Below are 57,241 nucleotides of genomic sequence, written 5' to 3'. Positions count from 1 at the left end.
CGGCGAATTTCTTGTCCTGCGGGTCATCGCCGATCGAGGCGAACTGGAAGATGCGGTTGCCGGCACCGAGCGTGGTCGGCCCCCTGATGACCACGTGGGGGCCGATCACCGAACCGGCGCCGATGCGCACCCGCGGGCCGATGACGCTGTAGGGACCGACGCTGACGTCATGCGCCAGCTCGGCTGCGGGGTCGATGATTGCGGTCTCGTGGATCATGTCCTGGTCTTCTTCCGGCCTGGCTCGCGCACGCTGCCCTCCAGCTGGCGCAGGCGCCGCGCCAGCTGGTCCAGCTGGCCGAAGCGCACGGCATTCTTGCGCCATTGCCGGGCCTCGTCCGCGGGAATGGCGCCGCTGTACAGGCCGGGCCTGCCGATCGAGTTGGTGACCTTGGCGCCGCCGCTGATGACGACGTCGTCGGCGACGACGATGTGCCCGGCGAAGCCGCAATGGCCGCCGATGATGCAGCGTGCACCGATGCGGGTGCTGCCGGAGATGCCGGTCATGGCGGCGATGGCCGTATGGCTGCCGATGCTGACGTTGTGCCCGACCTGGATGTGGTTGTCGAGGCGGACGCCGTCACCGATCGAGGTGTCCTCGATGGCGCCGCGGTCGATGGTGGTGCAGGCGCCGATGCTGACATCGTCGCCGATCACCACGCTGCCCAGCTGCGGCACCCGCGTCCAGGCGCCGCCCGGGCCGCGGGCATTGCCGAAGCCGTCCGAACCGATCACCGCGCCGGGATGGACCAGGCAGCGGCGTCCGATGCGGACCCGCTCGCAGAGCACCACAGCGGCCATGATGCGCGTGTCATCGCCGATGGCACAGCCGGCGCCGATCACGGCGTTGGCGCCGATGACCACCCTGGCGCCGACCACCGCATCCTCGCCGATCACCGCGCCGGCATCGACCTGCGTGCCCGCGCCGAGGCGTGCCGATTCCGCGACGCGGGCACCGGCGGCCACGCCCGGCCGGGGCGGCGGCAGCGGATGCAGGTCCGCGGCCAGCCGCGCGTAGGCGAGATAGGGATTGCTGCTGACGAGGCAGGCCGTGGGACAGGCGGCGGCCGACTCCGCATCGAGCACCACGGCACTGGCGCGGGTGCCGGCGAGTTGCGCGCGATACCGGGGGTTGGCGAGGAAAGCCAGCGCCCCGGGTCCGGCCGCCGCCAGGGTGGCCACGTGGTCCACGGTGACGTCCGGGTCGCCGTGCAGTTCGCAACCATGCCGCACGGCGAGCGCTGCCAGGGTCATGCCCACGTCAGCTCCATCGGTCCCGGTTCCCGCGCAGGCCGCCCCGCGGCCCGCGCTTCAAGGCTTGGCCGGAGCGCCAGGCTTGCCCTTGTAGGACGCCTGCACGCTGCTGAGGATCTGCGCGGTCAGGTCGATGGCCTGGGTCGCATAGATCACGCCGTCGCCGATGACCAGGTCGTAGCCGCGCTGCCTGGCGAACGCCTGCACTTCCTGCAGCAGGTCGCGCTGCAGCTTGCCCAGTTCCTCATTGCGCCGCACGTTGAGGTCTTCCTGGAAGGCGTTGAAGCGCCGGCCGAGTTCGCGCTCGTCGTCGCGGAACTTGCTCTCGGCATTGCGCCGCTCCTCCGCGCCCATCACCGCGCCATCCTTCTGCAGCTTGGCCTGCCGGTCCTTCAGCTCGTTCTGCTTGGCGACCAGATCGCGCTGGCGCGGGGCGAATTCGTCCTCCAGTGCCTTGAGCGTCGCCTGCGCCTGCGGCGATTCCTTGATCAGGCGGGCGAAGTCCACCACGCCGACCTTCAGGGGTGCCGCCGCCTGCGCCGCTGCCAGGCCGGGCGCCAGCATGGCCAGGGCCAGCAGTGCCAGGAACGGGGTTGAGCATCGCTTCATTGGTGCTGATCCTCTTTGACTGTGCGAGTACTAGAATGCGCCGCCGATCGAGAACTGGAACTGTTCGGTATCGTCCCCGTAGGAGAGGGCCGTCGGGTCCTTGGCATTGAGCGGGAAGCCGTAGCTGAAGCGGAACAGGCCCAGCGGTGCCAGCCACTGCGCCGAAATGCCCACCGACTGCTTCAGGTTGCCCAGGTCGAAATTGTAATCGATCGGCACGGTGTTGTTCGGGTATGGCGCGGTGAAGGTCACATTGCCGCTGGAGAACACGTTGCCCACGTCGTAGAACAGGGTCAGGCGCGAGCGGGAACGCCACTTCTCCGGGATCGGCAGGATGATTTCAGTCTGGGCGGCGACCAGCATGTTGCCGCCGTAGGGGTTGCCGAAGCTGTCGCGCGGCCCGAGGTAGTTCTCCCGGTAGCCGCGCACCGTATCCGGGCCGCCCGCGAAGAAGTTCTTGAAGGGAACGATGGCCGTGGTATCGCCGAAGCTGTCGCCGAAGCCGAGGTCGACGTTCACCGCCAGCGTGAAGTACTGGCTCATGGGGAAGTACTGCACGCCATTGTAGTTGAGCGTGTAGTACTCGACGTCGGCTCCCGGCACGGTGGTCGACAGCGTCAGCCGATGGCGTGCCCCGCGATCGGCGAACAGCGCGCGGTTGCGGCTGTCGTAGACCCAGCCCGCGACCAGGTCGAAGGTCATGAAGTTGGTGCCGTAGACCTCGGCGCCGCCACTGACCTTCTCGGCGAAGCTGCTGCCGTTGTTCTGCACCCACTCCTTGGCCTGGGCGCTGCTGTAGGAATCCGCCAGCAGGTTCGACTCCTGCCAGCTGACGCCGAAGATCAGCCGCTGGAACTCGGTGATGGGATAGCCATACTCCACCGACAGCGCCGCCGTCTCGGTGGAGAAATCCGACGCGCCCGAGGTGTACTGGGTGATGTCCCGGTACGAGAGGCTGATGGTCCGGCTCACCTCGTCGATGGTGGTGTACGGGTCGGTGTGCGACAGGCTGTAGATGGTCCGGTACTCGCCCGAGTTGACGTCGGCCGCGACGCGGTTGCCGGTGCCGAAAACGTTGGTGTGCACGAAGCTGCCGTTGAGCATGAAGCCCTGCGAACCGGAATAGCCGATGCCGCCGCCGAACTGGCCGGGCAGGCCCTCCTTGATATTGAAGTCGATGTCCACCAGGTCGGGCGTGCCTGGCACCGGGTTGGTGCTCGATTCCACCTTCTCGATGTACGGCAGGCGCTGCAGGCGCACCTTGGAGCGCTCCAGGCGGCTGTTGGACAGGTAGCCGCTCTCGAACTGCCGCACCTCGCGCCGTAGCACCTCGTCGTTGATGCTGCTGGTGCCGGTGAAATTCACGCGCCGCACATAGACGCGGTTCTTCGGCTCGACGTACAGGGTGATCGATGCCGTCTTGTCCACCTTGTTGAGTTCCGGCACGGGTTCGACGCTGGCGAAGGCGTAGCCCTCCTCGCCGAGGCGCAGGCGGATCAGGTCGGCGCTCTGCGTGATGGTGCGCTGGGAATAGATCTGGCCGGGCTTGACCAGCACGTAGGGATTGAGTTCCTGCTCCTGCAGGATCAGCTCGCCCGCCAGCTTCACGTTGGCAACCTTGTAGCGCTCGCCCTCGGTGAGGTTGACGGTGATGAAGATGTCCTTCTTGTCCGGCGACAGCGCAACCTGGGTGGAGTCGATGCGGAAGTCGGCGAAGCCCTGGTCCATGTAGAAGGAGCGCAGCGTCTCCAGGTCGCCCTGCAGCGACTCCCTCGAGTAACGGTCGTCCTGGCGGATGAACGACAGCCAGTTGGGCATCTTCAGCTGGAACTGCTCGAGGATCTCCTCATCGTCGAAGCTGTGGTTGCCGACGATGTTGATCTGCCGGATCCGCGCACGGTCGCCCTCGACGATCTTGATGGCGATCCTGACCTTGTTGTCCGGCAGGTCCTCGACCTCGGTCGTCACCCGGGCGGCGTACTTGCCCCGGCTGAAGTACTGGTCGGTGAGCGACTGCTCGACCTCGTCGAGCACCGAGCGGTTGAAGATGCGGCCAGCCTTCAGGCCGATCTTCGACAGCGACTCGGTGAGGTCCTCGGTCTTGATGTCCTTGTTGCCGGTGATGCTGAAGCTCTCGATGGAGGGCCGCTCCGCCACGGCGATCACGAGGGTGCCGTTGTCCCAGCGCAGCTCCACGTCCTTGAAGAAGCCGGTGGCGTAGACCGCCCGCAGCGCCTCCTGCATGCGCTGGCGGTCCAGCTTGTCGCCGATATTGACGGGCAGGTAGTTGAACACCGTGCCCTCGGAGATGCGCTGCAGGCCCTCGACGCGGATGTCCTTGACCACCATGTCCGCCGCCGTGGCAGCGAACGACGCGGCAAGCAGCAGGAGGCAGGCAAACCAGCGGCGCACGCGGCCGGGCTGGCGGAGTCCATCGGCAGGCATGGTCACGGAGTCAGCCGAGCAGTCGCGTGATGTCGTTGTAGAAGGCGAAGCTCATCAGCAGCAGCAGCAGGAAGATGCCCAGCTGCTGGCCGATGACCTGCGAACGCTCGGAGAGCGGCGAGCCCTTGGCGAACTCGATCAGCTGGTACGCGATCTGGCCACCGTCCAGCATCGGCACCGGCAACAGGTTGAGGATGCCGAGGCTCAGGCTCACCACAGCCAGGAATCCCAGGAAAGGCGACAGGCCGATGCTGGCGCTGTAGCCGGCGTACTGCGCGATGTTGATCGGCCCGCTGATGTTCTTCACCGAGACATCGCCGGTGACCATGCGCGCGATCATGCGCAGGGTCAGGCTGGACATTTCCCAGGTCCGCGACAGCGCGGCGCCCGCCGCGGCCACCGGACCGTAGCGCTCCACCGAGCGCATGCCGTCATAGAGGCCCGGCGGCAGTTGCGGCGAGGCGCCGATGCGGCCGACCTTGCCGTCCGGCGTGCTCGCCTCCGCCACCTCGAGGCGGATCCCGAGGGTGGCACCGTCGCGGCGCACCTCGGCGAGGATAGTGCTGCCCGGACGCGCGCGCACGTACTCGACCCAGTCGGGCCAGCTGCTGATCGGCTGGCCATCGGCGCTGAGCACGCGGTCGCCGGCGCGCAGGCCGGCGCGCTCGGCGGTGCCGCCCGGCACGGTCTCGCCGATCACCGGCGGCAGCGTCGGTACCCATGCGCTGAAGCCGAGCCCCGGGAACAGCCGCCCCGGTTCGGTCAGCTCTGCGGAACGCCCCGAGGCGTCCAGCGTGACCAGCCGCTCGCCGCCCGATTCCTGGCGCACCCGCAGGCTGATGCGACCGCCATCGAGCAGGCTGTCCAGCATCTCCACCACCGCGCCCTCCCAGGTGGCCGCCGTCTCGCCGCCCACCTGCAGGATCTCGTCGCCTGGCTCCAGGCCCGCTCGCGCGGCGATGGAGCCGGGCGTCACCTCGCCGACCACCGGCCGGACTCCCGGCACGCCGATCATGAACATGGCCCAGTAGGCGACGATGGCGAAGACGAAATTGAGCGCGGGGCCGGCGGCGAGGATGATGATCCGTGAGGCAACGGGCTGGCGATTGAAGGCGCGGTGCTGCTCCGCCAGCGCCACCGGGCAGTCACGCTCGTCGAGCAGCTTGACGTAGCCGCCGAAAGGAATGGCGGACAGGCAGTACTCGGTGCGGTCGGCACCGGCACGCCGCAGCCACACCGGGCGGCCGAAGCCGACGGAAAAGCGCAGCACGCGCACGCCGAGCAGGCGCGCGGCGATGAAGTGGCCGAACTCGTGGACGGCGACCAGGATGCCGATCGCGACCAGGAATGAAACCGCCGATGTGAAAATGCTCATAGGCCTGCCAGCGCACCCGGGTTGCCTGCCGCATGACAGCGCCCCGACCGTGCGCAGGCGCCGGCCGCGGCGGGAGCGGCGCGCCATGATCTCAAGCCCGGCGACCCGGTTGCAACCGGCGGCGCGATCATGCTCCCAGCCAGCCCAGCCAGCCCGCTTCGAGCAGGAACAGCGGTGCCGCCGCCGTCACGCTGTCGATGCGATCGAGGATGCCGCCATGGCCCGGGAACAGGTTGCCGCTGTCCTTCAGGCCGGCATTGCGCTTGAACATGCTGACGGTGAGATCGCCGACGATGGATATGGCGCCGACGCTGAGGCCCAGCGCCGCAGCGGGGCCTGGCGGATGGCCGAGGACGACAGCGCCAGCAACCGCCGCCACGCTGGCGCAGGCGAGCCCGCCGAGCACGCCTTCCCAGGTCTTGCCCGGGCTGACGCGGGGCGCGAGCTTCACCCGGCCCAGGCGCCGGCCGGCGAAGTAGGCGCCGATATCCGCCGCCCAGACGATGGCCAGCACCAGCAGCAGCAGCATCCGGCCGTTGACGGCGGTGTACAGCAACGCCACCAGGCATATCCAGGCCGGAATCAGCACCAGCAGCCCGCAGACGGCGGCCACCGCGGGCCGGATGGACACCGGGAAGCGCAGGATCAGCGCGAAGGCGGCCAGCCACCAGAGCATGGCGCAGGCGGCGATCAGCGTCACCGGCAGCGTCGTGGACATCAGGGCCCGGGTTGCCACCAGCAGCAGCGCCACCAGCGCCACGCCCGCGAGCCGCGGCGCCATCGCGACCAGGCCGAGGAAGCCCGACCACTCCCAGGCCGCGCCCAGCACGAACAGGCCGATCAGTGCCAGCCCGAATGCCTTGGGCAGCAGCAGGAATGCCGGCAACAGCACGGCGAACAGCGCGCCGGCGGTGAGGATGCGTTGCGACAGGGGGTCCAGCGCCATCGTGACTGCAGAGGGAACCGGACGCGACCCGTCGACGGGCCCCGTCAGTCCGCCAGGGCCTCGCGCTGGCCGCCGATCCGGCCGAAGCGGCGCTGCCGCTGCCGGAAGAAGTCCATCGCCTGCGACAGCTCTGCCGGACCGAAGTCGGGCCACAGCAGGTCGGTGAAGTAGATCTCCGTGTAGGCCAGGTCCCAGAGCAGGAAGTTGCTGACGCGCTGCTCGCCGCCGGTGCGGATCAGCAGGTCGGGTGGCGGCAATCCCGCCAGCGACAGGTGGCGGCCCAGCAGCGTCTCGTCGATGTCCTGCGGGTCGAGGTCACCCGAACGCACCTTGGCAGCCACGCGGCGTGCGGCCTGCACGATGTCCCAGCGGCCGCCGTAGGACACGGCGAGCACCAGGGTCATGCGGGAGTTGCCTGCGGTCTTCGCCTCGGCATCGGCGACGCGCTTGCGCAGGATCTCGGGCAACTGTTCGCGGGCGCCGATGAAGCGCAGCTGGAAACCGTTGGCGTGCAGTTCATCGACCTCGCGCTGCAGGACCTCGACAAACAGCCGCATCAGGCTGTTGACCTCTTCCGGCGGCCGCTGCCAGTTCTCGCTGCTGAAGGCGAACAGCGTCAGGACCTCGACGCCCGCTTCCGCACAGGCCCTGGTCACCGCGCGGGCGGCGCGCACCCCGGCGCGATGGCCGGCGTGGCGCGGCTTGCCGTGGGCCGAGGCCCAGCGGCCGTTGCCATCCATGATGAGGGCGACGTGGCGCGGCGGGCCCTGCGGCGGGTCGCCGCCTTGTATTGCCTGGGAACTCATCCGGCTTTATTCAGGACTTGCAGAAATATTCATACCTGCATGATTTCTTTCTGCTTATCCTCTGAAATCTTGTCGATCTGGCCGACGTGGCGGTCGGTGAGTTCCTGGATGGACTGCTGCGCCTTGCGCTCCTCATCCTCGGTGACCTCCCGCTCCTTGAGCAATTCCTTGAGGTCGGCCATGACGTCCCGGCGCACGTTGCGCACGGCCACCCGGGCCTGCTCGGCCTCGCGGCTGATGTGTTTGGCGAGGTCGCGCCGGCGCTCCTCGGTCAGGGCCGGCAAGGGCACGCGGATGACGGTACCTGCCGTCACCGGATTGAGCCCGAGGTCGGCATTCATGATCGCCTTCTCGATGACCTGCACCATCTTCGGCTCCCAGGGCGTGACGCTCAGGGTGCGGGCATCCTCCACCGCGACGTTGGCAGCCTGGTTCAGCGGCACGTGGCTGCCATAGTAGTCGACCTGGATGTGTTCAAGCAGGCTGGTGTGGGCGCGCCCAGTGCGCAGCTTCTTCAGCACCTGGCCAAATGCAGCCACGGCCTTGGCCATGCGCTGCTCGGCGTCTTTCCTGATGTCTGCAATCATCATCGACTCCCTGTGGTCCGCCCCGCGCGGCGCGTCTTCAGTTCTCGCTGACCAGCGTACCCACCGACTCGCCGCAAGCCACGCGCACCAGGGCTCCCGGAACATTGAGGTCGAACACACGGATCGGCAGGTGGTTGTCACGGCACATGACCACCGCCGTGGTGTCCATGACATCGAGCCGGTCGGCCAGCACCTTGTCATAGGACAGTCGCTCGTAGCGTGACGCGCCGCGGTCCTTCATCGGGTCCGCAGTATAGATGCCATCGACCTTGGTGGCCTTGATGAGCACGTCCGCGCCGATCTCGATGGCGCGCAGGGCCGCCGCGGTGTCCGTGGTGAAGAACGGGTTGCCGGTGCCGGCGGCGAGGATCACCACGCGGCCCTTCTCCAGGTGGCGGATGGCCCGCCGGCGGATATAGTCCTCGCAGACCTCGTGGATCTGCAGCGCCGACATCACCCTGGCGTAGGCCCCGGCCCGCTCCAGCGCGTCCTGCAGGGCGAGCGCGTTGATCACCGTGGCCAGCATGCCCATGTGGTCGCCGGTGACTCGATCCATGCCCGCCCGGGCCAGGCCTGCACCGCGGAAGATGTTGCCGCCGCCGATCACCACGCCGAGCTGGATGCCCATGCGGGTGAGCTCGGTGAGCTCCCCGGCGATGCGTGCGAGCATGTGCGGGTCGATGCCATAGTCCTCGTTGCCGAGCAGCGCCTCGCCGCTGAGCTTGAGGAGGATGCGGTCGAACTTCTTCTGCGGTTCGCTCATGTTGCCTGCCGGTGCATGACCCAAAAAGAACCCCGCGCAGGCGGGGTCGTGGATGTTCCGCGATGGCCGTGACGCACGCCCTGCCCCGGCTCCGGCCATGGGGCGGCCGCCACCCGGCTGCACCCTCCGTCAGGCATGGGCTTCGAGCTGCGCGCGCACTTCCTCGGCGAAGTTCGCCGCCTTCTTCTCGATGCCCTCACCCACCTCCAGGCGCACGAAGCGCTTCACCGAAGCCTTGCGGCCCTGGACCAGCTTGCCGACGCTGGTATCGGGATCCTTGACGAAGGGCTGGCCGAGCAGGGTGACCTCGTTGAGGAACTTGCGCAGGCGCCCCTCCACCATCTTGGCGACGATCTCGGGCGGCTTGCCCTCGTTGCCCGCCTGCTCGGTGAGGATGCGCCGCTCGCGCTCCAGCACCTCGGCCGGGACCTCGTCGGGCGACACGCATTGCGGGCGGCTGGCGGCAACATGCATGGCCAGGTCCCGGCGCAGCTCCTCATCGCCGCCCACGACATCCACCAGCACGCCGATGCGCGTGCCGTGCAGGTAGCTGCCCAGCTGTCCGGTGGCGGCCAGGCGCTCGAAGCGCCGCACGGCGATGTTCTCGCCGATCTTGGCCACCAGTTCCTTGCGCAGGTCCTCGAGCGTGCCGCCGGTGGCTCGCGGCAGCTGCATCAGTGCCTCGACATCGGCCGGTGCGCGAGCCAGGGCGAGGGCAGCGGCCTCTCCGGCAAAAGCCAGGAAACTGGCGTCACGCGCCACGAAGTCGGTTTCGCAGTTGACTTCCATGATGACGCCGCCACGCCCATCCGCGGCCTGCGCCAGCTCGATGCGACCTTCGGCGGCGACACGGCTCGCCTTCTTGTCCGCCTTGGCCTGGCCGCGCGTGCGCAGGATCTCCAGGGCCGATTCGATATCGCCCTTGGCCTCAACGAGCGCGCTCTTGCACTCCATCATGCCGGCGCCGGTGCGCTCGCGCAGTTCCTTCACGGTGCTGGCCGCAATGCTCATGCCGATTCTCCAGGCTGTCGTCGGATACCCGCCACTGCTGGCGGCTAGCCGCCTTGACTATTCCTTGTTCTCGTCGCCGGCCGCCGTTGCGGCGTCATCCCCGCCGGCTGCCGCTGCAGCCTTGGTCCGCGGGCGCCGCGCACCCTTGGCCGCTTCCGGCGCCCTGGCGCCGCCGCGCGTCGTCTTGCGGGCCGGCGCGGCGCGGCGGCCGCCGGGCTGCGACCTGGGCTTGCCTTCGGCATCCAGTTCGACGAACTCGTCCTCGCCGGCCGGCAACGCCGGCACGGACACGCGCCCCTCGAGCACCGCGTCGGCCAGGCCGACGGCATAGAGCTCGGCGGCGCGCATGGCGTCGTCATTGCCGGGAATCACGTAATCGACTTCGTCCGGCGAGCAATTGGTATCGACCACGCCCACCACCGGGATGCCGAGGACGCGGGCCTCGTGCACGGCGATGCTTTCGTGGCCGACATCGATGACGAAGATGGCGTCCGGCAGGCTGGCCAGGCTCTTGATGCCGCCGAGGCTGCGCTCCAGCTTGGCCTGCTCGCGCTTCAGCGTCAGCACTTCCTTCTTGGTCAGCCGCTCGATCGAGCCGTCGGCCTGCATCTGCTGCAGCTCCTCCAGGCGCTTGATCGACTGCTTGATGGTCTTGAAGTTGGTGAGCATGCCGCCGAGCCAGCGATGGCTGACGTAGGGCATGCCGCAACGCTCGGCCTGGGCCCTGACCGAATCGCGTGCCGAGCGCTTGGTGCCGACGAAGAGGATCGTGCCGCCATCGGCCGCCAGGTTCCTCGCGAAGGCACAGGCCTTGTGGAACAGCGGGACGGTGTGCTCGAGGTTGATGATGTGGATGTTGTTGCGGGCGCCGAAGATGAAGGGCGCCATCTTGGGGTTCCAGTACCGGGTCTGGTGTCCGAAGTGAACACCGGCCTCCAGCATCTGGCGCATGCTGACTTCTGCCACGTTTGCTCCTTGGTCGGGTTGGGCCTCCATGTGTCCCGTAGCGGCAACCTGCTCATGCTGAGCCAGGCACCCGGCCGTACGTGCCGACACATGTGTGGATTTCGTTGCCTGCAAGGCGCGCGCTTTATACCATAACCGTCATCCAGCAACAACGCGCCGGGTGCTGGTACCCGGTGCCGGCCGCCAGCCGGCGGTCCCAGCGCCGTTGCCACCCGGAGCCGTCCCTGCCATGAAACGCCCAGATCCCGCCAGCCCGCGCCCGGCCGTGGCGCAATCGCTGCCGCCACGCGGCCCAGGACCAGCCTCGATGAGCACAAGCATCAAGACGCCCGGGGAACAGGAACTCATGCGTGTGGCCGGGCGCCTCACCGCAGACGTCCTCGACATGATCGCTCCGCACGTCCAGCCCGGGGTCAGCACCGGGGAGCTCGACCGCATCTGCCACGAGTTCATCGTTGGCGTGCAGCAGGCGATTCCCGCGCCACTGAACTACCGTGGCTTCCCCAGGTCGATCTGCACCTCGGTGAACCACGTCGTGTGCCACGGCATCCCCGGCGACCGGGTGCTGCGCCAGGGCGACATCGTCAACATCGACGTCACGGTCATCAAGGATGGCTACCACGGCGACAGCAGCCGCATGTTCGCGGTGGGCAAGCCGACGGTGCAGGGCGCACGCATCATGCAAGTGGCATTCGATGCCATGTGGGCCGGCATCCGCACGGTACGTGCGGGCGCGCGCCTCGGCGATATCGGCCATGCGGTGCAGACCTGCACCGAATCGCAGGGCTGCTCGGTGGTGCGCGAGTACTGCGGGCACGGCATTGGCCGCGGCTTCCACGAGGACCCGCAGGTGCTGCACTACGGCCGGCCCGGCACGGGCATGGAACTGCGCGAAGGCATGACCTTCACCATCGAGCCCATGGTCAATGCCGGGGAGCGCGGCGTGCGCCTGTTGCCGGACGGCTGGACCGTGGTCACCAGGGACCACTCGCTGTCGGCGCAATGGGAGCACACCGTGCTGGTGACGGCCAACGGCTGCGAGGTACTGACCCTGGGAGCCGCGGACCGTCCATGAGCACACCGGCCCGGGTTGCCAGCGACGCCGGCGCCATTCCGCCACAACTGGCCGCGGCCGCCGAAGCAGGCAGACGCTTTCTCACTGCCGGCGGCAGCGCCCTCGACTGGGCCGGCATCGATGCCGGCCTGGCCGCGGCCAGCGGCACCGTGGCCGGCATCCGCGAAGTCCTGCAGGCGGCCAATGGTGCGCTGATCAACCGCTTCCTGGCCGGAGAGTCGGCCACGCAGCTGGTGGCGGACCAGACGATGGTCGTCGACCGGGTGATCCGCTCCGCCTGGGAACACAGCTGCGGGCCGCAGCTGGCCGACGCGGTGCTGGCGGCGGTCGGCGGCTACGGCCGCGCGGAACTCCACCCCTGCTCCGACGTGGACCTGCTGGTGCTGCTGCCGGATCAGGAGCAACGTGACGTGCGCGAGCCCGTCTCGGCCTTCCTCGCGCTGCTCTGGGACATCGGCCTGCAGGTGGGCCACAGCACGCGCACCGTGGAGCAATGCCGGGACGAGAGCTGCCGCGACCTCACCACCGCCACCACGCTGATGGAGGCGCGCCGCCTGCTGGGCCCGGAGGAACTCTTCCGGCAGATGGAAGCGGCCTGCGCCCCGCCGGCGGTCTGGCCGGCGCGCAGCTTCTTCGAGGCCAAGCTGAAGGAACAGCAGGCCCGCCATGCCCGCTACGACGACACGGCCTACAACCTCGAGCCCAACATCAAGGGCAGCCCCGGGGGACTGCGCGACATCAACATGATCGTCTGGGTCGCGCGCCGCCATTTCAGCACGGGTGACCTCGAGACGCTGGTGTCACACCGGTTCCTGACACCCGGTCAGCTGCGGGTGCTGCGCCAGGGGCGCGACTTCATCTGGCGCGTGCGCTTCGCGCTGCATGCCCTCACCGGCCGCAAGGAGGACCGGCTGCTGTTCGACTTCCAGGCGAGGATCGCGCAGATCTTCGGCTACCAGGACGCGACCTACATGCTCGCGGTGGAACAGCTTATGCAGCGCTACTACCGCACGGTGATGGACCTGAGCCGCCTGAACGAGATGCTGCTGCAGCTCTTCCAGGAAGCCATCCTCATGAACCCGGAGGTGGAGGCCGAGCCGCTCAATGACCGCTTCCAGGTCAAGAACGGCTTCCTGCAGGTGGTGGACGACACGGTCTTCGAGCGCCAGCCTTCGGCGATGATCGAGCTGTTCCTGCTGCTGCAGCAGCAGCCACAGATCAAGGGCGTGAGCGCCACCACGGTCGACCTGCTCCAGCGCAGCCTCTACCTCATTGACGACGAGTTCCGGCAGGACCCGCGCAACCACCGCCTGTTCCTGCAGATCCTGCGCGCACCGGAGGGCGTCACCCACGAGTTGCGGCGCATGAACCTCTACGGTGTCCTTGGCCGCTACATTCCGTCGTTCGGCCGCATCGTCGGCCGCATGCAGTACGACCTGTTCCACGCCTACACCGTGGACGCCCACACGCTGTTCGTGGTGAGCAACCTGCGCCGCTTCGCGCTGGCCCGCTATGACCACGAGTTCCCGCGCTGCTCGGAGATCATGCGCGAGTTGCCGGCACCGGAGATCGCCTACCTGGCCGGGCTCTTCCACGACATCGCCAAGGGCCGCGGCGGCGACCACTCGGTGCTGGGCGCAGTGGATGCCGAGGCGTTCTGCCTGGAGCACGGCATGAGCCGCTACGAGGCGCGGCTGGTGGCCTGGCTGGTCCGCCACCACCTGGCACTGTCGATGACCGCGCAGCGCCGCGACATCACCGACCCTGCGGTGATACGCGAGTTCGCCGCGCTGGTCGGTGACGAGACGCACCTGGACTACCTCTACCTGCTGACCGTGGCGGACGTGCGCGCCACCAATCCCAAGCTGTGGAACTCCTGGAAGGCGCAGCTGTTCGAGGAACTCTATGGCGTCACCAAGCGCGCCCTGCGCCGGGGCCTGGAAACGCCGGTGGACAAGGACGAGCTGCTGGCCGAGCGGCAGGCCGCTGCCCTGCAGTTGCTGGATGCCGCGGGTGCAGGCCGCGAGGTGGCGGCCCAGGTCTGGCCGCAGCTCACCGAGGACTACTTCCTGCGCTGCAGTCCGCAGACCATTGCATGGCACACGCAGCAGCTTGCCGGCCACGATCCCGGGCGCCAGCCCGTGCTGATCGGTGTCCATGGTGCCTCGACCAGCGGCGGCACCGAGATCTTCCTCTACACGCCGCAGGAGCAGCATACCTTCGCCCTGGCCACCGCCGTGCTCGACGAACTCGGGCTCACCATCGCCGACGCGCGCATCATTCCCCTGGACAACGGCAGGAGCATCTCCACCTACGTGGTGCTCGAGCAGACCGGCGAGCGCATTGCCGATACCCGCCGCCACGAGCAGATCAGGCGACACATGGAGCGGGCGCTGGCCCGTGGCGATGGCGAACCGGCCAGGGTGACCCGGCGCGCCCCGCGGCAGGTGCGCATGTTCTCCATTCCCACGCTGGTGAGCTTTGCCACCGACGAGCGCAACAACCGCACGGTGATGGAGCTGATAGCCGGCGACCGTCCCGGCCTGCTCTGCGAGGTCGGCAAGGTGCTGCGCGACCAGCGGGTCGCGGTCCATACCGCGAAGATCGTCACGCTGGGCGAGCGTGCCGAGGACGTCTTCTATGTCACCGACCGCAGCGGGCAGCCGCTGCAGCCGGAATTCTGCGAACAGCTGAAGCATGCACTCACGGCGGCGCTGGACCAGCCCGCCTGAGCAACACGGCGCCCTGGCGCCTCCACGAACCACCGCACGGGAAACCCATGAGCGAGTTGCAAGCCACCATCGAAGCCGCATTCGAACGCCGCCGGGAACTCGATCCCGCGAACCCGGACCCGCGGCTGCGCGCGGCCATCGAGGAAGCCATCGCCATGCTCGATTCCGGCAGCGCCCGGGTCGCCGAGAAGACCAGCTCCGGCTGGATCGTCAACCAGTGGCTGAAGAAGGCGGTGCTGCTCTACTTCGCGGTGTCGCAGAACCGCCGCATGGATGCCGGCTTCACCACGTTCTACGACAAGGTGCCGCTGAAGTTCGCCGGGCGCAGCGAGCAGGAGCTGTCCGCCGGCGGGGTGCGCGTCGCACCACCGGCCGTGGCCCGGCGCGGCGCCTACATCGCCCGCGGCGTGGTGCTGATGCCCTCCTACGTCAACATCGGCGCCTACGTGGACAGCGGCACCATGGTGGACACCTGGGCCACGGTGGGCAGCTGCGCGCAGATCGGCCGCAACGTGCATCTCTCCGGTGGCGTGGGCATCGGTGGCGTGCTCGAACCGCTGCAGGCCAGCCCCACCATCATCGAGGACAATTGCTTCATCGGTGCGCGCTCGGAGATCGTCGAGGGCGTCATCGTCGAGGAAGGCGCGGTGATCTCCATGGGCGTGTACATCGGCGCCAGCACCCGCATCTACGACCGCGAGCGCGACCAGGTGCTCTACGGACGCGTGCCGGCGGGAGCCGTGGTGGTGCCCGGGTCCATGCCCTCCGCGGGCGGTCGCTGCAGCCTGTACTGCGCGGTGATCGTCAAGCGCGTCGACGCGCAGACGCGCGCCAAGGTCGCCATCAACGAACTGCTGCGGGCCGAGTGAGCAGGCCGGCATGAACGGCACGCTGGAATTCACCCGGGAGCTGGTCCGCCGGCCGTCCGTGACGCCGCGCGACGAGGGTTGCCAGGAGCTCATCGCCGCGCGGCTGCTGCAGGCCGGGTTCACGGTCGAGACCCTGCAGTACGGCGAGGTGACCAACCTGTGGGCGCGCCGCGGCAGCAGCGGGCCGCTGCTGTGCTTCGCCGGCCACACCGACGTGGTGCCGCCCGGTGACGCCTCGGCATGGCAAAGCGACCCGTTCACGCCGGAAATCCGCGACGGCTACCTCTACGGCCGTGGCGCCGCCGACATGAAGTCGAGCCTGGCGGCCATGACCGACGCCACCGTCGACTTCGTCGCCGCGCGGCCAGGCCACTGCGGCTCCATCGCTTTCCTCATCACCAGTGACGAGGAAGGCCGGGCGCGCGACGGCACGCTGCGGGTGATGGCAGAGCTCGCCTCGCGCGGCGAGAAGATCGACTGGTGCGTGATCGGCGAGCCCTCCTGCGGCGAGGTGCTCGGCGACACGGTGCGCATCGGCCGGCGTGGCTCGCTGAGCGGCATGCTGACCGTCAACGGCATCGAGGGCCACGTGGCCTACCCGCAACTCGCCCGCAACCCGATCCCGCTGTTCGCCCCGGTCATCACCGAGCTCTATGCCACGCCGCTCGACGACGGCAACGAGTTCTTTCCGCCATCCAGCTTCCAGGTGGTGAAGATCGAGGCCGGCGAAGGCGCCCCCAACGTCATCCCCGGCAAGCTCCATGCGCGCTTCAACTTCCGCTATTCCACGGTCTGGACCTACCAGCGCCTGCAGGCCCACATCGAGGCGCTGCTGCAGCGCCATGGCCTGGACTACGAATTGCGCTGGCACCTGTCGGGCGAGCCGTTCCTCACGCCGATCGGGCCCCTGACCGATTGCATCACGGCGGCGGTGTGCACCGTGACCGGCCTGACGCCCGAGCTCTCCACCGGCGGCGGCACCTCGGATGGCCGGTTCATCGCACCCTACGGCACCCAGGTCGTGGAATTCGGGCCGGTCAATGCCTCGATCCACAAGGTCAACGAGCGCGTCGCGGTCGCCGACATCGACCGCATGAAGGCCGTCTACCGCAACGTCCTCGAACGCCTGCTGCCGGCCGGCTAGGTACTCCTGCGCCGCAGGTTGTTCCACACGCCGAAGGCGCCGAGCAGCACCACCGAGATCAGCACCCAGCCCGGCATGGCGAGGCCGAGCAACCGCCAGTTGACCTCGGCGCACTCCCCCGACCCGGACAGCACCGTCCGCAGCATCTCGGTGAAGGGGAACGATTCGAGCATGTAGTCGAGTCCCGGGCCGCAGGCAGGAACGCGCTCGGGCGGCAGGCTCTGCAGCCAGAGGTGGCGCCCGGCCACGCCGGCGCCACCCGCCGCCGCCAGCAGCAGCAGCAGCGCGTAGGCGCGACGGCCACCCGGACCTGGCCCATGGATCGCGGCAGCCAGGAACACCATGCCGAGGGCGATCACCGCCACCCGCTGGAAGATGCACAGCGGACAGGGCTCGTAGCCCAGCACATGCTCGGAATACAGCGCATAGCCCATGAGGCCCGCGCAGGCCAGCAGGCCGAGGACATTGCCGATTCGCGGGTTGTCGGGCATGCAGTGCTACTCCGTTGTGGCCGGCCGCGATACGGGCGCCTGGCCCAGGTACTCCGGCAGCGCTTCGGCGGCGGCAACGGTACGGCCGGCGGCGAACTCGGCGTCTGCCATGCTCAACAAATCCAGCGCCGACGGCAAGAGGCCGGGACGCAACCCCGAAAGCCGCGCCTGGTGCCGCTGGAGCAGGGCCGGCCAGGCCTGCCAGCCATCACCGAGCCCGGACAGCGCCGTATCGCCGGGAAAAGCGAAGGTCGCCGGATCCACCAGCGCCTCGGCCATCATGGCCTGCGGCGTGGCACCGGCCTCCACGCGGTACAGCGCCGCGTAGGCGCGCCCCATGCGCGCATCGACGCAGATGGCATGGATCCCTGGGCCGGCACCGGCCGCCAGCACCGCCAGGCTCGAGATGCGGCACACCGGAATGGTGCGCGCATAGGCCAGCGCCTGCGCGACCGCAGCAGCCACCCGCACGCCGGTGAAACTGCCCGGGCCACGACCGAAGGCGACATAGTCGAGGTCGGCGAAGCCGGCGCCCAGGCGCTCCAGCAGCTCGCGCGCATGCTCGTACACCGCCGCGGTGGCGGACCGGGCAGGCATGGCCTCGAACTGCTCCACGCGCCCGCCACGGCTTGCGGCCAGACCCATGCGGTCGCTGGAGGCCTCCAGCGCCAGTGCACAGCGGTTGCTCATCAGGCGCCGGCCTCCTGCTGCCGGAGGAAATCACAGGCCTCCGCGGCGCTGCGCACCACGGGCATCGGCGGCAGGCTGTCGCGGAACACGCGCCCGTAGCCGCGCCCGCTGAGGCGCGGGTCGCAGATGACGACGATGCCATAGTCCGTGGTGCCGCGGATCAGGCGGCCGACACCCTGCCGCAGCGCCAGCACGGCCTGCGGCAGCTGGTAATCACGGAAAGGATCGCCGCCGGCACGGCGTACCAGTTCGAGGCGCGCCTGCAGGAACGGATCTCCCGGCGAGGCGAATGGCAGCCGGTCGATGGCCACCACCACCAGGGCCGGGCCGCGGATGTCCACGCCCTCCCAGAAGGTAGCGGTTCCCAGCAGTACCGCGTTGTCCGTGCGGGCGAAGGCTTCGAGCAACCGCGAGCGCGGCGCCGAGCCCTGCACCAGCAGGGCATGTTGCTGCGCCTTCCTGCCGAGCAGCTCCGCCGCGCGCTGCAGCGACCGGCGACTGGTGAACAGCAGGAAGGCCCGGCCCCGGCTGGTTTCGAGGACCGGCTCGATGGCGGCCACGCAGCGCTCGAGGTAATCCGGCGCCTCCGGCGCCGGCAGCCCGGCGGGCAGGTACAAGCGCGCGCAGCGCGCATAGTCGAAGGGACTGTCGATGCGCCGGGTCTCCAGCGGCTCCAGGCCGAGGCGGCCGGCGAAGTGCGAGAAGTCATCGCCCACTGCCAGCGTGGCCGAGGTGAATATCCAGGTGCAGTGCTGGTTGCCGAGCATCTCGCTCATCTGGCGCGACGCATCCAGCGGGGTCAGGTGCACCGCGAATGTCTCGCGTCCGCCCTGCACCCAGCAGAGATCGGCCTGCGCCTGCCAGTCGGCGATGCGGCCCGCGGCCGTGGTGAGCGCCGCGGTGCGTTCGGCGCAGCGACCCAGGCCCGGACCGAGTGCGGCCCGCTCGGCGAGCAGCGAGCCCAGCGGTGCGAGCGCCTCGGCCATCGCCAGCAGCGCGGCGGAGAAAGCCGGCGCCTCGGCCATGGCCAGGGGTTCGCTGCCGGCCGGAGCGGCCGTCTGCGCATCGCGCACCGTGCCGAGCAGGGCATCGAGGCGGCCCCTGAGTTCCCCGTCCAGCGCCGCGGCCTGCTGCGCCTCGGTGGCGGTGTCACGCACCAGGTCCTCCAGCTGCCGGGAACGCAACGTGACGTCGAACCAGGCCTGGGCCGTGTCCGGAAAGCGGTGTGCTTCGTCGACGACCACCACCTCGGCGCCCGGCAACAGCTGGCCGAAGCCGTCCTCCTGCAGGGCCATGTCGGCCAGCAGCAAATGATGATTGACGATGGCGATGTCGGCGGCAGCCGCGCGCTTGCGCACTGCCACCACATGGCAGGCAGCGAATTCCGGGCAGCGGCTGCCGAGGCAGTTGTCGGCGGTGGAGGTCACCTGTGGCCACAGCGGCGAGTCTTCCGCCACGGCCCCGGCTTCGGCAATGTCGCCGGACTGCGTGCGTCCGGCCCATTCGGTGATCCGCCGCAGGTCACGGCGGGCGCCGCTGCCCAGCGTATCGGGAAGGTTCGCGAGGCGTGCCAGCCGGTAACGGCACAGGTAGTTGGCACGGCCCTTGAGCTGGGCCACCACGGCCGGGCGGCCCATCGCCGCGGCGACCACCGGCAGATCGCGGTGATAGAGCTGGTCCTGCAGGGTGCGGGTGCCCGTGGCGATGATCACGCGCTGCCCGGACAGGAGAGCCGGGACCAGATAGGCCAGCGTCTTGCCGGTGCCGGCGCCAGCCTCGATGGCCAGGTGCCGCCGGCCGGCCATGGCATCGCGGACCAGGCGGGCCATCTGCAACTGCTCCGGTCGCGGTGCAAAGCCCGCGAGGGCGCCGCGCAGCGGACTGTCGTCGAGAAAGAAACTGTCGAAGCGGTCCTGCACTGTCGAATTACGTCGCATGCCTGTTGCCTGGCTGCATCCAGGGTCAGGCGCAGCTGCGTGGCTCCCGGGTGTCGGCTGACCCCTTGGTCGCGGTCTGTATAATAGGCAATTTCATGGACCACGCGCCGGCAACAGACCGGATCGCTGGTGGCACGTTCTTTCGAAGGATTCGCGATGACGACAAGCAACCAGGCCCTGCTCGACTGGGTGGCGGAGACGGCCACGCTCACCAAACCGGACCGCATCCACTGGTGCGATGGCAGCGAGGCCGAATACCGCTCGCTGATCGAGTTGATGCTCAAGAGCGGCGACCTGCTTGCCCTGAACGACAAGACCTATCCCGGCTGCTACCTGCACCGCTCCGATCCCAGCGACGTCGCCCGCGTGGAGCACCTTACCTTCGTCTGCACGCCGGAGAAGGACGAGGTCGGGCCCAACAACAACTGGATGGCACCGGCCGAGGCCCACCGCAAGATGGCCAGCCTGTTCGAAGGCTGCATGCGTGGCCGCACGCTGTACGTGATCCCCTACTGCATGGGCCCGATTGACTCGCCCTACGCCCGCTGCGGCGTGGAGATCACCGACAGCCCCTACGTCGTCGCCAACATGAAGCTCATGACGCGCATGGGCAAGCCGGCCCTGCAGCGCATCGAGCGCGAGGGCAAGTTCGTGCGCGGCCTGCACTCCACCGGCGACCTCAATCCCGAGCGCCGGTTCATCATGCATTTCCCGCACGAACTGCTGATCCAGAGCATCGGCTCCGGCTATGGCGGCAATGCCCTGCTCGGCAAGAAGTGCCATGCCCTGCGCATTGCCAGCTGGCAGGCACGCAGCGAGGGCTGGCTGGCCGAGCACATGCTCATCGTCGAGATCGAGAGCCCGCAGGGCGAGCGCCATTACCTGGCCGCCGCGTTCCCCTCGGCCTGCGGCAAGACCAACCTGGCGATGCTGATCCCCTCCGCCTCCCAGGCCGGCTGGAAGGTGCGCACCATCGGCGACGACATCGCCTGGCTGCACCTGGATGCCGAAGGGCGCCTGCGCGCCATCAATCCCGAATCGGGCTACTTCGGCGTCGTGCCCGGCACCAATCCGAAGACGAACCGCAACGCCTTCGAGATGATCACCCACGACACCATCTTCACCAACGTCGCCGTCACCGCCGGCAACGAGCCCTGGTGGGAGGACAAGGACAAGCAGGAGCCGGTCACCGACTGGCGCGGCAACCCCTGGAAGAAGGGCAGCGGCGCCGCCGCCCATCCCAACTCGCGCTTCACGGTGGCCGCACGGCAGAACCCGAGCTATTCGCCGCTGGCCGATGATCCGGCCGGCGTGCCCATCAGCGCCATCATCTTCGGTGGCCGGCGTCGCGAGCTGGCGCCGCTGGTCTACCAGGCCCGCGACTGGCGCCATGGCGTGCTGATCGGCGCTTCGGTGGCCTCCGAGACCACCGCCGCCGCCACCGGCCAGGTGGGCGTGGTGCGCCGCGACCCCATGGCGATGAAGCCCTTCTGCGGCTACAACTTCGCCGACTACTGGGGCCACTGGCTGGGCTTTGCCGGGAAATCGGACCGCCTGCCGAAGATCTTCCACGTCAACTGGTTCCGCCAGGACAGGAACGGCAAGTTCATGTGGCCGGGCTTCGGCGAGAACCTGCGGGTGCTGCGCTGGATCATCGATCGCTGCGAAGGCCGTGCCGGCGCCCGCGAAACGCCCATCGGCTTCCTGCCCCAGCCCGCGGACATCGATCTCGACGGGCTCGACATCGACCGCCAGGTGCTGGAATCGCTGCTGGCCGTGGACACCGCGAGCTGGCGCGAGGAGCTCGACGGCATCGCCGGCTATTTCGCCGAATACGGCAGCCGCATTCCGCCTGCCCTGCTCGAGGAGCATGGCAAGGTACGCAAGCGGCTGGGCTGATCGTGTGGCCGCCGCCCGGACGGGCGGCGGCTATTGCTCGCAGCTGTACTCGATGGCGAGCGGGGTGCCACGCGCCGCCACCCGGCCCATGCCGATGACGCCGCTGCCGGCCAGCTCGGTGGAATCCCGCCGCACGTAGACTTCCTCGCCACCGTCGGGCTGGATGAAGGTGCCGTTGGTGCTCTCGTCCACCAGCACGAAGCGGTTCTTGCGCAGGTCGATGCGCGCGTGCACGCGCGAGATCAGGTTGCCCTTGATCACCACGTCGTTCTCGTCGGCCCTGCCCATGCTGGCCTCGGCCTTGCCGCCCTCGCCCAGCACCAGTTCATGGCCGCGGAAGCGCAGGCGCAGCCGGCCGGCCGGCGCGGGTTCGGGCGCCGTCCACTTGATCGACGGCAGCATGCTGGTGGCTTCCTCGGGCTGCCACACCACCTCGAAGAGCGCCATCTCGCTGGAATAGCCCTTCACCGTGGCAATGTCGATCTGGCGGGCCAGGGCACGCCACTCCCCGGTGAGCTGCTCCACCGTGGTCGCGGTCGTGAGGATCTGCCCGGCCTTCGCCTGGGAGGTCATGCGATTGGCAGTGTGCACGGCCTGGCCGAAGATATCGCGATCCTCGGCCACCACCGGGCCAAAGTGGCAGCCGATGCGGATGGCGACATGGGTGCCGTCGGCAAGACGGGTGCTGCTGGTGATGCGCTTCTGCATCTGGCTGGCGGCGCTCATGGCGTCGTCGGCCGACGGGAAGGTCGCCATGATCTCGTCGCCCATGGTCTTGATGACGGCGCCGCCGAACTGCTCGGTGGCATCGCGCATCACCTTCAGGCACTGCTGCACGGTTTCACGGGCGCGATCGTCGCCCATGGCTTCGTAGAGGTGCGTGCTGCCGACCACGTCGGCGAACAGGATGGCGACTTCCTTGCCCACTCCGTCAGCCACGTCACCCCCGCTACCGGAATATGTAAAAGAGGACCGTCGGCATTATACGACATGGATCCGCGTGGCAAGAGTGCCCGGGTCGCGTCGCCACCCTGTCACCCAGGCTGGTCGGCTACCGCCTATTTTTCCGCCACGACATAGGCGATCCAGCCACCGTCGGCCTCACCTTCCGCCGACGGGGTGAACTCGCCATTGCCGCCACCCTTGCCGTCGTCGCCCTCCCAGTAGACGGTCACGCGCCGGAAACCCGCCTGCAGGAGGATTTCCCGCAGCTCCGGCAGGGTCCACAGCCGCCAGTCATAACTGAACGCCTGGTCCATGCGCGAGCCGTCCGGGAAGCGGAAATGGATGTGGCAGAGCAGGTGGCCGGTGACCGGCTGGTAGCGCGCCTGGTGCCAGACGTAGGTGAAACCCCGGTGCTCGGTGCGCTCGCGCATCTCGCGGCAGGCCTCGTAGCCGCCGAAGGCATCGAGCACGAGGATGCCATCGCGGGTCAGGCCGGCATGGGCATTGCGGAAGTAGCGCAGCAGCTGCTCGCGTTCCTTGAAGACCCAGTAGCTGAAGTTGAGGGCCGCGATCACTTCCACCGGCCGGGTGCGCACCGTGAGCACGTCGGCATTGACCAGGCTGACCCGGCGGCGCGCCGCGGGTGACAGCCGTGACAGGCGCCGCAGCCGCCCCCACTCCAGCACCGCCGGCTCGATGTCCACGCCGATCGCCCGGCGCTGCGGCCCGCGGCGCGCCCATTCGCAGGCAGCGCTGGCTGCGCCCGAGAAATCCTCGCGGAAGCTGCGCGGCAGGCGTCCGCGGGCATCACGAAAAGCCTGCTGCAGGAAGTCCACCTCGGTGCCCGGGTCGTGCACGGCACGCTCATAGAGCTCCATCCGGTCGGCACGCTGTGCCATGGTGGAATGTCGGCGCTTGCCGCCACGTGCCCTGCCGCTGCTCCTGTTCTTCGCCACTCGCGATCCTTTCGGTCAAGGTTGCGTGCCCGCCGCGCCCCGCAAGGGCCCGGCAGCCACGGTTCAGGCGCCGTTTCGGCCGCCGATGGCGGCCAGTGAATCCAGCAGCAGCTGCGGCCGCGCCCCGGGGCGCCCGGCCTGCTCGCACAGGAACCGGCGCCAGCCGCGCGCGCCGGGCTGGCCGTGATAGAGCCCGAGCATGTGCCGCGTCACGTGATGCAGGCGCACGCCGCTGTCGGCCTGGCGCTGCGCATACTCACTCATGCGGCGCACCACATGGCCGCGGTCGAGGGCTGGCCGCTCGTCCGTACCCGCGAGGAATCGCGCCTCCACCGCGGCGAGGAAGCAGGGATCCCCGGCCACCTTGCGGCCGAGCATGACCCCGTCCAGCAGCGCGAGCTCGGCGTCGATGCGCTCGATGCTGTCGATGCCACCGTTGATGATGATGCGCAAGGCGGGGAACTCGCGCTTCAGGCGGTGTACCCGCTCCGGTTGCAGCGGCGGGACCTCGCGGTTCTCCCGCGGCGACAGGCCCTGGAGGATGGCCTTGCGCGCATGCACGATGAACGTGCCGCATCCGGCGCGCGCCACCCGGTCGACGAAGGCGGCGAGAAACTCGTAGCTGTCGTGGTCATCGACGCCAATGCGCGTCTTGACGGTCACCGGCACGGCCACGGCTTCGGCCATGGCGCCGACACAGTGCGCCACCTGCTCCGCCTCGAGCATCAGGCAGGCACCGAAACGCCCATCCCGCACGCGATCGCTGGGACAGCCGACGTTCAGGTTGATCTCGTCGTAGCCCCGGGCCGCGGCGATTCGCGCCGCGGCGGCCAGCTGCAGCGGATCGTGGCCACCGAGCTGCAGCGCCAGCGGGTGCTCGGCCGGATCGAAGCCGAGCAGCCGCTCCCGGTCGCCGTGCAGCACGGCCTGGGCGGTGATCATCTCGGTGTACAGCCGGACATGCGGCGAGATCTGCCGCAGGAAGTAGCGGCAATGGCGGTCGGTGACGTCCATCATGGGCGCCACGGACACCTGCTTGCCTGCAGCCATCGCCATCGGCCTGTTTCCTGTGATGCCAGCAGCCACGATTCGGCGCCGCGGATGGTCGCCCAGCGCCCGGCCGGGGGTCAAGCTGTGAGGCAGGACCGGGCAGGGCCGCCGGCATGCGCCCTATAATCGCCCGCACTTCCACCAGACATCGGCTCCGGGTTCCGCAACCATGCAAGGCAGAGGCATTCTCGTCACCGGCGGCGCGGGGTACATCGGCAGCCACGTGGTCCGCCAGCTCGGCGTCGCCGGCGAGCGCATCGTGGTTCTCGACAACCTGTCCACCGGCTTCCGCTCGGCCGTGACCCATGGCACGCTGGTCGAAGGCGACACCGGCGACAGCGCGCTCGTCGCTCGCCTGCTGCGGGACCACGACGTCGACACGATCATGCACTTCGCCGCGCACACGATCGTGCCGGAATCGGTGAGCGACCCGCTCAAGTACTACGGCAACAACACCTGCTCCAGCCAGCGACTGCTCGACTGCGCCAGCCGGCATGGCGTCGCCCACGTGATCTTCTCCTCGACCGCGGCGGTGTACGGCATCCCGCCGGGCGGCCGCGCCGCCGAGGATGGCCCTACCGCACCCATCAACCCCTACGGCTCCTCGAAGCTGATGACGGAGTGGATGCTGCGCGACCTGTCGCGGGCTTCGGCACTGCGCCACGTCACGCTGCGCTATTTCAACGTCGCCGGAGCCCATCCCGGTGGCGCCATCGGCCAGTCCACCCGCCATGCCACCCTGCTCACCAAGGTGGCCTGCGAGGTGGCCGTGGGCAAGCGGCCGTTCGTCTCGGTCTTCGGCACCGACTACGAGACACCGGATGGCACCGGCGTGCGCGACTACATCCACGTGGAGGACCTGGCCTCCGCGCACATCCGCGCCCTTGATTACCTGCGTGGCGGTGGCGGTTCCACCACCCTCAACTGCGGCTACGGCCACGGCTACAGCGTGCGCGAACTGCTGGCGGCCGTGGAGCGTGCGAGCGGCCAGCGGCTGCCGGTGCGCGAGGGACCGCGCCGGCCAGGCGATCCGCCGGTGCTGGTGGCCGTCGCCGACCGCATCCGCTCGACCCTCGGCTGGCAGCCGGCGCACGATGACATCGACGCCATCGTGCACACCGCTCTCGCCTGGGAGAAGCGCCTGCTGGTGACGCCCGCGACCTAGGCGCCGGCCGCCCCCTCCGGCCGCTCGCCACCGACCTGGATGCCGTACTTCTGCAGCAGGTCGTAGAGTGTCGGCCGGGTGATGCCCAGCAGCCTGGCGGCCTGCGACACATTGGCATCGCACAGCGCCATGGCGCGGCGGATGGCGCGGGTCTCGGCCTCGCGCCGCACCTCGCGCAGGTTCAAGTTCGGCGCGCTGGCATCGATGGCTTCCAGGCCGAGGTCGGCGGCGGTGACCTGCTTGCCCTCGGCCATGATCACCGCACCCTTGATCTTGTTCTCCAGCTCGCGCACGTTGCCCGGCCAGGAATACTTGTCGATGGCGTGCTGCGCATCGGCGCTGAAGCCGCTGATGCGTCGTCCGTGCTGGGCCACGGCCTTCTCCAGCAGGATGCGCGCCAGCACCAGCTTTCCCGCCTCCCGCTCGCGCAGCGGCGGCAGGCGGATGGTGATCTCGCTGATGCGGTAGTAGAGGTCCTGCCGGAAGCGGCTCTCGCGGATGCCGGCGTCGAGGTCCTGGTTGGTGGCGCAGACCACGCGCACGTCGACGGGTATTTCCTCGCGTCCGCCGACCCGCTCCACCACCCGCTCCTGCAGGAAGCGCAGCAGCTTGGCCTGCAGTGACAGCGGCATGTCGCCGATCTCGTCGAGGAACAGGGTGCCACCATCGGCGGTCTCGATCTTTCCCGGCGTCTGCTTGACCGCACCGGTGAAGGCGCCCTTCTCGTAGCCGAACAGCTCGCTCTCCAGCAGCGTCTCGGGGATGGCCGCGCAGTTGATGGCGACGAAGGCCTTGCGGGCCCGCGGGCTCAGGGCATGGACGGCGCGCGCCATCAGCTCCTTGCCGGTGCCGCTTTCCCCCAGCACCAGCGTGGTGGCATTGGTCGGCGCCACCTTTTCGACGATGCGGCAGACCTGCAGCATCTTCTCGCTGCCGGCGACGATGCCATCCAGCGGCGAGGCACCCTGCTGCCGCGCCAGGCGCTGGTTCTCCAGCTCCAGCTCGTGGATCTGGTAGGCGCGATTGACGATCAGCTGCAGGACTTCGGTGTCGACCGGCTTCTGGTAGAAGTCATAGGCGCCGAGGCCGACGGCCTTCACGGCGTTTTGCTGGTCGCCGTGGCCGGTGACGACGATGACCTTGGTGGCCGGTGCCAGGCCGAGGATCTGCTCGAGGGTGGCGAAGCCCTCGGAGACGCCCTCCGCATCCGGTGGCAGGCCGAGGTCCTGCAGCACCACGGCCGGCTCGTGGCGGCGCAGCTGCGCCAGCGCCGACTCGCGATCCTCCGCCACCAGCACCTCGTAGTCCTCGAAGCACCAGCGCAGCTGGCTCTGCAGGCCCCTGTCATCCTCCACCACCAGCAACCGTCGCCGTTGTTCGCTCACCCGACCTCCCTGTTTCTCAGCCCTGGGCCTCGACCGCCTCGGCCAGCGGCAGGCGGATGGTAATACAGGTGCCGCGCCCGGGTTCCGACTCGACGTCGAGCGTGCCGCCGGAATCCACCACCAGGCTGCGGGCCTGGTAGGCGCCGATCCCCATGCCCTTGCTGCCCTTGGTCGAGTCGAAGGGCCTGAACAGGCGCGTGCGGATGAAGTCCGCATCCATGCCGCAGCCGTCGTCACGAATGCTGATGACCGCGTGGCCGCCGGCACGCACCGCCCGCAATTCCACCGTACCCTGCTCGCCCGTGGCCTCCTGCGCGTTGCGGATCAGGTGCGCCGCAACCATGGTGAAGCGGTCCCGGTCGATCTGCGCGTGCAGGCGCTCGTCGGCCTCGAGGATCCGCGGCTCGGGCCCGCGCACGCGACAGCGTTCCACGGCCTCCTGCAGCGCGCTGGCGATGCGCACGCGGCTGCGCCGGCCGCCCGCCTCCCCGCTCTGCAGCTGCTGCAGCAGCTTGCTCATCCGCGCCACGGAGTTGTCGATGGTGGCGATGGCATCCTCGACGAAGGCCGGATTGCCCTTGTGGCGCGCCGCGTTCTTCACCACCAGGGACTGCTGCGCGATCAGGTTCTTCAGGTCGTGCATCAGGAACGCGGTGAGGCGGTTGAAGGCCTCAAACTGCTTGGCCTCGGCCAGCCGCTGGTCGGCTTCGTACTGCGCGAGGTGCGCCGCCACCTGGCGCCCCGAGGTACGCAGCAGGTCGATCTCCTCGAAGGTCAGCCTGAAGGCCGAGCTCGACTGCAGCAGCAGCATGAAGCCGATCAGCTGCTGGTTGCTGATCAGGGGCACGAGCAGCAACGCATCGGGGAACTGCTCGAGCCAGGCGGGGCGCCGCAGGCCGTTGTACATGGCCGGGCTGCGGGCCAGCTCCGCGGTGTCGAGGATCCACTGGCGCTCGTACATGAAGCTGATGGCCGGGTTGTCGGCAGGCACCCGCTCGTTGGACCACATCTTGGTGTTCCAGCCGGCCACGCAGACGTACGACCCGTCCGTCTCGCGCCGCATCCACAGCAACCCGGCCGGACTGCCGACGATCTGCGCCACCGCCTTGATCGACCGCTCGGGAAGCGGCAGCGGCTGGTCCGGCGATGCCAGCGTGTCGATCAGGCGCAGCCACTCCTCGCGGTAGTCATAGCGGAACGGCAGGAAGTGCTTGCTGAGGAACACGCGGGCGCGGGCACTGAGGCTCTGCGAGAACAGCAGCGCCACCACCGGCGATCCGCTCAGGCCGATCAGCAGCAGCCCCAGCGGGTGCGCAGCCGTCGGCTCCAGCGAACGGCTGTAGGGCAGCACGGCGAGGAGGATCGCCAGGACGCCCGCCATGGCCATGAAACGCGGCATGTAGGTGCGCGCCTGCGGCGAGACGAATATCGCCAGCGACCATTGCGGCTGCAGGTATACGGCGCGGGCGAGCAGCACCGCGGTGGCTGCCATCGCCAGCGCGCGTGCCACCTGGATGTCCGACGGCGTGTACGAACCGAGCAGGGCCAGCGTCATGGCCACCACCTGCGCTCCTGCCGCCAGGGCAGCCGCGGCCACCAGCATGCCCAGCGCCGGGCGGCCTTCCACCGGGGCATCGCGGCTGAGCTGCGCCGCCAGTGCCATGCAGACCAGGGCGCCCGTCAGGACGATGCCGCTGAAGACGCCGGAGACCCAGCCCTCGTCAGTCCGTGCGAACCACTGCCAGCAGGCCGCCGCCCCCAGCGCAGCCAGCCCCAGCCAGAGCAGCGCCAGCCCGCGTCGCACCATCTCCGGCATGGAACGCTTGTAAGGCCCGCGAAGCAGGCGATTGAGCAGCAGGTACCAGCTGCCCAAACAGGCCAGCTCGGCGAGGAGCACCACGGGGTCCAGGTGGGAGGCAAACGGCAGGCCCACCCGCTCCGCCAGCAGGCCGCCCCAGGCGGCGCCGGTCGCGGCCACGGCCAGCAGGTGCCAGCGCAGCAACCCGCGTCCGCCCGCCACCAGCACGTAGGCCAGCAGCAGTGCATAGGCAACGGCTGCGGCCCAGTAACTCCAGGACTGGTTCAACACCAGGGACAAGCGCGCTTCCTCGTCCGGTCGGTGCCGGAGATGCACCGGCCCGTGACACGACAACCCGCTGAATCATAAATGAATGCGGGAAGAGCCGTCCAAGACGCGGCTCACGGCGGAGGCGCGTGATGGCGTCCCCACGGGGATTCGAACCCCGGTTACCGCCGTGAAAGGGCGATGTCCTAGGCCTCTAGACGATGGGGACGATGCGCAGGCGGCGGCGGTGGACTGGTGGAGCTAGGCGGGATCGAACCGCCGACCTCTTGCATGCCATGCAAGCGCTCTCCCAGCTGAGCTATAGCCCCACGCGGCAGCGGACTGTACGCAAGCCCCTGAGGCCTGTCAAGAAACCGGCGGTTGCGCCTGCGCGAGCTGCAACGCGTGGCGCAGGCGCCGCAGCACGCGCTCGCGCCCGATCACTTCCAGCGTCACGTCGATGGGTGGCGACACGGTGCCGCCGGTGACCGCCACGCGCAGCGGCTGGCCAACCTTGCCGAAGCCGATGCCTAGCGCCGCGGCAACCGCCTGCAGCACCTCGTGGATGGCCTCGCGCTGCCACCCGGGCAGAGCCTCGAGCCGCTCGAGGACCTGGGCGAGTACCGGCACCGCGGCCGCCTTCAGGTGCTGGCGCGCGGCCTTCGCGTCGATGTCCGCAAAATCGTTGAATACGTAGGCACTCGCCTGGACCATGTCCTCAAGGGTCACCGCCCGCTCGCGATACGCATCCACCACCGCGGCCAGCGGCGGGCCTGCATCGTGCGGCAGGCCGCGCAGCGCCATGAATGCGCCGAGCTCGGCGGCGAGCTGCCCGCGGTCGCGGGCGAGGATGTACTGCTGGTTGAGCCAGGCGAGCTTGTCCGGGTTGAAGCGTGACGCCGCGCTGTTCACGGCGGCGATGTCGAACAGCTCGATCATCTGCTGGCGGCTGAATATCTCCTGGTCGCCATGGGACCAGCCGAGGCGCACCAGGTAGTTCAGCAGCGCATCGGCAAGGTAGCCGCGATCGCGGTACTCGAGGACATTCACCGCGCCATGGCGCTTGGACAGCCGCGCGCCGTCGGCACCGAGGATCATGGGCAGGTGCGCGTAGGCCGGAACGGGCACGCCGAGCGCCTGCTGGATGTGGATGTGCCGTGGCGTGTTGTTCAGATGATCGTCACCGCGGATGACGTGGGTGATCTCCATGTCGGCGTCGTCCACCACCACGCCGAAGTGGAAGGTCGGCACACCGTCGGAACGCATGAGGATGACGTCGTCGAGCTCGGCGTTGTCGAAGCTGACGTCGCCGCGCACCAGGTCGTGCACGGTGACGGTTCCCTCGCGGGGGCTGCGCAGGCGGATCACCGGATCGACGCCGGGCACCGGCGCGCGGCGGTCGCGGCAGCGGCCGTCGTAGCGCGGATTCTCGCCGCGGGCCACCTGCGCGGCACGCATCGCCTCGAGTTCCTCGCGCGAGCAGTAGCAGCGGTAGGCGCTACCGCTTGCCAGCATGCCTGCCGCGACCTCGGCATAGCGCGCAAGGCGCTCGGTCTGGAAGAACGGGCCCTCGTCATGGTCCAGTCCGACCCACGCCATGCCGCTGAGGATGGCCTGGATCGAGGCCTCTGTGGAGCGCTCGCTGTCGGTATCCTCGATGCGCAGCACGAATGCACCGCCGTGATGGCGGGCAAACAGCCACGAGAACAGCGCCGTGCGCACGCCACCAATGTGGAGATAACCGGTCGGGCTGGGAGCAAATCGGGTCTTGACGCGCATGGTTCGGCCGCTGGACGGGACAGGGCCGCGATTCTACTTGGGTCCCCGGCGAAGCGCCCCTGTCGTTGGCAGGCGCGCCCGCGACTTGGCAGACTCAGCGCATGGACAGGAATGGGCCGCAGGCGGCAGGACGCGAGGACTTCGACGGCCTCTTCCCGGCCAGCGTTGCCTGCGCCGGATCGCGGACCCTGGCAGCCGGCGAGTTCCTCTTCCCGGAGGAAGCCGCGGCCGCGGCCGGTTTCGCGCCGGCGCGCCTGGCCGAGTTCCGGCTGGGTCGCGCCTGTGCCCGGCGCGCCCTGCGCAGCCTGGGCCTGCCGCCCGTCGCCGTTGCCGTTGGCGCCCGGCGCGAACCCTGCTGGCCCGCGGGCATCGTCGGCAGCATCTCCCACGCCGGCGGCCTGGCGGTGGCCGCTGCAGCACGCAGCTCGATGCTCGCTGCGCTGGGCCTCGACATCGAAGCCGCGGAGGCCCTGGATCCAGGGCTGATCGCCACGGTGTGCCGTCCGGAGGAAACCCGGCGCCTGCCGGCCAATGCCACCGCCGCGGCTGCCGAAGCGCTGCTGCTCTTCAGTGCCAAGGAGGCGGTCTACAAGGCGCTCTGGCCGCTGGTACGCCGCTTCATCGATTTCCAGGACGTGGCCATCATCCTCGATGCGGATCGCGGCGGCTTCCGCGTGCGGGCACATGGCGACAACTGCCCTGCCGCGCTGGCCGAAGGCCTGCAGGGCCGCATCAGGCGGCTGCCGCGCATGGTGGCGACCGCCGCGTGGATCGAGACAGCGGCCGGCCGATCCGGCTCAGCCGACACCTGACCCGTGCAGCGAGCCCAGGCGCGCCGCGGCCGCCTCCTGAGGCAGGCGCGACTCGGGCAGCTTGCGCTGGGGCGGCAGGCAGGCACGGTTGCGCTCCATGTCTCCCGCACGGCGTGGCAGCGCCTGGCGGCGCTCCACGCCGGAGCGCCGTTCCGGCCCCGCGTAACCATGCCCGGCCGACTGGCGGCGATCGACGTTCGAGCGCCGGTCCGCCATCAGGCTGCGCCGCCGGCAAATCGAGCGGCGCAGGAAACGCATGACGCGCCATGAGTGCATGATCATCCAGAAGTAGAGCATGCCCGCCAGCAGGAAGGCACCGGCCAGCAGCAGGTCCGGCACGCCGAGCCAGGTGCCCAGCAGGCCCACGGCCACGCCGGCTGCGCCCAGCAGCGCCATGATGGCCACTGTCTGGTTCACGCTGAAGCCGGCCAGCAGGAAGATGTGGTGCAGGTGCTCGCGATCCGGCGAGAACGGCGAGCGCCCGCGCACCACCCGGCGCAGCATCATCGCCACGGCGTCCATGACGGGAACCATGATGAACCAGAGCGCGGCGGCAGGCTTGATGACCCGGTCAGGTCCCTGCGACAGCGAGATGGCGAACCAGGTGAGCGCGAAGCCCAGGAACATGCTGCCGGCATCACCGAGGAATATCGAGGCACGGGCCCGCCCCGGCAGGCGCAGGTTGAACAGCAGGAAGCCGACGATGCCTCCGGCCATCACCATCAGCAGGCCGGCATTGCCGTCCGGGCCCCACAGCACCAGCGCCAGCCCGAAGCCGGCCAGCGAAACCAGCGCCTGGCTGCCGCTCAGCCCGTCGAGGCCATCGCACATGTTCAGGGCGTTGATTACGCCCACGGTCGCGAACAGGGTGAACGGCATGGCAGCCAGCCCGAGTTCCAGCATCGCACCCGAGGGCGTCATCGCACCGAGGTCCGCCAGCACCACCCTGGCGCCATAGACCATGGCCAGTGTCGCCAGCGCCTGCGCGAGGAAGCGCGATGCGGGCGAGAGCTCGATGAAGTCATCCACCAGCCCGACACCGACGAGGATCAGCCCCGCCACCACGAAGCTCAGGTCCTCGGGAGCGGCGATCGACAGCCCGGTGAGGCCGGGTACCAGCGATGCGGCGAGCACGCTGGCGAAGATGGCGAGTCCGCCGACCAGCGGGATGGGGCCCTGGTGGCTCTTGCGGGCGTCCGGCACGTCCACCAGGCCCACGCTCATGGCGACCGGCCGCAGCACGAAGATGAGTGCCGCGGTCAGGGCGCAACCCAGGGCGCTGGCCAGGAGGTCGGTCATGTTGGCGTCCGGTCGTCCGGCTCGTTGTGTTTCTGCGGAAGCAGCCGTAAAACGTTGTATCGGAAACTGAAGTATCGGTTAATGATATCCTGCGTTCTGCGATGTGGCGCACGGCCTTCCACCGGGCCGGCACGCCAGAATATGTCGCAAGGCGGGGGGCTGACGCCGTGGCTTGCCTCCCGGGCAAGATGGTTCCGCGCCTGCCTTAACTCTGGCTTAAGAAAACGCGGTCATCTGTCCGGCCTCGCTGGCATGACCAGATGCGTCCGGGCCGGTTGCCGATCCAATGGCACCCCGGACCACAAGAAATCGGGAGTTCCTGCATGCTCGACAAGACGACGCTCAACCGGCTCGCGCACGGTACCGCACTGCTCGTGATGCTGGCCATGGCCTTCGGCGCCTCGGCAGCCGACACCCCGCCGGCCCGCGACCCCTACCGCATCAATCCGGGCGACATCCTCCAGGTCTCGGTCTGGAAGGAGCCCGATCTGCAGATGCAGTTGCTGGTCAATCCCGACGGCCACTTCGCCTTCCCGCTGGCCGGCGACGTCGCCGCCGAGGGCAAGACGGTGGAGGAGATCCGCCAGGAACTCGCCGCAAAGCTCGGCAAGCTGATCCCGGATGTCGTCGTCACGGTGAGCACGCTGAAGCTCGAAGGCAACAAGATCTACGTGCTGGGCCAGGTCACGCGGCCGGGCGAATTCGTCATCACCCGGGCGGTGGACGTCATGCAGGCGATCAGCATGGCCGGCGGCACCACGCCGTTCGCCAAGCAGGATGACGTCAGGATCCTGCGCCGTGGCGCGGACGGTGCGCAGATCGCCATCCCGTTCCGCTACAGCGAGGTGCAGGAAGGCCGCAAGCTCGACCAGAACATCGTGCTGCGCGCCGGCGATACGGTGGTCGTGCCCTGACAGCCGTGGCAGCAGCCGGCTCGCGTGGCTACCGCACGGCCGGCTGGCTGCCGGCCGTGGTGCTCGCGCTGCTGCCGGCAGCCAGCCAGGCCGTCACCTGGGAGTACGTGCCCTCGGTCTCGGCCGGTGCCGGTTACGAGACCAACCCCGGCGGCACCTCCAACAGCGACCAGGAGGACGATGGCTACGTCACCAGTGGCACGGCCTACCTGAACATCACCGGCGAATCCGGAACCACGCGCATCACCATGAGGCCGGAGCTGCAGGGCGCCATCTATTCGGGCACCGAGGACCAGTACCGCGACGACAGCTACCTCAACTACATCCTGCCGGCAACGGTATCGGAATCCTGGCAGCGGGCCTTCGGCAGCCTGAGTGGCGGCGCCTCGCGCATTTCCACCCGCGACAGCATCATCGTCGGCACCGATCCCAACAACCCGCCGCGGCCGGGCATCGACACCACCAACCGCCGCACCGAATACCAGGAGCGCTGGTACCTCGCACCCTCGTTCCGCTACCAGGCCAGCCCCAGGGACATCATCGGCATCAGCATCAACTACGACGATGTCACCTACACCGAGGCGGAGTTCAGCTTCCGCACCGACTACACCGCCGGTTCGGCGGAACTGTCCTGGGACCGCTCGCTCGACCAGCAGAGCACCATCAGCCTCAGCGCCAACGTCAGCAGCTTCGAGGCAACGCGCCCCGGCAGTCCGGTCGAGAACGACACGCTCACCTACGGCCTGTCCGCGGGCTACGAGTTCGCCCTCACGCCCGCCGCCACCCTGGGCCTCACCGCGGGCGCATCGCGCAGCGAGGTGAAGATCAGCGGGCTGCCGTTCATCTCCACGCCCGCCGGACCCCTGCCCTGCCTGGACCCGGCGCAGAACAGCTTCGTTCTCTGCACCATGGAGGGCACCGACGACAACTTCCTCGGCCAGGTCTACTACCGGCAGCGTGCCGGGAAGACCATCACCACGGAGTTCCGGCTGTCGCGGTCCATCGAGCCCAACTCGGACGGTTCCCAGGTCACCCTCGACCAGGCCAGCGCCTTTCTCACCAAGGACTTCTCGCCGCTGCTCTCAGGCCGCCTCGGCGCCCGGTATTCGAAGCAGGATGCCGTCGCCAGCCGCGGCGGTGCGCTGTCGAACCGCTTCAGCCGGGACTACTACTCGGTGGAGGCCTCGCTGACGCGGCGCCTGAACCGCAGGTGGTCGCTGCGCGGCCAGTACACGTTCACGGATGACGAGCAGACGCGGGGACTCACCTACTCCGTCGCCAACCATCGCCTCTATCTCTACCTCCAGTTCACCGGACTGGGCAGCCACTGATCGGTCAGCACATGAGAATCAGCGTTTTCGGCCTCGGCTACGTCGGTGCGGTCTCCGCCGCCTGCCTGGCGCGCGACGGCCACGATGTCATCGGCGTGGATCCCAACGAGACCAAGCTCGGTCTCATCAACGCCGGCCATTCACCCATTGTCGAGAAGGGACTCGAGGACCTGATCCGCGATGCCGTGGCCGGGGGCCGGCTCAGGGCCGTGGCCGATGCCCGCAGCGCCATTGCCGCCAGCGAGCTCTCGCTGGTCTGCGTCGGCACGCCATCCGAGGGCAACGGCAGCCTGAACCTGCGCTACGTCCGGGCGGTGTGCGAGGAGATCGGCCGCTGCCTGAAGGACAAGGCGGCCTACCACACGGTGGTGATACGCAGCACCATCCTGCCAGGCACCATGCGCGGCACGGTGATCCCGACGCTGGAATCCGCTTCCGGCCTGCGGGCAGGACGCGATTTCGGCGTCTGCAACAATCCGGAGTTCCTCCGCGAGGGCACCGCCATCTTCGACTACGACAACCCGCCGAAGACCGTCATCGGCATGGCGGACGAGAAAAGCGGCGCGCTGCTAGCCAGCCTGTACGCCGCCCTGCCGGCGCCGCTGATCAGCACCGCCATCGAGACCGCCGAGATGGTGAAGTACGTCGACAACGTCTGGCATGCCGTGAAGGTGACCTTCGGCAACGAGGTTGGCGCCATCTGCAAGCGCCTCGGCATCGACAGCCACGCCGTCATGGACATCTTCCTGCAGGACCGCAAGCTCAACATCTCGCCGAATTACCTCAAGCCCGGTTTCGCCTTCGGCGGCTCCTGCCTGCCGAAAGATGTGTCGGCGCTGTCCTACGAGTCCGCGCGTCTGGACCTGGAGCTGCCGCTGCTGCAGTCGCTGATGCCCAGCAACCGCCTGCACGTCGAGCGGGCCCTGGAGATGATCCTGCGCCACGGCCGCAAACGCATCGGCATCCTCGGCCTGAGCTTCAAGGCCGGCACCGATGACCTGCGCCACAGCCCCATGGTGGATGTCGCCGAGCGGCTGATCGGCAAGGGCTACGAGATCCGCGCCTATGACCGCAACGTCAGCCTGTCGCGCCTGCTCGGTGCCAACCGCGAGTACATCCTGACCCACATCCCGCACATTGCGAGGCTGCTGGTCGACACCGCGGACGAGCTGGTCGATTTCGCCGAAATCGTCGTCGTCGGCAACGGCGGCGAGGAGTTCGCCGGCATCGTCGGCCGGCTGTCGCCGCGGCAGACGGTCATCGACCTGGTGCGCCTGAAGACCGGCGAGCTGGCGGCGGCCTACGAGGGCATCGCCTGGTGAGGGACTGGTGGGCGATGAAGGGATCGAACCTTCGACCTCTCCCGTGTGAAGGGAGCGCTCTCCCGCTGAGCTAATCGCCCGCTGCGCTGCGTGTGGCCCCGGACTGCGGATGCGCGGCCCGGCCCCGCAGGGGTCGACATAATAAGCGAACTGCGTGCGCGCCGGAAGCGGCCGGTTGTAATAACATATTTCGCGCAGCCACATCCGCCCAGCGAGAGCCCCTGCCCCATGTACGAGCAGCATTTTGGACTGACCTGCAGGCCGTTCGACCTGGCGCCCGATCCGCGTTTCATCTTCATGACGGCCCAGCACTCCCGTGCGGTGGCCAACATGAAGTTCGCGCTGATGAATCGCGACAGCTTCGTGATCATCACCGGCGAGATCGGTATCGGCAAGACCACCATCCTCAATACGGTGCTGGAGGAACTCGGGCCGGATTTCGTCACCGCCAAGCTCACCCATACCACCCTCTCGCACATCGAGCTCCTGCAGGCCCTGCTGTCGGAGTTCGGCATGCCGATCTACAAGAAGAAGAAGGTGCTGCTGCTCGACACGCTGCGCGCCTTCTTCCTCAGGAAGCACGAGGAAGGCAAGCACGTCGTCATCATCGTCGACGAGGCCCAGAACCTCAGCGGACCGGCGCTGGAGGAACTGCGGCTGCTCTCCTGCATCGACACGGCCGACCGCAAGATCATCAGCATCGTGCTCACCGGCCAGCCGAACCTGGACGACCTGCTCGACGCCCCCGGGCTCACCCAGCTGCGTCAGCGCGCACGCCTGCGCCAGCGGCTCGATGCGCTCAACGAGGAGGAAACGCTGGAGTACCTGCGCCATCGCCTCGCCATCGCCGGCGGCGAGATCGACGCCATCTTCGAGCCAGACGCGGTGAAGGACGTGCACCGCCTGACCCAGGGCATTCCGCGGCTGATCAACACGCTGTGCGATACGGCGCTGACGGCCTGCATGGTGGAAAACCTGCCCAAAGTCACCCTCGATGTCATCGACGAGGTGGTCCACGAACTGCGCTGGCAGTGGTTCGAGGAGCGCCAGGGCGCGCAGGCCGCCGCGGCAGCGGACGGCCAGGCAGCAGTCGCGCGTGGCGGGCGCCAGAACCGGGTCATGCTGATGGTCTACAAGGATGGCCAGTTCGTCGAGCAGGTGCAGGCCGGCAAGTTTCCCTTCGTCATCGGCCGCAGCAACGCCAATGACCTGGTGGTCATCGACAAGGAAGTCAGCCGTCGCCACGCCCTGGTCGACTGCATCGGCGGCATCTACGTCGTCGAGGACCTCAACAGCAAGAACGGCATCCTGGTGAATCGCAAGCGCAGGCCCCGCGCCCTGCTGCGCACCGGGGATGTCATCAGCTTCGGCCAGGTGGACGTCGTCTTCTACAGCGACCGGGCAGCGGGCCGCGATTCGCCGGCAGCGCCGCTGGCGGCCGTGCCGGATTCGCCAGCGACCAGCGACACCGGCATGACGGTGGCGCTGCCGCAAGTACAGGATGACACGGAGCACACCGCCCGCCGGCGCAAGACCGGAATCCTCAAGCTGCCATCCTGACCCGCGACGCGGTGGTCGCGGGCTGAAGGATGGTAGGCGCGGGTAGGATTTGAACCTCCGACCTCTGCCGTGTTGCAGCAGCGCTCTACCGCTGAGCTACGCGCCTGTCGATCGATTGACTCCGGGGCATCCGGCCATCACGCGACATCGCGCTTGCGCGTGCTGAACAGGTGCATCTGCGCCGGGCCCGGGGGCGGCTTGACGTCGCGCGTCTCGCTGCCGCGGGGGCCGGCCATGCTGGTACCACGACCCCAGATGACCACCTCGAGCGTCTGCAGGAGGATGAAGAGGTCGAACAGGGTACTGGTGTTCTTGATGTAGAAGAGATCGTACTTCAGCTTCTCGTTCGCATCCTCGACCGAGGCGCCGTAGGGAAAGTTGAGCTGCGCCCAGCCGGTGAGGCCTGGCCGCACGCAGTGGCGGTAGTCGTAGAGCGGCAGGTGCGGGCTGAGCTTCTCGACGAACTCGGGTCGCTCCGGCCGCGGTCCGACGATGCTCATCTCGCCACGGATGACGTTGACCAGCTGCGGCAGTTCGTCGATGCGGAAGCGCCGCATCAGGGCACCGGTGCGGGTCACGCGCTCGTCTCCCTGCCGCGAGGCCCACATCGGCCCGCCCTTCTCCGCATCCAGGCGCATGCTGCGGAATTTGAGCAGGTCGAACACCCGGCCACCCCGGCCCACACGCCGCTGGCGATACAGCAGGGGCGCACCACGGCCTTCCTCGATGCGGATGGCCACCACGGCCAGCGCCAGCAGCGGCGAGGCCAGGGCGAGCATGACCGTACCGATACCGATATCCACCAGTCGCTTCATGACGCGGAAGCCCCAGCGGCTGTGGCCGCTGCTGGCGAAGATCAGCCAGCCGGGATGCAGCACGTCCAGGTCGATCTTGCCGGTCTCCTGCTCGAGGAAATCGACGATGTCGCGCACCGGGATGCCGATGTAGCGATGGCGCAGCAACTGCGCGGTGGGGAACATGCCGCGGCGGTCATCGAGGGCGACGACGACCTCGTCGAAGCGCAGCTGCGCGAGATCGACATCCGGTGCGACCAGCGGCCCCATGCCGTTTCGCTCGGCGAACTCGCGCTCGGCGGCGCTTCCCGGCACGAAGCCCACGACTTCGAAGCGGCGGCGGTCCGAGCGCCTGCGCAGCAGTCCGACCTTGGCAGCGACCCGGCCGGATCCCATCAGCAGTACCCGGCGCTTGGCCGGGTTGTTGTCGAGGAAGTGCAGCAGCAGCACCCGCACCAGGCTGATGGCGATGAAACCGAACACCATGGCGATGGCCAGGGTGAGCCGGCCGGTGTTGTGCTCCGGAAACAGGTAGAAGAACAGCACATGGCCGAAGCCGCCGATGCCGACGCCGACAAGGACGCGGGCGATGCTCTCCATGGTCGTCGGCCGCTGGCGGGCACGATACAGACCCATGGTCGTCAGCCCGATGACGATGCAGGCGGCAAAGCTGATCGCCCGAGGCGTGAGCGGACCCAGGGTCTGCGCCGCCCTGGCCATGTCCAGCCCGAAGCGGATCCAGGCACCGGCGAACAGCGCGCCAAAAGCCACCAGGGCATCCGCCGGCAGGAGGACCAGCAGCGGATTGGCCAGGCGCTGTGTCAGGCGACGGATCGGGTTCACGCGGTGTGGCCGGTCAGCGAAGGCAAGTGGATCAGGGCCCTTGTTCTCGTTGCTGGTTCTTGGGCAGGCGCGTCCATGCGGAACGCCCGGGAATGCGAAACGCAAAAAATTATAGGCCTGCTGCAGGCCGCGTACCAGTGAATGCGTCTCATGCCGCGAGCCGCGCTTTCCACATAACGGCCGGGTGGCGCACGCAGCGGCCGGCATCCCGGAAGCCCGGATCCTGCCCCAGGCGGCACACCGCCTGCTGTGAACCAGGCGGCTTCCGGCACTGCAGCGGTATGGTATTGTCCTGCCGCGGCCCGGGCCTCGCCGGTGGCTCCCGAGCATTCCAAGCACCATTCCGGGGCAGTCCGATCATGAAAGTAGTCATTTTTTGCGGCGGCCTGGGCACCCGGCTCCGCGAACACTCCGACACCATCCCCAAGCCGCTGGTGGGCATCGGTTACCGGCCCATCCTCTGGCACCTGATGAAGTTCTACGCCCACCACGGGCACAAGGACTTCATCCTCTGCCTCGGTTACCGTGGCGACCTCATCAAGGATTTCTTCCGCAACTACGACCCCTACCAGTCCGCCGATTTCGTCATGCGCAAGGGCGGCCGGCAGATGGAACCGGCGGCCAGCGACATCGACGACTGGTCCATCACCTTCGCCGAGACCGGCTTGCACTCCAACATCGGCCAGCGCCTGGCTGCGGTGCGCCATTACCTCGGCGATGACGAGATGTTCCTCGCCAACTACGGCGACCAGCTCTCCGACCTGCCACTGCCGGAATACCTGTCGCGCTTCCAGGCCAGTGGCGCGGTTGCCGGCTTCGTCGCGGTGCGCCCATCGCAGAGTTTCCATACCGCGCGCTTCGGCGCCGACGGCATGGTGACCGCCATGGGTACCGTGGAGGGCTCCGATGTCTGGATCAACGGCGGCTACCTGGCGCTGCGTCGTTCCATATTCGACTACATGCGCGAGCGCGAGGAGCTGGTGGAGGCGCCATTCCAGCGCCTGATCGCCGAGCAGCGGCTGTTCGCCTACCGCTACGAGGGCTTCTGGAAGTCCATGGACACCTTCAAGGACAAGATCACCTACGACCGCATGCACGGCCAGGGCAACACGCCGTGGGAAGTCTGGCGCGAGAACCGGGCCCGGTAGCCATGCGGCAGCTGTCCCTGCAACCCTCCGGCGGCCTGCGTCGCCTGCTGTGCATCGGTGCCCACTGCGATGACATCGAGATCGGCTGCGGCGGCACGGTGCTGGCCCTGCTGGCCGCCAATCCACGGCTGGTCGTGCACTGGGTCGTGTTCAGCTCCGGTGCCGTGCGCGCCGCCGAAGCGCGGGCCAGCGCCGCCGCCTTCCTCGGTGCCGGCCCTCACCAGGTGATCATCAAGGATTTCCGCAACAGTTACTTTCCCGGCGAGACCGCCGCCATCAAGCCGTTCTTCGAGGAATTGAAGGCGGTCGAGCCCGACCTGGTGCTGACCCACCACCGCGGGGACTTCCACCAGGACCACCGGGTGCTCGGCGAACTCACCTGGAACAGCTTCCGCAACCACCTGGTGCTGGAGTACGAGATCCCGAAGTACGACGGCGACCTCGGGCGGCCCAATGTCTTCGTGCCGCTGGACGACGCGCTGCGGCTGCGGAAAGTGGAGCTGATCCTGCGGCACTTCCCGTCCCAGCAGGACAAGCAGTGGTGGTCCGCCGAGACCTTCAATGCGCTGATGCGCCTGCGCGGCATCGAATGCAATGCCCCGGACGGCCATGCCGAGGCCTTCCACGGCCCGAAGATCAGCCTGGCAGCCGGCGTTCCCGGCTGAAGCCTAGGGATCGACGGCCAGCCCCTTCTCCGCGAGCTTCTTCCTGAGTCCCTGCAGCGGATAGTTGCCGGCGTAGGCCGTGCGCGCGGCCGCCTGCGCCTTCGCATAGTCGCCGAGGCGGAAGTACAGCAGCCCGAGGTTGTAGTCCACCTCGATGCTGTCCGGAAGCAGCTTCTTCGCCAGCTGGTAGGATTCCAGCGCATCGTCGAGCCGGTCCTTGCGCGCCATGTAGTTGCCGTACAGCAGGTACACGGTGCCATCCTCGGGCCGGAAGCGCATGGCCCGGTCGAACCAGCATTCCGCGGAGCGGAAGTTCGGCGGAATGCCGCCCTTCTCCACGTCGTACCGGGCGACGGCGTTGAGGGCCCGCGGGTGGTTGGGAACCGCCCGCAGCGTGTAGTCGAGGTCACCGAGCGCGTAGGCGCCGGTGGATCCACGCTCCAGGCTCTCCACCTCGCGCGTGAGGTGGAACTGCTCGACGATGGGAATCTTCTGCGGATTCGTCCGTTCTTCGCTGTTGTTGTAGTCCCAGGGCCCCACGCCGTTCTCGAAGGGGTTGCCGCACACCGCACGCAGCGAATCCCCGCGGTTGGCAATGGGCGCGCCCTGGATGGATGTGGCCACCGTGGCCGCCGCCAGCCCCATGGCGGTGACAGCTGCCAGCATCCTGGCGCGTGCCGATCTCGTGTAGTTGGACTTGCACATGCTGCGTTTCCTGGCCTGCGGCAGCGGTCAGACGAGATAGCTATAGTACAGCCAGCCACCGAGCACGGCCCAGCCGAGCGTCACAAGCGGCCATGAGAAGCGGCGTTGCAGGCCAGCACGGGCAGCGAGCCGGATGGCCGGAAATTGCAGCAGCGCCAGCACGCCAACGGCCAGGCTGGCTTGCCAGCGGTAGGCAACGAGATCGCGGAACGGCGGGTAGCGGCGCGCGGCCTCGGCGAACTGCGCCTCGGCGCTGGCCAGCAGCGGGCGTGAGGCGGGCGCGGGATGCACCACGATGGGCTGCGGTGGAAGCCCGGGCAGCCTCACCGTGAGCCCGCCACCGTTCCGGGCGAGCTCGATTCGGCCCTCCGGCGTCTCCACGCTCAGCACCCACTGCTCCGGGCCGGACCAGCGCAGCATGTGGGCATCGAGTGGCGCGGCAACCCCTGTCCGGGTGGCGTTCCAGGCGGCCAGTGTCCAGCCGCCCGTCGGCGCCGAGATTTCCACCGCATCGGCAGGCAGGATCGAGCCGTCGACAGCCACCAGCCCGGCAAAGGGCTGGCTGGAGCCCCGGAAGCGCCTCACCGAGAAACCACTGTCACCGGTGAAACCCGCCGCAAGAGCAGCGGCACCGTCGCCGGCCCGCGTGATGCGGAAACGGCCGGGACCCGCTTCGTGCAGGACCATGGAGGGCGACATGGTCCACACCGACTCGAAGCGGTCCTGCCGTCCGGTCGCCGTATCGATGATGAAGACGCCGGCACCACGGATGGCAGCCACCTGGCGCCGGTACGCACGCCCGTCCGCAACGCTGCGCTCGAGATCGACGAGACGCACGCTGCCGTCCAGTACCTGGCCGCGCAGCACGCTGCTGCTGCCCCGTCCCGGACCTTCGCCGACGCCGTGTGGTGCATTGCTGCCACGCCAGGAAGTGGCCTCGTCCCTGAGTGGATCGCCATAGGGCCAGTAGCCGGAAGCGCTCCACCAGTCCGCGCCATCCGCCCAGAGCCACAGCGCCAGGTCGTCGTCATGCTTGTGGGCACGTCCCGGGAAGTTCGCCCAGGTGACGAACAGCTGCTGGCCGGCGGCACCGAAATCGTCCACCGCCGCATAGCCGAAGTCCGTATCGAGGAGCGGGCCGCTCGTCAGCGGACAGCGGACTGCGGCCGCGGCTGCCAGCGCCGCGGCGGTCCGTCGTGCGCTCCAGCTGTCGCCGTAGGCCGGGATGGAGCCGTCCGGCCGCGTCAGGCGTCGCTGGCGGCACTCGGCGGCAGCATGGCGCTGCTCCAGCGTCGCCGGCACCGGGATCTCCAGGATATCCAGGTAGGAAACTGCCGTGCCAAGCAACTCGATGGCGAAGTCCTGGTAGTAACCCGAGTGCTCGAGCACCGCGCCACCGGGCGCCACGTAGTAGGCAAGATGCGCCTGCAGGCGCCCGAGCGCCAGCCGGGTCTGCCTGGCCGTGCCGTCCAGCGCCGGAAAGGCCGCTGCCGCGTGCAGCAGGGCCAGGTCCTGCATCACGCCGTGATTGGTCCTGGCGGTGTAGTGATCCGCGCTCGCCAGGCGTGCCGTGGTACGCGACACGAAACCGAGGAGCTCGGCGGCGACTTCCGGCCGGTAGCCCGGATGGTGACGGTACTGGCGCCACAGCGACGCCAGCACCGGAATCCTCGCGGCAACGGCGTGGTCGTTCCAGAGGAAGCCGCGAGGCAACCATGCCGCACGCTCGTAGCGGCCCCATGCGAGCACGGAGCGCAGCGCGGCGGCGTAATAGCGCTCCTCGCCAGTCAGGCGATAGGCCGCCAGCAGGGTATCGGCCGGCGCCAGCGAGGCGATCTCCAGCTGGGCGGCCGGGCTGCCCTGCTCCAGTCCGGCATCATCCGGCTCGAGATCCAGCGGCAGGATCGCGCCGCTCAGGGCACGGTACTGCCCCTGCAGGATCTCCCCGGCCCGCGCCACGCGCTCGGCCGCCCCCGCCGCATCGGCGCCGTAGCGCAGCTCGTCGAGGCGCGCCAGCACCGCATCCGCCGGCTGCGAACGCAGGGTCTCATTCACGCCAGCGGCAGGCGCCGGAGTCGCCAGATGATGATGGCGGACCTCCGGGACCCAGATTGCCGCCAGGACCAGCAACGGCGCACCGACCAGCAGGGCCGTCCTGGCTGCACGGTACCCGCGAGACGGGTGCTCCGCGTTCATCCCATGGTCCCGGCCAGGCGCGCGAACACGGCTGCCAGCTCGGCCGTCTGCGCCCGCCGCGAATAGCGCTCCGCCTGCGCGAGCGTGGCGTGGGGTGCGGTCCCGCGCCGGACATCGGCGAGGAATCCCGGCAAGGCGGCGGCGATTTCTTCACGCGAGGCCAGGTCGAGGACCCGTCCGGCAGCGGATTCCTCGACCAGTTCGGCGGTTTCGCCGAGCCGGTCGGTGAGCGCGAGCACCGGCCGGCCGGTGCGGATGTACTCGTAGAGTTTCGCCGGCACCAGGTGGTTGCAGAACCGGTCCTGGAATACCAGCAGCACGTCGGCATCCGCCATCTCGCGCAACGCGGCCGCGTAAGGCAGGGGCGGCTCGATGCGCACCACGTCGCCCAGGCCCGCCTCCGCCACCAGGCGGCGGTGTCCCTCGTCATCGCCCGTCGCCCGGAACACCACTTCGACTTCGTCGCGCCGCAGGCGCCCGTCGCCGAGACAATCCCCCAGGGCAGCGAGGAAGGGCCGCGGGTCGCGCTCGTCGAGTCGCAACAGGCCGCTGTGGAGCAGGCGCAGGCGCCGTCCGGGCGGGCGCGCGCTGTCCGCCGGGAAGGCGGAGAAATCACCTTCGTCGTAACCGTTGCGGATGCAGTGCATCTTGCCGGGCGGCAGCGCGGGATAACGTTGCCGGTACAGCTCCAGGCTGCGCGGCGTGGTGAAGATGGCCGCCCCGGCGCCCGCCATGACCCGTTGCTCGATCCGCTGGTAGGCACGGCGCACCACCGGATCCGCCGGCATGTCCGCGGTGACCATGGCGTCGCGGTAATCGGCGACCAGTGGCAGGCCCGAGAGTCGCGCGAGCGTGATGCCGATCAGGTGTGCGGTGGCGATGGGATAGGTAGCGTAGATCACCGCCGGCCGGTGCCGGCGGATCATCTGCAGGCCGGTTGCCACCGCCGGCAGCCACCACGACACCCAGCGGTCCGGCAGCGCCGTGGCGCGCAGGTAGCGGCCGCGAACGGCGAGGTGCCGCGCGGCATCCAGCGCAAAGGCGCGCCGCACCACCGTGCCCGGGGTGATCTCCCCCAGCAGGTCGTCGCCGCGCGTGGGAAAGGCGCGCGGGCTGGCGCTCAGCACCAGCGGCGTCCAGCCCTGTTCGGGCAGGTACTTGGTGAAGCGCAGGCTGCGATGCACGCCGCTGCTGCCGCTGAACGGCGGCCAGTGGAAGACGATGAACAGCGCGCCCTTCATGCGCCCACCCCGCCCGCGGATCCGTGGCGGACGCCGGGGAATGCCTGGCCAGCCGGCATGCGGCTAGACCAGGATCTCCAGCGGCTCCGGATGGCTGAGAAAACCAAGCGGACTGGCCGTGAAGCCATAGGCGCCGGACTGGAGCACGGCCACGAGGTCACCGGGACCGGCCGGCGGAAACCGCATGCCATCGGCGAGCAGGTCGAGCGGCGTGCACAGGGGCCCGACCACCGAGGCGGTTTCCCCGGCGGGCTGACCCATCCGGCTGGCGATGACGACGGGATAATTCTTGCGGATCACCTGGCCGAAGTTGCCGCTGGCGGAAAGGTGGTGATGCAGTCCACCATCGGTCACGAGGAAAATCCGGCCACGCGATTCCTTGCGGTCGACGACACGGCAGACATAGTAGCCGGCCTCCCCCACCAGGTAGCGGCCGAGTTCCATGATGAGCCGGGTACCCGGCAGGCTGCCGCGCGCCCGCACCACGAGCTGCGCGAGGCTGCTGCCGATGGCCGCGAGATCCACCGGCTGCTCGCCGGGGAAGTAGGGAATGCCCAGGCCGCCGCCGATGTTGAGTTCGGCGACCGGTGCCGGGGCATCCGCCGCCAGCTCCTCCGCCAGCGCCACGGCCTGAAGCTGCGCCTCGCTGATGGCCGCCGCGCTGAGGTTCTGCGATCCGGCGAAGATATGGAAGCCGCGGAACTCCACACGTCCGATGTCGAGGCTGCGCAGGATCGCGGGAACGCGCTCGGCATCGATGCCGAACTGCGAAGCGCCTCCGCCCATCTTCATGCCGGCGGTCTTCAGCTGGAAAGCGGGATTGACGCGGATCGCCAGCCGCGGCCGCGTGCCTCGGCCGCCGATCTGGTGCAGGATGGCGATCTCACGCTCCGACTCGACGTGCACCGTGATGCCGGCGGCCACCGCCGCTTCCAGTTCCGCCGCCGCCTTGCCCGGGCCGGCGAAGCTGATGCGCTCCGGCGCCATCCCGGCTGCCAGCGCCACGCGGAGTTCGCCTGCGGAAGCGACGTCGAAGCCATCCACGAGACCGGCCATGTGGGCCACCAGCTCCGTCATGGGATTGGCCTTGATGGCATAGTGCAGGTGCATGTCGGCCGGCAGTGCCGCGCGCAGCTGCGCCACGCGCGTGGTGATGGCCTGGCGGTCATAGGCATAGAACGGCGTGCGGCCCACACGCGCAAGGATGGCACCCACGGTCTCGCCGCCGATCAGCAGCTGGCCGTCGCGTGACTGCAGCCGGTCCAGCGCCGTGTGGCGCGCCGCTTCGCTAGCCCGCATCACGGGCTGCCTCGAGCTGCGGCCGCAGGCGGCCGATGATGCCGCTGCGATCCAGCTTGCCGTTGGGATTGCGGGGCAGGTCGGTCTCCCACACCACGGTCGCCGGCACCATGAACGGCGGCAGGGCCTGGCGGCACCCGGCGAGCAGGCGCTCGGTGTCGGGCGCATGGCCGTCGGCAGCCTCCACCACCACGGCGATGCTCTGCCCGAGGCTGGCATGCTCGATGCCGAAAGCCACGGCACCGGCCACCATCTGCGTGGCGTACAGGGCCTCCTCGACCTCCGTGGGGCTGACGCGATAGCCCGAGGTCTTGATCATCTCGTCGTGGCGGCCGACGAAGTAGAGGAAGCCCTCCGCATCGCGCTGCACGGTGTCCCCGGACCAGACGGCCATCTCCGTCAGCGGCACGCCCGGCAGCTGGCCCGGCACCGGCCGGAAGCGCTCGCGGGTCCGATCCGGATCGCGCCAGTAGCCCTTGGCTACCAGCGCTCCGCGGTGCACCAGTTCACCCGGCTCATCCGGCCCGCATTCCGTGCCATCGGGCCGCACCACGAGGATCTCCGCGTTGGGAATCGCCTTGCCGATGGAGGTCGGCCGCTGGTCGGCCAGCTCGGGTGGCAGATACGTCGAACGGAACGCCTCGGTCAGGCCATACATCAGGTACAGCCGGGTGGACGGCAACCGCTGACGCAGCTTCTGGATCGTGGCGACGGGAAGCTTGCCGCCCGAATTGGTGATGTAGCGAAGGTGCTCGCGCACCGTCTCGGGCCACTCCAGCGCAGCCAGCTGGATCCACAGCGGCGGCACGCCGGCGAGTCCGGTGACGCGCTCGCGCTGCGCCGCGCGCAGCACGTCGTTCGGCAGCAGGTAGTTCAGCAACACCGCCCGCGCCCCGCTGTGGAAAGCGGTGGTCAGCTGGCTGAACCCGTAGTCGAAGCTGAACGGCAGCACGGCGAGGATGCTGTCCTCAGGCCGGTTCTCCAGGTAGCTCGCCACGCTGTGCGCGCCGGCGACCATGTTGCGGTGGCTGAGCACCACGCCCTTGGGGCGGCCGGTGCTGCCGGAGGTGTAGAAGATGGAGACGATGTCCTCGTCGACGATGCACGGTGCCGCGAGCGCCGGCGCCTCGGCCCGCAACGCGGCCATGGACAGCACCCGCAGCGACGGGGGTGCATCCACCGCCGTGGCCTCGACCGTGACCACGGTCCGCAGGTCAGGGCAGTCGCGCAGCTCGCCCGCCAGGGCGGAGAGTCGGTCCGTCGAGGTGATCAGCAGCTCGGCACCCGAGTCCTGCAGGATGTAGGCCACCTGGCGCGGCTTGAGCAGCGGGTTGACCGGCACGAAGATACCGCCGCCCATGGCGGTCGCAAAAAAGGCCTCGACGGCCTCCAGGCTCTTCGGCAGGTAGACCGCCACGCGCGTCGTGCGGCGCATGCCGGCACCGGCGAGCCCGGCGGCGAGGCTGCCGATGCCGAGCGCCAGCGCCTCGTAGGTCACCGTGCGCGCCGCGTCGGTCAGCGCGGGCCGTGTGCCGTGGCGCAGGGCGGACGACATAATCAGCTGGTGCAGGAGTTCGCTCATGGGCGTGCGGCCTGGAGGGTCTGGTTTCCGGACTTCCCCGCCCCCCGAGGAACACGCCTGCGCGCATTCCGGTTAGCCGGGTCTGTTTTCAGGATATTTTAAACAACGCACGGACGGCGGGCTGCGAACCACAGCATACTGGCGTTCATTGGGCGAAACACTGTTTTTACTATAAGATTCCTGCGCCCGCGGGGTCCGCCCAGGCACTCCCAGGACCCGTGGCACTGGAAAACCGGAGAATTCACGACATGCTGGATCAGCAGCTTCGCGCGATCCTGAGGGACACCCTGCAGCTGGGCGAACGGGCAGCCCGGCTGGAAGAGGGTTCTGCGCTGCTCGGTGCCCTCCCCGAGCTGGACTCGATGGCCGTCGTCACCGTCATCACGGCGCTGGAGGACCAGTTCGGGTTCGTGGTGGACGATGACGAGATCTCGGCCGAGACCTTCGCCACCTTCGGCTCGCTGGTCGAGTTCGTGCAGAGCAAAGTGACGCAGTAGTGCCCGGGCCGAACCAGGTCACTGGCCGAGCCGACATCCTGCCCCTGTTCCTGCCGTCCCGCGGCCAGCGGATATTCGCGCTGGCGGCCAGGCCCTTCGCCACGCCATCCCGCGTGGGTGTGCTCGTCTGCCCGGCCTTCGGCGAGGAGATGAACCGCACACGCCGCACCATGCGGTTGCTGGCTGGCGCGGCAGCCAGCCAGGGCGCCTGCGCCATCTACCCCGACCTGCACGGTACCGGCGACAGCCCCGGTGATTTCGCCGATGCCCGCTGGGACGCCTGGCTCGACGACCTGCGTGCCGCCGCCGACTGGCTGCGACAGCAGGACTGCACGAGTCTCGTGCTGGTCGGGATCCGCGCGGGCGCCCTGCTCGCCTGGGACCTGCTGCGCGGCGGCCTCGGGCAGGTGCAGCGCCTGGTGCTCTGGCAGCCGGTCCTCACCGGCAAAGCCGTGGTGACCGACCTGCTGCGCACGCGGATCGCCGCGAACCTGCAGCCCGGGACCCGCGATTCGGTGGCACAGCTGCGCGGGCAGCTCGCGGCCGGCCAGGCGGTGGAAGCGGTCGGCTACATGCTGGCTCCGGATCTGGTGAACGCGCTGGATGCCACGGCGCTCGCGCCGCCCACGCCGCCCGGGTGGCCGCCGCTGTCGTGGATCGAGGTGACCGGCGACGAGGCGGGCGCCATGCGCCCGGCAGCGGTCAGCCTGGTCGCCGCCCTGCAGACCGCTGGCAGCCGTGCCGAACTGCTGCAGCAGCGTGACCCGCCGTTCTGGAGCACGGCGGAAATCACGGTGGGCCACGGCATCGTGCAACGCACCCTGCCGCTGCTGGCCGCATGCCCATGAGCGACGAACAGGCCGTGCGCTTCGCCTGCCAGGGCGAGGAACTGGTCGGCATCCTCGGCAGGCCGGCTGCGCCGCGCGCACTCGGCGTGGTGATCGTCGTCGGCGGACCGCAGTACCGGACAGGGAGCCATCGCCAGTTCACGCTGCTGGCCCGGCACCTGCTGCAGGAAGGCTTCGCGGTCCTGCGCTTCGACTGCCGCGGCATGGGCGACAGCGGCGGCGAATTCCCGGGCTTCGAGCACATTTCGGCGGACATCGCCGCCGCGGTCGACACGCTGTGCGAGCACATCCCCGCGGTGCGCCGCGTGGTGCTGTGGGGCCTGTGCGATGGTGCCTCCGCGGCCCTGCTCTACGCCGGCAGTGACAGCCGCATCGCCGGACTGGCACTGGTCAATCCCTGGGTACGCTCGGAGGCCGGCCTGGCACGCGCCTACCTGCGCCACTACTACCTCGACCGCCTGCTGAGCCGCGACTTCTGGCGCAAGCTGCTGTCGGGACGGCTGCGTACCGGCAGGGTGCTCGGCGATCTCGCCGGGAATGTCCGCCGCGGCGCTGCCGGTGCACCGGGCGACGATGACGGTGATTTCGTGGCGCGCATGCGCGGCAGCCTGGCCGCCTTCACGCTGCCGGTGCTGGTGCTGCTCAGTGGCCAGGACATCACGGCGGCGGAGTTCCGCGTCCTGGCGGAGACCCCGGCCTGGCAGGACCTGCTGGCGCGACCGAGCGTCACCCGGCGCGCAATCGACAGCGCAACCCACACTTTTTCCAGCGCCGCATGGCGGAACGAGGCCGCAGACATCACGCTTCAGTGGCTCTCCGGCCTGCGGGTTCCCGCCGGCACGCAGGCTGGCTGAACAGCACCACGGAGCCGCCATGGATTACCTGATCGGCTGCATCACCGACCCGGCGCCTGGCCAGGCGCTGGAGCCCGGACCAGACGCCATGGCCGGACAGGCCAGCCACGCCAGCGGTTCACTCCACGGCCTGCAGTGGTTTGCCTCGGCCACGACGGGACGCCTGCGGTCGCATGAAGCAGCCGGCGCGTTCTACGCCTGCGTCGGCGCACCCTACGGAACGGAGGCCGGCGGCGACGATCCGGCCCCCGCCTTGGCGCGTGCCGCCGCCGGCGACAGCCCGGCGCTGGCGACCATCGGCGGGGAGTTCGCGCTGCTCGCCATGGACAGCGCCAGCCGCTCCCTGGTGCTGGCCAGCGATGCCTTCGGCTCCGTGCCGGTCTACTACGCCAGCGTGCCCGGTGGCCTGGCCTTCGGCACCGACCTCGGCTGGGTTGCCCGGCGCGCCGGCGCCGCGGGGGCGATCGACCCGCAGGCGCTGTTCGACTACCTGTTCTTCAACGTCGTTCCCGGAAGCCGCAGCATCTTCAAGGGCGTGCACAAGCTGCCGTCGGCCAGCACCCTCAGCTGGCGCGACGGCCGCAGCAGCCTGCGACGCTACTGGCAGCCCGGGTTCCGGCACACGGACACCGCACTCGACGGGCTGCGCCAGGAGAGCTTCGAGGCGATCTCGGCTGCCGTCGGTCGCGTCGCCAACCTGCCCGGGATGGGCTGCTTCCTCAGCGGCGGCCTCGACAGCTCCAGCGTGTGTGGCCTGGCGGCACGGCACGCCGGCAGCGGCGTGCGCGCCTTCACCATCGGCTTCGACGTACCGGACTACGATGAAAGCCGCTACGCCCGCATCTCGGCCCGCCACTTCGGCCTGGACCTGCACGAGAAATGCATCCACTCCGCCGATGTCACGGCCTGCCTCGATCGCGTGATCGGTGCCTTCCCCGAGCCCTTCGGCAACGCCTCGGCCGTCTCTGCCTACCTCTGCGCGCAGTTCGCGCGCGATGCCGGCATCAGCCGGCTGCTGGCCGGCGATGGTGGTGACGAGCTGTTCGCCGGCAACGAGCGCTACCAGAAGCAGTCGGTGTTCAACCTCTACGGCGGCTTGCCGGCCTGGCTGCGCACGGTGGCGGTCGACCCGCTGGCGGCGCTGAGCCGTCGCGCGCCCGGGCCGCTGCGCAAGCTGGCCAGCTACGTCGACCAGGCGCGCGTGCCGCTGCCCGACCGGCTGTTCAGCTACAACCTGCTGGTGCGCAACGATCCGGCCGGCGTACTGACACCGGAGTTCCTGCGGCAGATCGACCCGGACGCACCGCATGCCTATGCCCGCGCCGTCTATGCCGAGCCCGCCACGGGCGATGCGCTCGACCGCATGCTCTACCTCGACTGGGCCCTGACGCTCGCCGACAACGACCTGCGCAAGGTGCGCATGGCCTGTGACCTCGCTAGCGTCTCGGTGCACTTCCCGATGCTGGACCCGCGCGTGGCCGCGGTCTCCACCCGCGTCCCGAGCAGCGCCAAGCTCACGCTGCGCGAGCTGCGCAAGTTCTACAAGGAAGCCTTCGCCGGCTTCCTGCCGGCGGAGGTCATCAACAAGGAAAAGCACGGCTTCGGCGTTCCGGTCGGCCTGTGGATCAACGGCGACCCGGTGTTGCGCGATCGCGTGCAGGGGCGGCTGCAGGCACTCGGCCGGCGCGGCATCATCCAGCCGGCCTTCATCGACGACCTGCTGCGGCTCCAGCAGACCGAGCACGCCGTGTACTACGGCGCCCTGATGTGGACGCTGTTCATGCTGGAGGAATGGCTGGCCGCACAGCACCTCTGAACCGCGGCCAGCACGTCCTCAGCCGGGGGGAACCTCGTTGACGACGTAGCGGTGCTTGCCGGAGCTCGCCGGGGCGATCGCATCCACGAAGCGGAAGCTCACCTGCAGGTCCTGACCGAGCCGGAGGCGGAACTGCCGCTCGATCTCCGGCAGCAGCGCCTCGCGGAATCCCGGGTCGCGCACCAGCTCCAGGCTGAGCCGGTCGCGCGCCTGCTGGACGATGCGGAACTGGCGGATGCCCTCGAGGTCGCGGACCACGTAGATCAGCGCCAGCGCATGCACCTTCGCCCCGCTGGTGGTCACGACGAAATCCGTGGTGCGCCCCTGCACCTCCCGCAACACCGGCAGGCCCCGCCCGCAGCTGCAGGGCGCCGGGTCCAGCACGGCGATGTCACCGGTGCGATAGCGGATGAACGGGAAGCCCGGGGTTCGCAGGTGGGTCACCACCACCTCGCCGGCCGTCCCGGCGGGCTGCACCCTGCCTTCGGCGTCGACGATCTCGACGATGATGTCCTCTGCCGACAGGTGCAGGCGCCCTGACGGGCACTCGTGCGCGACAAAGCCGAAATCGCGGCCGCCGTAGCCGTTGGCCACCGGGCAGCCGAAGGCCCTGGCGATGCGCTCGCGCTGGTCGGGGAACAGCTGCTCGGAAGTGACGAACACGACGCGGATGCCGAGCGCGTCCAGCGCCATGCCGCGCGCCGCGCCGTGCGCGGCGATGCCGGCCAGCGCCGTGGGATAACCGAACAGCATGCGCGGGCGCACCTGCTGCAGCACTCGCAGGTAGTGGTCGAGCGTCGCCTCGTCGAGCTGGAAGGCCGAGAGCAGTTGCGTGCGCAGCAGGCGGTCGCGCAGCTGGCGCAGCCGGTCCTGGGCACCCAGCTCGATCGGCGAACCCCAGACGACGATCTCGGGATCACCGATGTCCACACCCCACCAGCGAGTGGCGCGCCACTTGGCTGCCACATCGTGGCTGACGCGCTCGCGGTCGATCCAGAAGCGCAGCGGTTCGCCGCTGGAGCCGCCGGTGTTGTAGGGCTTGAGCGGGCCCGCGTCGGCGGCCTTGAGCCGCTGTGCCTGCGCGCGGATGGTGGGCTTGTCCAGCATCGGCAGGCTGGCGAGCGCCGACAGCGGCATGGATGGCGCGGGTCGCAGGCCCTGCGCCGCAAACAGCTCGCGGTAGTACGGGACACTGCGCGAGGCGCGCATGAGGAATTGCCCGAGCCGGGCCTCGCGCAGGCGCTCCAGGGCGGTGGCATCCAGCCACTGGCTGCGCTCGAGTTCGCGACGCAGGGCGACGCTGCCATGACCCTTGAGCCGCTCGTGCAGCGGGAACAGCAGGCCGGAGGCGAATCGCGTATAGAGGCTCATGCGACGCTGGCGGCCTGCGCAATGCCGCGGAACTCCGCCACCAGCTGCTCCACCCGGGCATTCCATGAGTTGCAGCGCGCGTACTCGACGATGGCCTCGCGGTCCCAGGCCTTCGACAGCGCCTCGCCCACCGCGCGATCCAGGCCCCCGGCGTCCTGCAGGTCGAACACCTCGCCGACCACCGCGCTCGCCACCACCTCGCGGTTGCCGCCGACATCGCTGGCCACCACCGGCGTGCCGCAGGCCATCGACTCCAGCAACACGTTCGCCCAGCCCTCGTTGCTGCTGGCGAGGACCATGGCATCGGCCGCCGAGAGCGGCACCCGCACCTCCTCCGGCGGCAAGGCACCGAGGAAGCGCACATGCTCGGCCACGCCGGCCTCCCGCGCCTGGGCGCGCAGCGCGGCTCCCTCGTCGCCTTCGCGCGAGGCGCCACCCACGGCGAGATAGACGACATTGCCCCAGCGGCGACGCCACTCCGCAAGCCGGCCGATGACCAGGTGAAAGCCCTTGCGACGCACCAGGCCACCAACCGTCACCAGCACGCGGGCATCGACGGGCAGCCCGAGGCGGCGCCGTGCGAGCTCGCGTTCCACCGGGAAGTAGCGTGCGGTATCCACGCCGTTGGGCACCACCACGGCGCGATCGGCCCTCGTGCCGAGCTCCAGCGCCAGCCGGCGCAGGGATTCCGATACGCAGAACACCCGGCTCGCGCCGCCCAGCGCAGCCACCATCCTGCGGCGGATGGCGGGCATCCGGCTGTGGCGCTGCTCCGTGCCGCGCAGCGTGATGGTGTACGGCAGGCCGAGTCGGGCCGCGGCCAGGCTCGCGGCATAGCCGTCCGGATAGGCGAAGTGGGCATCGATGACCCAGTTGCCACCGCCCGCGGTGATCCGGCGCAGCACCGGGGTGCAGGCCGCCGCCATGGCAGCCCCGTCGAGCAGGATGGGCCCGGGAATGGAGCAGTAGCGCGGCCGCAGCACCTGCAGCGGGCCGTCACGGGAATCCACCGGCCGGGTCAGGCGGAAATGCGGGCGGAAGCGGCGGATCAGCCCCTGCATCGGAAACCAGCCCACCGGCGCCACCACGGTGACCGGAAGCTGCGCGGCGACGCGCCCCATGCGCTCGCGGATGAAGATGCCGGCAACCGGCTCCTCGGAGCTGGGAAACAGCGAACTCAGCACCGCGATCCGCGGTGCCGTCGCGGCAGCCACCGTCGCGCCCGCTGCCGGCTGGCCTGGCATCAGCTGCCCGCCACCTGGGCGTCGGTCGCCGCGGGCGCCGCCTCGACCACGGCAGGCACGGGCTCGATCACCGTTTCATCCACCACCGAACGCAGCACGACGATGATGGCGACGAGGTGGTAGTAGAGATCGAAGTACGACAGCCCGAGGAAGGCGCCGCCGATGGCGAAGCCGACCATGCTGACCTGGGCCATGGCGGCAAGGTTGCCCGCCCACTGCAGCTGCGGCGAGTCGCGCGCCTGACGGATGACCGAGCCGGCCGAGCGGTAGGTCGCCACCGCCAGCGCCAGGAACAGGATCAGCCCCGGGAACCCGTGGTCGCCCAGAACCTTGAAGTAGATGCTGTGGGCCTCCTGAAAGCGGGTGTCGCCGAGACCCTCGATCTCGCGCACCACGTCCGGTGCGAAGCGCCGGTAGTTCTCTTCGGTGAAGCTGCCGAAACCGCCGCCGATGGGCCGCTGCACCGCCATCTCGATGGCGAACTGCCAGGCATGCAGGCGGCCGAGCGCCGAAGTGTCCTGCTCGAAGCTCGACACCGTGCCCATGCGGTCGAACCACTTCTGCGGCATGCTCAGCACCAGTACCGGCAGCACCAGCGCGATGGCCATGCCGATGAGTCCCTTGCGTGATCCCTTCAGCCAGAGGAAGCAGACCATCAGGCCGCCGGCAAGGGCGGCGCCACGGGAATGCGAGCCGAGCACCGAGGCACAGGAGAGGATCATCGCGGCAGCGATGAGCCAGCGCAGCCAGCGCCGGCTGGTGGCGCCGAACAGGAACCAGAGCAACGGCAGCACCATGATGACCGCCAAGGCCAGGGCATTGTTGTCGGTGATGAAGGTGCCGGGTGGCCCCCACACACGCCACTCACCCCCGCCACGCAGCACGAACAGGCCTCCCTTGAGGCCGTAGAAGCCCAGCGACAGGCCGATCACCCACACCAGCGCGACCAGCCGCTCGCGCGTGCGGATGAGCATCACGGTGAGCAGCGCGAACAGCTGGATCTTCATGGCCTTGTCCCAGCCGGCCCAGCCTTCCACCGGATCGATGGCGAAAAAGGTGGTGGTGGTCATCCAGGCGATGAACAGCAGCCAGGTCACGGTCACCGCATTGATCGGCAGCCAGCGCCGGTCACGGGCGAAGACCAGGCCGATGAACGTCGCGGCGGCCACCACCTCGGAGAACGGGAAGGAATAGGCGAAACCGAAGGCCAGGCGGTGGGGATTCATGTAGCCCAGCCAGCTCCACATGAGGATGCCGATCCAGGGCCGCGCCAGGATGAACGGCAGCGAGCCAAAGACGATGAACGTGATGGCGAGGTCACGCATGGCTGCCGGCTCCGGCGTTGCCGCTGCATCCGGCACCACGCGTACCGCGGCGTGCCAGCGCCAGGCGCCCCGAGTAGCGCCACAGGCGGTCTCCCCATGAGCCCACCCGCGGCAGCTGCAGCGGGTCCGAGCGGGCATCGGCATAGCCCGGTTCTGTCGACACGGCGGCGGTGAAGCCTGCGCGGCGCACCAGCTCCACGTCGCGGGCGGTGTAGTCCTGGTCCGGGCGGCCGTTGGGATAGGCGAACAGGTTGACGCCGTGGCCCATGATGGCCTCGAGCTCGGCCTTGCCGTCGGCGATCTCGCGCTCCGCCGAGCGTTCATCGAGCCGGGCCAGGATCGGGTGGTTGCGGGTGTGGCCGCCGACCTCCATGCCTGCCTCGCCGAGGCTCCTGACCTGCTGGCGCGTCATCATGATGGCGGCGGGTGGCGGGACCCGCAGGCTTTCCAGCAGCTGCGCCGCACAGGCGCTGCGCAGCGCCGGTTCCAGGTACTTGAGCTGCGCGATCAGCCGGTAGGCCAGCGCACAGCGGCTGGCGGCGGCGCCGACCTCGACGTCACCGAGCTCCGCCGTCCCGGTGCGCCAGCGTCCTTCCGGCGCGCGGCGGCAGGCCTCGATGACCAAGTCATTGAA

48 protein-coding genes and 4 tRNA genes (2 of these 52 running past the window's edge) are annotated in these 57,241 nt (G+C 69.1%); 17 read left to right on the top strand and 35 right to left on the bottom strand.

The genetic code is table 11. From position 1 onward, the window contains the following. The 11 genes from lpxA to rpsB form a co-directional block, all read right to left on the bottom strand. Window positions 1-217, bottom strand: partial view of an acyl-ACP--UDP-N-acetylglucosamine O-acyltransferase gene (lpxA, locus tag HRU81_03925; GenBank protein QOJ31316.1) — the 5' portion only. Its footprint begins 554 nt before the window's first position; 217 of the gene's 771 nt are visible here — the first part of the coding sequence; it begins with the start codon at window positions 215-217; its stop codon lies off the left edge, out of view. Continuing rightward, window positions 214-1,251, bottom strand: coding sequence for a UDP-3-O-(3-hydroxymyristoyl)glucosamine N-acyltransferase (gene lpxD / locus HRU81_03920; protein ID QOJ31315.1), 1,038 nt, complete (start codon window positions 1,249-1,251; stop codon window positions 214-216). Before lpxD ends, lpxA begins: the two co-directional genes overlap by 4 nt. A gap of 57 nt (window positions 1,252-1,308) precedes the next feature. Next, the gene (locus HRU81_03915; protein QOJ31314.1) at window positions 1,309-1,860 is read right to left on the bottom strand and encodes an OmpH family outer membrane protein; all 552 of its coding nucleotides are present in this window, start codon (window positions 1,858-1,860) and stop codon (window positions 1,309-1,311) included. 30 nt (window positions 1,861-1,890) lie between these two features. Beyond that, window positions 1,891-4,311, bottom strand: coding sequence for an outer membrane protein assembly factor BamA (gene bamA / locus HRU81_03910; protein ID QOJ31313.1), 2,421 nt, complete (start codon window positions 4,309-4,311; stop codon window positions 1,891-1,893). 4 nt (window positions 4,312-4,315) lie between these two features. Continuing rightward, complete coding sequence (rseP, locus tag HRU81_03905; GenBank protein QOJ31312.1) at window positions 4,316-5,680, bottom strand: RIP metalloprotease RseP; 1,365 nt, start codon at window positions 5,678-5,680, stop codon at window positions 4,316-4,318. Window positions 5,681-5,807: 127 nt separating this feature from the next. Beyond that, window positions 5,808-6,626: a phosphatidate cytidylyltransferase gene (locus HRU81_03900; protein ID QOJ31311.1), complete on the bottom strand. Its 819-nt coding sequence runs from the start codon at window positions 6,624-6,626 to the stop codon at window positions 5,808-5,810. A 44-nt stretch (window positions 6,627-6,670) separates the two neighbouring features. Beyond that, on the bottom strand, window positions 6,671-7,432 hold the full coding sequence (gene uppS / locus HRU81_03895) for a di-trans,poly-cis-decaprenylcistransferase (protein ID QOJ31310.1): 762 nt from the start codon (window positions 7,430-7,432) through the stop codon (window positions 6,671-6,673). A 29-nt stretch (window positions 7,433-7,461) separates the two neighbouring features. Next, window positions 7,462-8,019 carry a ribosome recycling factor gene (gene frr / locus HRU81_03890; GenBank protein QOJ31309.1) on the bottom strand — a complete coding sequence of 186 codons (558 nt, stop codon included), beginning with the start codon at window positions 8,017-8,019 and terminating at the stop codon, window positions 7,462-7,464. Between the two features lie 37 nt (window positions 8,020-8,056). Further along, a complete protein-coding gene (locus HRU81_03885; GenBank protein QOJ31308.1) occupies window positions 8,057-8,782 on the bottom strand; it encodes a UMP kinase in 726 nt (241 codons plus the stop codon). Window positions 8,783-8,911: 129 nt separating this feature from the next. Then, complete coding sequence (locus tag HRU81_03880) at window positions 8,912-9,793, bottom strand: elongation factor Ts (protein QOJ31307.1); 882 nt, start codon at window positions 9,791-9,793, stop codon at window positions 8,912-8,914. Between the two features lie 57 nt (window positions 9,794-9,850). Next, window positions 9,851-10,759, bottom strand: a complete 909-nt coding sequence (gene rpsB, locus HRU81_03875; GenBank protein QOJ31306.1) for a 30S ribosomal protein S2 — start codon at window positions 10,757-10,759, stop codon at window positions 9,851-9,853. 307 nt (window positions 10,760-11,066) lie between these two features. Here rpsB and map point away from each other — a divergent pair, with 307 nt between their 5' ends. From map to dapE, 4 genes are read left to right on the top strand one after another with little or no spacing between them, the layout of a single operon-like run. After that, window positions 11,067-11,834, top strand: a complete 768-nt coding sequence (map, locus tag HRU81_03870) for a type I methionyl aminopeptidase (protein QOJ31305.1) — start codon at window positions 11,067-11,069, stop codon at window positions 11,832-11,834. Beyond that, on the top strand, window positions 11,831-14,566 hold the full coding sequence (gene glnD / locus HRU81_03865; GenBank protein QOJ31304.1) for a [protein-PII] uridylyltransferase: 2,736 nt from the start codon (window positions 11,831-11,833) through the stop codon (window positions 14,564-14,566). Before map ends, glnD begins: the two co-directional genes overlap by 4 nt. A 47-nt stretch (window positions 14,567-14,613) precedes the next feature. After that, entirely contained in the window at window positions 14,614-15,435 is an 822-nt protein-coding gene (gene dapD / locus HRU81_03860; GenBank protein QOJ31303.1) for a 2,3,4,5-tetrahydropyridine-2,6-dicarboxylate N-succinyltransferase, read from the top strand. Window positions 15,436-15,445: 10 nt separating this feature from the next. Continuing rightward, the gene (gene dapE / locus HRU81_03855) at window positions 15,446-16,579 is read left to right on the top strand and encodes a succinyl-diaminopimelate desuccinylase (GenBank protein ID QOJ31302.1); all 1,134 of its coding nucleotides are present in this window, start codon (window positions 15,446-15,448) and stop codon (window positions 16,577-16,579) included. On the opposite strand, the gene HRU81_03850 is transcribed toward dapE, so the two are convergent. Genes HRU81_03850 through HRU81_03840 form a run of 3 tightly spaced genes read right to left on the bottom strand, consistent with a single transcriptional unit; the run spans window position 16,576 to window position 19,697 of the window. Further along, window positions 16,576-17,070 (bottom strand): disulfide bond formation protein B, encoded by a 495-nt coding sequence (locus tag HRU81_03850; protein QOJ31301.1) that lies wholly within the window; start codon window positions 17,068-17,070, stop codon window positions 16,576-16,578. The two genes, dapE and HRU81_03850, sit on opposite strands and share 4 nt — an antisense overlap. A 6-nt stretch (window positions 17,071-17,076) precedes the next feature. Beyond that, window positions 17,077-17,760, bottom strand: coding sequence for a tRNA (adenosine(37)-N6)-threonylcarbamoyltransferase complex dimerization subunit type 1 TsaB (tsaB, locus tag HRU81_03845; protein QOJ31300.1), 684 nt, complete (start codon window positions 17,758-17,760; stop codon window positions 17,077-17,079). Next, window positions 17,760-19,697: an ATP-dependent DNA helicase gene (locus tag HRU81_03840; GenBank protein ID QOJ31299.1), complete on the bottom strand. Its 1,938-nt coding sequence runs from the start codon at window positions 19,695-19,697 to the stop codon at window positions 17,760-17,762. Before HRU81_03840 ends, tsaB begins: the two co-directional genes overlap by 1 nt. Before the next feature lie 156 nt (window positions 19,698-19,853). Between HRU81_03840 and HRU81_03835 the strand changes: the two genes are divergently transcribed. After that, on the top strand, window positions 19,854-21,596 hold the full coding sequence (locus HRU81_03835; protein QOJ31298.1) for a phosphoenolpyruvate carboxykinase (GTP): 1,743 nt from the start codon (window positions 19,854-19,856) through the stop codon (window positions 21,594-21,596). Window positions 21,597-21,626: 30 nt separating this feature from the next. On the opposite strand, the gene HRU81_03830 is transcribed toward HRU81_03835, so the two are convergent. From HRU81_03830 to dusA, 3 genes are all read right to left on the bottom strand, one after another. Beyond that, on the bottom strand, window positions 21,627-22,535 hold the full coding sequence (locus HRU81_03830) for an FHA domain-containing protein (protein QOJ31297.1): 909 nt from the start codon (window positions 22,533-22,535) through the stop codon (window positions 21,627-21,629). A 119-nt stretch (window positions 22,536-22,654) separates the two neighbouring features. Further along, complete coding sequence (locus tag HRU81_03825; protein QOJ33271.1) at window positions 22,655-23,440, bottom strand: class I SAM-dependent methyltransferase; 786 nt, start codon at window positions 23,438-23,440, stop codon at window positions 22,655-22,657. Between the two features lie 120 nt (window positions 23,441-23,560). After that, entirely contained in the window at window positions 23,561-24,553 is a 993-nt protein-coding gene (dusA, locus tag HRU81_03820; GenBank protein ID QOJ31296.1) for a tRNA dihydrouridine(20/20a) synthase DusA, read from the bottom strand. Window positions 24,554-24,716: 163 nt separating this feature from the next. Here dusA and galE point away from each other — a divergent pair, with 163 nt between their 5' ends. Then, window positions 24,717-25,712: a UDP-glucose 4-epimerase GalE gene (galE, locus tag HRU81_03815; protein QOJ31295.1), complete on the top strand. Its 996-nt coding sequence runs from the start codon at window positions 24,717-24,719 to the stop codon at window positions 25,710-25,712. On the opposite strand, the gene prsR is transcribed toward galE, so the two are convergent. The 5 genes from prsR to gltX all read right to left on the bottom strand — a co-directional run bounded on the left by prsR (window position 25,709) and on the right by gltX (window position 30,941). Next, the gene (prsR, locus tag HRU81_03810; protein ID QOJ31294.1) at window positions 25,709-27,097 is read right to left on the bottom strand and encodes a PEP-CTERM-box response regulator transcription factor; all 1,389 of its coding nucleotides are present in this window, start codon (window positions 27,095-27,097) and stop codon (window positions 25,709-25,711) included. The genes galE and prsR overlap by 4 nt on opposite strands. Before the next feature lie 16 nt (window positions 27,098-27,113). Then, entirely contained in the window at window positions 27,114-29,195 is a 2,082-nt protein-coding gene (prsK, locus tag HRU81_03805) for a PEP-CTERM system histidine kinase PrsK (protein QOJ31293.1), read from the bottom strand. 120 nt (window positions 29,196-29,315) lie between these two features. Next, a tRNA-Glu gene (locus tag HRU81_03800) sits at window positions 29,316-29,391 on the bottom strand. 24 nt (window positions 29,392-29,415) lie between these two features. Continuing rightward, a tRNA-Ala gene (locus HRU81_03795) sits at window positions 29,416-29,491 on the bottom strand. 37 nt (window positions 29,492-29,528) lie between these two features. Then, window positions 29,529-30,941 (bottom strand): glutamate--tRNA ligase, encoded by a 1,413-nt coding sequence (gene gltX / locus HRU81_03790; GenBank protein QOJ31292.1) that lies wholly within the window; start codon window positions 30,939-30,941, stop codon window positions 29,529-29,531. Between the two features lie 101 nt (window positions 30,942-31,042). Between gltX and HRU81_03785 the strand changes: the two genes are divergently transcribed. After that, window positions 31,043-31,753, top strand: coding sequence for a 4'-phosphopantetheinyl transferase superfamily protein (locus HRU81_03785; GenBank protein QOJ31291.1), 711 nt, complete (start codon window positions 31,043-31,045; stop codon window positions 31,751-31,753). Here HRU81_03785 and HRU81_03780 read toward each other — a convergent pair. Further along, window positions 31,739-33,052, bottom strand: a complete 1,314-nt coding sequence (locus HRU81_03780; GenBank protein ID QOJ31290.1) for an undecaprenyl/decaprenyl-phosphate alpha-N-acetylglucosaminyl 1-phosphate transferase — start codon at window positions 33,050-33,052, stop codon at window positions 31,739-31,741. The two genes, HRU81_03785 and HRU81_03780, sit on opposite strands and share 15 nt — an antisense overlap. Before the next feature lie 323 nt (window positions 33,053-33,375). Here HRU81_03780 and HRU81_03775 point away from each other — a divergent pair, with 323 nt between their 5' ends. The 3 genes from HRU81_03775 to HRU81_03765 are packed head-to-tail and all read left to right on the top strand — an operon-like array spanning window position 33,376 to window position 36,619. After that, the gene (locus HRU81_03775) at window positions 33,376-33,966 is read left to right on the top strand and encodes a polysaccharide biosynthesis/export family protein (protein QOJ31289.1); all 591 of its coding nucleotides are present in this window, start codon (window positions 33,376-33,378) and stop codon (window positions 33,964-33,966) included. A gap of 5 nt (window positions 33,967-33,971) precedes the next feature. Next, a complete protein-coding gene (locus HRU81_03770) occupies window positions 33,972-35,297 on the top strand; it encodes a hypothetical protein (GenBank protein QOJ31288.1) in 1,326 nt (441 codons plus the stop codon). Between the two features lie 11 nt (window positions 35,298-35,308). Then, entirely contained in the window at window positions 35,309-36,619 is a 1,311-nt protein-coding gene (locus HRU81_03765) for a UDP-glucose/GDP-mannose dehydrogenase family protein (GenBank protein QOJ31287.1), read from the top strand. Between the two features lie 5 nt (window positions 36,620-36,624). On the opposite strand, the gene HRU81_03760 is transcribed toward HRU81_03765, so the two are convergent. Next, window positions 36,625-36,699: transfer RNA gene (locus tag HRU81_03760), tRNA-Val, on the bottom strand. Between the two features lie 148 nt (window positions 36,700-36,847). On the opposite strand from HRU81_03760, the gene HRU81_03755 reads away from it, so the two are divergent. Continuing rightward, entirely contained in the window at window positions 36,848-38,179 is a 1,332-nt protein-coding gene (locus tag HRU81_03755; GenBank protein ID QOJ31286.1) for an AAA family ATPase, read from the top strand. A 30-nt stretch (window positions 38,180-38,209) separates the two neighbouring features. Here the strand turns inward: HRU81_03755 and HRU81_03750 are convergent. After that, window positions 38,210-38,285 (bottom strand) — tRNA-Leu (locus HRU81_03750). A 31-nt stretch (window positions 38,286-38,316) separates the two neighbouring features. Further along, a complete protein-coding gene (locus tag HRU81_03745; protein QOJ31285.1) occupies window positions 38,317-39,816 on the bottom strand; it encodes a TIGR03013 family PEP-CTERM/XrtA system glycosyltransferase in 1,500 nt (499 codons plus the stop codon). Between the two features lie 359 nt (window positions 39,817-40,175). Here HRU81_03745 and HRU81_03740 point away from each other — a divergent pair, with 359 nt between their 5' ends. Both HRU81_03740 and HRU81_03735 read left to right on the top strand, forming a co-directional pair. Next, complete coding sequence (locus HRU81_03740; protein ID QOJ31284.1) at window positions 40,176-40,964, top strand: glucose-1-phosphate cytidylyltransferase; 789 nt, start codon at window positions 40,176-40,178, stop codon at window positions 40,962-40,964. A gap of 2 nt (window positions 40,965-40,966) precedes the next feature. Continuing rightward, a complete protein-coding gene (locus tag HRU81_03735; protein ID QOJ31283.1) occupies window positions 40,967-41,629 on the top strand; it encodes a PIG-L family deacetylase in 663 nt (220 codons plus the stop codon). A gap of 3 nt (window positions 41,630-41,632) precedes the next feature. Here the strand turns inward: HRU81_03735 and HRU81_03730 are convergent, their stop codons facing one another. From HRU81_03730 to HRU81_03710, 5 genes are all read right to left on the bottom strand, one after another. Continuing rightward, complete coding sequence (locus HRU81_03730) at window positions 41,633-42,334, bottom strand: hypothetical protein (protein ID QOJ31282.1); 702 nt, start codon at window positions 42,332-42,334, stop codon at window positions 41,633-41,635. A gap of 27 nt (window positions 42,335-42,361) precedes the next feature. Next, on the bottom strand, window positions 42,362-44,530 hold the full coding sequence (locus HRU81_03725; protein QOJ31281.1) for a heparinase II/III family protein: 2,169 nt from the start codon (window positions 44,528-44,530) through the stop codon (window positions 42,362-42,364). After that, window positions 44,527-45,771, bottom strand: a complete 1,245-nt coding sequence (locus HRU81_03720) for a glycosyltransferase (GenBank protein QOJ31280.1) — start codon at window positions 45,769-45,771, stop codon at window positions 44,527-44,529. Before HRU81_03720 ends, HRU81_03725 begins: the two co-directional genes overlap by 4 nt. A gap of 63 nt (window positions 45,772-45,834) precedes the next feature. Then, window positions 45,835-47,070, bottom strand: a complete 1,236-nt coding sequence (locus tag HRU81_03715; GenBank protein ID QOJ31279.1) for a pyridoxal-dependent decarboxylase, exosortase A system-associated — start codon at window positions 47,068-47,070, stop codon at window positions 45,835-45,837. Beyond that, the gene (locus HRU81_03710; protein ID QOJ31278.1) at window positions 47,060-48,652 is read right to left on the bottom strand and encodes an acyl-CoA ligase (AMP-forming), exosortase A system-associated; all 1,593 of its coding nucleotides are present in this window, start codon (window positions 48,650-48,652) and stop codon (window positions 47,060-47,062) included. Before HRU81_03710 ends, HRU81_03715 begins: the two co-directional genes overlap by 11 nt. A gap of 248 nt (window positions 48,653-48,900) precedes the next feature. Between HRU81_03710 and HRU81_03705 the strand changes: the two genes are divergently transcribed. From HRU81_03705 to HRU81_03690, 4 genes are read left to right on the top strand one after another with little or no spacing between them, the layout of a single operon-like run. Further along, a complete protein-coding gene (locus HRU81_03705; GenBank protein ID QOJ31277.1) occupies window positions 48,901-49,149 on the top strand; it encodes an acyl carrier protein in 249 nt (82 codons plus the stop codon). After that, window positions 49,149-49,997, top strand: coding sequence for a hydrolase 2, exosortase A system-associated (locus tag HRU81_03700; protein QOJ31276.1), 849 nt, complete (start codon window positions 49,149-49,151; stop codon window positions 49,995-49,997). The genes HRU81_03705 and HRU81_03700 overlap by 1 nt, the downstream gene beginning before the upstream one ends. Then, complete coding sequence (locus HRU81_03695) at window positions 49,988-50,851, top strand: hydrolase 1, exosortase A system-associated (GenBank protein ID QOJ31275.1); 864 nt, start codon at window positions 49,988-49,990, stop codon at window positions 50,849-50,851. Before HRU81_03700 ends, HRU81_03695 begins: the two co-directional genes overlap by 10 nt. Before the next feature lie 19 nt (window positions 50,852-50,870). Next, window positions 50,871-52,667, top strand: coding sequence for an asparagine synthase (locus HRU81_03690; GenBank protein ID QOJ31274.1), 1,797 nt, complete (start codon window positions 50,871-50,873; stop codon window positions 52,665-52,667). 18 nt (window positions 52,668-52,685) lie between these two features. Here the strand turns inward: HRU81_03690 and HRU81_03685 are convergent, their stop codons facing one another. The 4 genes in view from HRU81_03685 to HRU81_03670 are tightly spaced (each overlapping or abutting the next) and all read right to left on the bottom strand, a layout consistent with a single transcriptional unit that may run on beyond the window. Beyond that, complete coding sequence (locus HRU81_03685) at window positions 52,686-54,038, bottom strand: phenylacetate--CoA ligase family protein (protein QOJ31273.1); 1,353 nt, start codon at window positions 54,036-54,038, stop codon at window positions 52,686-52,688. Continuing rightward, a complete protein-coding gene (locus HRU81_03680; protein QOJ31272.1) occupies window positions 54,035-55,282 on the bottom strand; it encodes a glycosyltransferase in 1,248 nt (415 codons plus the stop codon). The genes HRU81_03685 and HRU81_03680 overlap by 4 nt, the downstream gene beginning before the upstream one ends. Continuing rightward, the gene (locus HRU81_03675) at window positions 55,282-56,607 is read right to left on the bottom strand and encodes a putative O-glycosylation ligase, exosortase A system-associated (protein QOJ31271.1); all 1,326 of its coding nucleotides are present in this window, start codon (window positions 56,605-56,607) and stop codon (window positions 55,282-55,284) included. Before HRU81_03675 ends, HRU81_03680 begins: the two co-directional genes overlap by 1 nt. Then, window positions 56,600-57,241: the 3' portion of a polysaccharide deacetylase family protein gene (locus tag HRU81_03670; GenBank protein QOJ31270.1), read on the bottom strand. Its footprint extends 363 nt past the window's final position; the window shows 642 of its 1,005 coding nt (coding positions 364-1,005); its start codon lies off the right edge, out of view; it ends in the stop codon at window positions 56,600-56,602. Before HRU81_03670 ends, HRU81_03675 begins: the two co-directional genes overlap by 8 nt.

It is taken from the genome of Gammaproteobacteria bacterium (assembly GCA_015709695.1).
GTDB lineage: Bacteria > Pseudomonadota > Gammaproteobacteria > Steroidobacterales.
The sequence above is the reverse complement of the archived record's forward strand: the minus strand, read 5'-3'. Positions and strand labels throughout refer to the sequence as shown.

Bases quoted from the DNA above. Each gene is read 5' to 3' on its own strand.
- HRU81_03720 (QOJ31280.1), bottom strand. From the start codon at position 45,771: ATGAAGGGCGCGCTGTTCATCGTCTTCCACTGGCCGCCGTTCAGCGGC.
- HRU81_03735 (QOJ31283.1), top strand. From the start codon at position 40,967: ATGCGGCAGCTGTCCCTGCAACCCTCCGGCGGCCTGCGTCGCCTGCTG.
- HRU81_03780 (QOJ31290.1), bottom strand. From the start codon at position 33,052: ATGACCGACCTCCTGGCCAGCGCCCTGGGTTGCGCCCTGACCGCGGCA.
- HRU81_03675 (QOJ31271.1), bottom strand. From the start codon at position 56,607: ATGCGTGACCTCGCCATCACGTTCATCGTCTTTGGCTCGCTGCCGTTC.
- lpxD (QOJ31315.1), bottom strand. From the start codon at position 1,251: ATGACCCTGGCAGCGCTCGCCGTGCGGCATGGTTGCGAACTGCACGGC.
- galE (QOJ31295.1), top strand. From the start codon at position 24,717: ATGCAAGGCAGAGGCATTCTCGTCACCGGCGGCGCGGGGTACATCGGC.
- HRU81_03690 (QOJ31274.1), top strand. From the start codon at position 50,871: ATGGATTACCTGATCGGCTGCATCACCGACCCGGCGCCTGGCCAGGCG.
- gltX (QOJ31292.1), bottom strand. From the start codon at position 30,941: ATGCGCGTCAAGACCCGATTTGCTCCCAGCCCGACCGGTTATCTCCAC.
- uppS (QOJ31310.1), bottom strand. From the start codon at position 7,432: ATGAGTTCCCAGGCAATACAAGGCGGCGACCCGCCGCAGGGCCCGCCG.
- HRU81_03725 (QOJ31281.1), bottom strand. From the start codon at position 44,530: ATGAACGCGGAGCACCCGTCTCGCGGGTACCGTGCAGCCAGGACGGCC.
- HRU81_03765 (QOJ31287.1), top strand. From the start codon at position 35,309: ATGAGAATCAGCGTTTTCGGCCTCGGCTACGTCGGTGCGGTCTCCGCC.
- HRU81_03850 (QOJ31301.1), bottom strand. From the start codon at position 17,070: ATGCCCGACAACCCGCGAATCGGCAATGTCCTCGGCCTGCTGGCCTGC.
- HRU81_03680 (QOJ31272.1), bottom strand. From the start codon at position 55,282: ATGCCAGGCCAGCCGGCAGCGGGCGCGACGGTGGCTGCCGCGACGGCA.
- HRU81_03740 (QOJ31284.1), top strand. From the start codon at position 40,176: ATGAAAGTAGTCATTTTTTGCGGCGGCCTGGGCACCCGGCTCCGCGAA.
- dapE (QOJ31302.1), top strand. From the start codon at position 15,446: ATGAACGGCACGCTGGAATTCACCCGGGAGCTGGTCCGCCGGCCGTCC.
- tsaB (QOJ31300.1), bottom strand. From the start codon at position 17,760: ATGAGCAACCGCTGTGCACTGGCGCTGGAGGCCTCCAGCGACCGCATG.
- HRU81_03685 (QOJ31273.1), bottom strand. From the start codon at position 54,038: ATGAGCCTCTATACGCGATTCGCCTCCGGCCTGCTGTTCCCGCTGCAC.
- HRU81_03885 (QOJ31308.1), bottom strand. From the start codon at position 8,782: ATGAGCGAACCGCAGAAGAAGTTCGACCGCATCCTCCTCAAGCTCAGC.
- HRU81_03840 (QOJ31299.1), bottom strand. From the start codon at position 19,697: ATGCGACGTAATTCGACAGTGCAGGACCGCTTCGACAGTTTCTTTCTC.
- frr (QOJ31309.1), bottom strand. From the start codon at position 8,019: ATGATTGCAGACATCAGGAAAGACGCCGAGCAGCGCATGGCCAAGGCC.
- HRU81_03775 (QOJ31289.1), top strand. From the start codon at position 33,376: ATGCTCGACAAGACGACGCTCAACCGGCTCGCGCACGGTACCGCACTG.
- HRU81_03755 (QOJ31286.1), top strand. From the start codon at position 36,848: ATGTACGAGCAGCATTTTGGACTGACCTGCAGGCCGTTCGACCTGGCG.
- HRU81_03900 (QOJ31311.1), bottom strand. From the start codon at position 6,626: ATGGCGCTGGACCCCCTGTCGCAACGCATCCTCACCGCCGGCGCGCTG.
- HRU81_03695 (QOJ31275.1), top strand. From the start codon at position 49,988: ATGCCCATGAGCGACGAACAGGCCGTGCGCTTCGCCTGCCAGGGCGAG.
- dusA (QOJ31296.1), bottom strand. From the start codon at position 24,553: ATGGCGATGGCTGCAGGCAAGCAGGTGTCCGTGGCGCCCATGATGGAC.
- glnD (QOJ31304.1), top strand. From the start codon at position 11,831: ATGAGCACACCGGCCCGGGTTGCCAGCGACGCCGGCGCCATTCCGCCA.
- HRU81_03785 (QOJ31291.1), top strand. From the start codon at position 31,043: ATGGACAGGAATGGGCCGCAGGCGGCAGGACGCGAGGACTTCGACGGC.
- map (QOJ31305.1), top strand. From the start codon at position 11,067: ATGAGCACAAGCATCAAGACGCCCGGGGAACAGGAACTCATGCGTGTG.
- HRU81_03705 (QOJ31277.1), top strand. From the start codon at position 48,901: ATGCTGGATCAGCAGCTTCGCGCGATCCTGAGGGACACCCTGCAGCTG.
- HRU81_03730 (QOJ31282.1), bottom strand. From the start codon at position 42,334: ATGTGCAAGTCCAACTACACGAGATCGGCACGCGCCAGGATGCTGGCA.
- HRU81_03835 (QOJ31298.1), top strand. From the start codon at position 19,854: ATGACGACAAGCAACCAGGCCCTGCTCGACTGGGTGGCGGAGACGGCC.
- dapD (QOJ31303.1), top strand. From the start codon at position 14,614: ATGAGCGAGTTGCAAGCCACCATCGAAGCCGCATTCGAACGCCGCCGG.
- HRU81_03915 (QOJ31314.1), bottom strand. From the start codon at position 1,860: ATGAAGCGATGCTCAACCCCGTTCCTGGCACTGCTGGCCCTGGCCATG.
- HRU81_03880 (QOJ31307.1), bottom strand. From the start codon at position 9,793: ATGAGCATTGCGGCCAGCACCGTGAAGGAACTGCGCGAGCGCACCGGC.
- HRU81_03715 (QOJ31279.1), bottom strand. From the start codon at position 47,070: ATGCGGGCTAGCGAAGCGGCGCGCCACACGGCGCTGGACCGGCTGCAG.
- HRU81_03710 (QOJ31278.1), bottom strand. From the start codon at position 48,652: ATGAGCGAACTCCTGCACCAGCTGATTATGTCGTCCGCCCTGCGCCAC.
- HRU81_03825 (QOJ33271.1), bottom strand. From the start codon at position 23,440: ATGGCACAGCGTGCCGACCGGATGGAGCTCTATGAGCGTGCCGTGCAC.
- rseP (QOJ31312.1), bottom strand. From the start codon at position 5,680: ATGAGCATTTTCACATCGGCGGTTTCATTCCTGGTCGCGATCGGCATC.